Source organism: Micromonospora sp. DT41 (genome assembly GCF_049841715.1).
GTDB lineage: Bacteria > Actinomycetota > Actinomycetes > Mycobacteriales > Micromonosporaceae > Micromonospora > Micromonospora profundi.
The window spans coordinates 114,839-169,539 of record NZ_JBNCKU010000013.1 but is presented as its reverse complement, the minus strand read 5'-3'; the positions used below and the strand labels follow the sequence as shown (position 1 = coordinate 169,539).

The following is a 54,701-nucleotide window of genomic DNA, read 5'->3' as shown; positions in this document are numbered from 1 at the left end:
CGAACCCAACCGCATCGACAATGAACGATCACACGCGCGGGGCCGGAACGCCCGACATCAGCCGTGAACGATCGAGGCTAGACTCACGTCGATTCACGGGGGTGATCACAATGGACGATCAAATCAAAAGGGAAATTGTCAGCTTCGGTCAACGTCTGCGGCATTTTCGAGAGCGGAGCGGCCTGACTCAGCAGGAGTTGGCCGATCGGTCCGGGCTCAGCGGGGCCGCGATCCGAGACCTCGAACAGGGCCGCAGCCGCCAACCGAGGCCACGCTCCGTACGGGCCCTGAGCGTGGCGTTGGACCTGTCCGGTCGGGAGGCCGCGGCCCTGCGGGGCTCGGCGCAGGCCGTCCCGGCGACAGCCGCCCGCCCGGGGGAGGACGACCCGGCGATGTCGATGAGGATCAAACTCTTCGGCCCGCTGTCGCTGTACGAGGATTCCCGGGCCGTGCCGCTCGCCGCCGGCCGGCACCGGCTGGTGCTCGCCCGGCTGGCTCTGACGCCCAACGCGGCGGTGTCCCGCGACGAACTGATCGACCTGCTGTGGGGTCAGGACGTGCCCGGCACCGCTGTCAACCTGGTGCAGACCTACGTCAGTCGGCTACGTCGGGTCCTGCCCGGCGACACTCCGGGGCGGTCCCACCAGGCGCTGGCGCTGGTTCCCGGTGGCTACCGGCTCACGGTGGCCACCGAACAACTCGACCTGCTGGTCGGTCAGAGCCTGCTGTCCCGGGCCAGGGCACTCGACGACGGCCCGGCGGCGTTCGCGCTCCTCGACGACGCGGTGTGGCAGTGGCGGGGCGTGCCTCTCGCGGACGTGCCCGAGATGCACGGGGATCCGCTGCTGACCGCGATCGAGGAGGAGCGGATCGCCGCGACGATCCGGCACGCCCGGCTGGCCGGGTTGCTGGCCCGTTGCGACAGAGCGCTGCCGGTGGTGCGGGACGTGGCCGGCCAGCATCCGCTGCACGAGCCACTCCAGGCCCAACTGATCACGACCCTGGCCGGGGTGGGTCAGCAGGCGGCCGCCCTGCGGGCGTACGAGGACGTCCGTCGACGGCTGGCCGACGACCTCGGCATCGATCCCGGTCAGGACCTGGCCGAGGCGTACCGGGCGGTGCTCGGGCGGCCCGGCCCGTGCGAGACGGTTGACGTCCGATCACCCACGACGCGGGCGGTGCCGTTGCAGACTCCGGCGCCACCCGCCGACTTCACCGGCCGCGTGGACCATCTCCGCCGGCTCCGACACCTGCTCGGCCGCGACCCGCGACGGCCGGTGCCGGAGCCGGTCACCACGTGCGTGATCTCCGGCGCCGCCGGTGTCGGCAAGACAGCGCTGACGCTGCGCGCCGCGCAACTGCTGCGGCAGTCGTTCCCGGGCGGGCAGCTCTATGTCGACCTCCAAGGTTTCGGTCGCCTGCCGGTACCGCCGCTGGACGCGCTTGCCGGTTTCCTGCGGGCGCTGGGCCTGAACGGCCGACGGATACCGCGCGACGAAGCGGAGTGCGCGGCCCTGTTCCGCAGCGTCCTGGCCGACCGGCGCATGCTGATCGTGCTGGACAACGCGCACAGCGCCGCGCAGGTGCGGCCTCTCCTGCCGGGCACGGGCGGCAACGCGGTGCTGGTCACCAGCCGCCGCAGGCTTGCCGACCTCGCCGGTGCCACGACCGTCGACCTGTCCGTGCCCTCGGCCGGCGAAGCGCTCGACATGCTGGCCGCGTCGGTGGGCCCGGCGCGCGTGGCGGCGGAGCACGAGGCTGCCGTCGGCGTCGTACGGGCCTGCGGGCGACTCCCGATCGCGTTGCGGGTGGCGGGCAGCCGGTTGGCCAGCCTGCCGGCGTGGACGGTGCGAGCGGCCATGGAGCGGCTAGCCGATCAGCGGCACCGGCTCGACCTGCTCCGGATCGGCGACGTGGGAGTGGAGGCGAGTTTCGACCTCAGCTACGCGGAGCTGTCCGTCACCACCGCGCGAACGTTTCGTCTGTCGGCGTTGTTGCCCGGATCCGGCTTCGGTGTGGCGGCTGCGGCGCGGATGTTGGACGAGGACGAGGCGCGGGTGGAGGAGGCTCTGCACGAACTGGTGGACGGCAACCTCGTGCAGGTAGGTGCTGAGGGTCGCTTCCGGTATCACGACCTGCTGCGCCTCTACGCCGAGCGGCGGGCCGGGCGCGAGGACGCCGAGCGGGACCGGTCGGCCGGGTTGGGCCGGCTGCTCGACTGGTACACCGAAGGGGTCGTGGCGGCCCTGCGGGTGATGCGTCCCGATCTGGCATGGGCGCCAGCGGACCTGGTCGTTACCGCCGCGTTCACCGACGAGGCCGCGGCTATCGGCTGGATGGACACCGAGTTGGCCGGCATGACACAGGCCATCCGGGCGGTGGCCGAGGGTGGCTTGACGGAACGGGCCCGGCAGCTCGACGACGGGCTTGCCGGCTACCTCAGCGCCCGGCGGCGGACCGGGGCCAGGCGGGTCGGCAACGGGAGCTCTGTCTGGTGACCGAATATTAATTAGGTTACCCTAACCAGATGACGGAGCGCCCCAGAGCAGTCACGTCCGCCACTGTCGTGCGGACCGAGCGGCCGACCCCGCACCTGATCCGCCTGGTCCTCGGCGGCCAGGATCTGGCCGGGCTGCCGGTCGGGGAGCACACTGATCACTACATCAAGATCGTGTTTCCGGTGCCCGGGGTGGAATATCCCCGGCCGCTGGACCTCGCCGCGATCCGCCGGGACCTGCCCTCGCACCAGTGGCCGCGGCTGCGCGCGTACACCGTGCGGCGCTGGGATCCCGTCGCCGGGGAGCTCACCGTGGACGTTGTGCACCACGGCGACGAGGGGTTGGGCGGGCCGTGGGCCGCCGCGCTGCGGCCGGGCGACCCGGTGCACTTCGTCGGGCCGGGCGGGGCGTACGCGCCGAGCCCGGACGCGGACTGGCACCTCCTGGTCGGCGACGAGAGCGCGCTGCCGGCCATCGCCGCCGCCCTGGAGCGGTTGCCGTTCGGTGCGCCAGCCCACGTCTTCGTGGAGATCGCCGACCCGGCCGACGAGCAGAAGCTGCTCAGCCCGGGCGCGGTCGAGCTGACCTGGCTGCACCGGGGCGACCGCCCGGTGGGCGAGGCGCTGGTGGCGGCGGTACGGGCGCTTGAGTTCCCGCCGGGCCAGGTGCACGCCTTCGTGCACGGCGAGGCGACATTCGTCCGGGAGCTGCGCCGGCTGCTGCGCGCCGAACGGGGCGTACCGGCCGGTCAGCTGTCCATCTCCGGATACTGGCGGCGCGGCATGGACGACGAGGGCTGGCGCTCCACGAAGCCGGACTGGAACCGGCAGGTGGCCGCCGAGGATGCTGCCGCCGCCTGAGGCGGCTCACCCTCCGGTCGACTCGTCCGGCTCCCGGGCCGGAACCGGTGAGCCGGCGGCGGCCACCGCCACACCGGCGTCCCCCGCCCGGCGCGTCGTCGGTCCCGCAGGGCAGGATGTACGCGGAGGAGGTGGCGCATGGCTGGGCGGATCCGGGACGAGGACATCGCACTGGTCCGGGAACGCACCTCGATCTCGGACGTGATCTCCGAGACGGTCACCCTGAAGTCGGCGGGCGGCGGCAACCTCAAGGGCCTGTGCCCGTTCCACGACGAGAAGAGCCCGTCGTTCAACGTCTCGCCGGCCCGCAACGTCTGGTACTGCTTCGGCTGCGGGGCTGGCGGCGACGCGATCAAGTTCCTGATGGACGCCGAGCACCTCAGCTTCGTCGAGTCCGTGGAGCGGCTGGCCGGGCGTGCCGGCATCCAACTGCGCTACGTCCAGGACGACGGCAACACCCCGCGTCCGCGTCCGCAGCAGGGCCAGCGGCAGCGACTGGTCGCCGCGCACGCCGCAGCCGTCGAGTTCTACCGGGCCCAGCTCAGCACCGCAGGTGCCCGGCCGGCCCGGGAGTTCCTCGCCCAGCGGGGCTTCGACCGGGCCGCCGCCGAGCGCTACGGCTGCGGCTTCGCGCCCGAGGGATGGGACCTGCTCACCAAGCACCTGCGCCAGCAGGGCTTCACCCACCAGGAGCTGGTGACCGCCGGGCTGTCCCGCGAGTCCCGCTCCGGCACGCTCATCGACAGGTTCCGCCGCCGGCTGCTCTGGCCGATCCGCGACCTCACCGGCGACGTGATCGGCTTCGGCGCGCGCAAGCTCTTCGACGACGACGACGGCCCGAAATACCTGAACACCCCCGAGACGCCGATCTACAAGAAGTCGCACGTGCTCTACGGCATCGACCAGGCCAAGCGGGAGATCGCCAAGCAGGGTCGGGCGGTGATCGTCGAGGGCTACACCGACGTGATGGCCTGCCACCTGGCCGGCGTGACCACTGCGGTCGCGACCTGCGGCACCGCCTTCGGCGCGGACCACATCAGGGTTCTTCGGCGGCTGGTGCTCGACGGTAGCGTCCACTCTGGCGAGATTATTTACACGTTCGACGGCGACGCTGCTGGACAAAAGGCAGCAATGCGGGCCTTTGAGGATGACCAAGAGTTCCTAGCGCAAACCTTCATCGCGGTCAGCCCTAACAATATGGATCCGTGTGAACTGCGGCTGGCAAAGGGAGATTTGGCTGTCCGTGACCTAGTCGCGTCTAGGGAGCCGCTGTTGACCTATGCACTTCGCAGCATTGCTAGCCGCTACGACCTCGATACCGCTGAAGGTCGGACTGGAGCGATGCGTGCTATCACGCCGCAGATGCTGAAGATCAGACGATGGGAACTGCGTGAGCAGTACTTGCGGGAGTTATCACACATCACCGGGGTTGATCCGGAAGAGGTCCGCGTAATCCTGAAGACCGCAGACAAAGCTAACGGCGGCCTCGTGGCCGGACTCCCACGACCAGCTACGAAGGCTTCACCCGCAGTGGACAGCCCGCAGTCGATGGTCGAGCGGGAGGCGCTGAAGCTCGCCCTGCAACAGCCGGTGCTGGCCGGGCCGATGTTCGACGCTGTCGAGGCCACCGAATACCGGCACCCGGTGCACGTGGCGGTGCGTACGGCAATCGCAGCCGCCGGTGGGGTCGTGTCGGCGACCGGCGGCGCGGTCTGGATCGAGTCGGTGCGCGACGCCTGCGACGACCTGGCGTCGGCGGCGTTGGTCGGCGAGTTGGCCGTGGAGCCGCTGCGGATCGATGGCGAGCCGGACCCCCGCTACGTGTCGATCACCATGGCGCGGGTGCAGTTCGGGTCGGTGACCGCCCGGATCCGGGACCTCAAGTCCCGGATCCAACGCATCAACCCGGTGAACAACAAGGACGAGTACTTCGCCGCCTTCGGCGAGCTGCTGTCACTGGAGCAGCACGCCCGGGCGCTGCGCGAGCAGGCCGCGGGAGGGCTGTGATGGGACTGTTCAGTCGTAAGCCGAAACTGCCCCCGGCGGACCGGCCGCCGCTGGTCCGCGACGAGCGGGTGCTCGCCTGGGCGGCGGTGGGCAACGGCGAGGGCGACGGCGTGGTGGTGGCCAGCAACCTCGGGCTGTGGCTGCCCGGCCGGGGGCACCGTATCGGCTGGCACGACATCCTCAAGGCGGTGTGGTCAGGTCGGGAGTTGACAGTCACGCTCGCCGAGCGTGTCGCCGAGCGCGACGGCTACACGGTGGTCGTCGACGGTCCGGCCGAGACGTACCTGCTGCTCGACCCGGGTGAGCTGCCGCATCAGGTACGCGCGCGGGTGACCCGCTCGGTCGCGTACACCGAGCACCACCGACTGCCCGGCGGCGCGGTGCGGGTCGCGGCCCGCCGCGTGGCCGGGGCCGACGGTCTGACCTGGACGGTCCGACTCGACCCCGGCACCCCTGCGGACGACGAGGCTCTGCTCGCCGAGACCGACCGCCTGGTCGGTGCGGCCCGTGCCGCCACCGCGCCGGCCGATCTCTGACCGGTCGGGTCAGTTGGCGCCGAGATCCTCCAGCGCCTTCTGCGCGCCGCGGTGCAGCGGCACCGGCAGGGTCCTGCGGGCCTTTTCCAGCGAGATCCCCTTGGCCGCCGGGTTGGCCTGGGCCAGGGCGTCGCGCTTCTCGAACACCGTCCGGGTGATCGCGCAGGCGACATTGGCGTCCAGATCCTTGCGGACCAACAGCACATTCGGCACGACGATGGTCGGGGTGTCGGTTGCCGTCCCGTACGCGTCCCGCCCGATCGTGCCTTCCTGGTAGCCGGGGCTCGACGCGGTCATCTTCGGCAGCAACGGCGCGATGTCGACGAACTTCACCGAGTCGCCGGCGGTGGTGAACAGGTCGGTCAGGCCCCCGGTGGGCAGACCGCCGGACCAGAAGAAACCGTCGACGCTGCCGTCCTTGACCCCCTCGACCGTCTTGGTCAGGTCCAGCCGCTGTGCCCGGATGTCCTTGGCCGGGTCGAGGCCGGCGGCCTCCAGCAGCCGGTTGGCGATCACCTCCGTACCGGACTTCGGCGAGCCGGTGGAGATTTTCTTGCCGCGCATGTCAGCCACCGACGTGATCTTGGAGTCCTTGCGGACCACCACCTGGGTGTAGTTGTCGTAGATGCGTGCGAGCGCCTCGACCGGCTGCGGCGCGCTGAAGTTGCCCTTGCCCTCGACCGCGTTTACCGCCGTGTCGAACAGCGAGAACGCCACGTCGTACTGCCCATTGACCAGTTGCTCGACGTTCTGCACCGACGCGCCGGTCTCGGCGGCGGTGCCGCTGAGCTTGCCGCCGGTCGCCTCGGACAACTGCCCGGCCAGGGCATTGCCGACCACGTAGTAGACGCCTGTCGCGTTGCCGGTGGCGATGCCGACGCGGGTCTCCCGGGTCACCTCGCAGGTGACCTCGCTGGCCGCGTCGTCCTTGGCCGCGCCGCCTTGCTGACCGCCGCAACCCGTGGCGCCGACCGTGACGATGGCGAGCGCGCTCAGGCCCGCCGCGAGCCGTACGTCGATTCGTCTCACAGTTTCTCCTCCACAGGACTGGCTGGTGATTCGGACGTTGGGCGACCGGTGGATCCGCGTCGGACGAACACACCCGCCGCCGCGACGGCGGCCAGTGCGACGCCGACCGTGACCGGCGCGGGTTCGAGCCAGAGCAACGTGACGCCAGCGAGGGCACCGAGCACGCGCTCCGGTGCGCCGGCAGGGCCCACACCCGGCAACCAGCCACCGGCGGCAACGGCGAGCACCGCCACGCTGAGCGCGGTGACCACGGCGGCGAAGGCGATCCGCTGGACGCCACCGATGCCGAGCAGACCGAGCCCGGCCGGCGTGATGACGAACGCGATCGGGGTCAGGTAGGCCGGCAGCGCGTACCGCAGGGTCTGCCACATTGTCGGCACCAGCCGGCCGCCGGTGACCGCGGCGGCGGCCACCGCGGCGAGCGCGGTCGGCGGGGACACCTCGGACAGGACCGCGAAGTAGAAGACGAACATCGCCGCGGCGGGCGCGGTCACGCCCAGGTCGAGCAGGGCCGGACCGACGATCACCCAACCGATCACGAACGAGGCGGTGACCGGCACGGCCAGACCCAACAGGCTGAGCGCGACGGCGGCGAGCAGCGCGGTGAGCACCAGCACCAACGTCGGGTCCGAGGTGGCCGCCTTTGCGCCGCCGATCAGCAGCGCCGCCGCCTGCGGCCCGAGGCCGGTCTTCGTGGTGGTCGCCGTGATGATGCCGGCGGCGGCGCAGACCGCCGTCACCGCGAGCACGCCGCGTACTCCGGTGACGAGCGCGGTCACGAGCCGCGCCGGAGTGAGCCGGTGCGCACGGTCCAGGAAGGACAGCGCGGCGGCGAGGACGGTGGCGAAGACGACCGCCCTCGTCGCGGACACGCCGACAGCGAGGAACACGATGATGGCGATCAGCGAGGCGAAGTGGTAGCCGAACCGGGTCAGCAGACGCCAGGGCGAACCGACGTCGATCACCACCGGACGGACGCCGGAACGGCGAGCGTCGATCTCCACGGAGAGCAGGATGCCGAGGTAGTAGAGCACCGTCGGCACCGTGGCCCAGCCCAGCACCTGTAGGTACGAGACGCCCAGGTATTCGGCGATGATGAACGCCGCCGCACCCAGGGTGGGTGGGGAGAGGATCGCACCCACTCCGGCTGCGGCCAGCATGCCGCCGGCCCTCTCCGCGGGATAGCCGGCGCGGCGTAGCAGCGGCCAGGTGACCGCGCCGATGCTCACCGTCGTCGCCGCACCGGAACCGGAGACGGTGCCGAGCAGGAACCCGGAGGCCACCGCCGTCCGACCGGCTGCGGTACGCGAGCGGCGGAACGCGGCGGCCGACAACTCGACGAAGAACCGCCCGGCCCCGGACAGCTCCAGGACCGCGCCGTAGATGGTGAACAGCACGATGTACGAGGCGGCCACGTCCAGTGGGGTGCCGTAGAAGCCGCTGTCGGAGTTGTAGAACGCGTCGACCAGTTGACTGAAGTCGAGCCCGCCGTGGGCGATCGGCCAGGACTGCGGTAGCAGCCCTCCGTAGTAGCCGTAGCCGAGGAACAGCAGGCAGACCGCCGGCAGGATCCACCCGGTGGTACGTCGGCACGCCTCCAGCAGCAGCAGGAGCAGCACGGTGCCCAGCACCAGATCCATTGGTGCCAGCAGGCCCTGCCGGTCGAGGAACGCGTTGTAGCCACCGCCGCCCGACCCGATGGTGACCGGCAGGACGGGGTAGAGGCAGGCGGCCACCGCCAGGACGACCAGGACCCAGTCCGGCACGGTGGGTCCCGACGAAGCCGGCAGCGCGACGGTGCGGTCCCCGTCGCCTCGTTGCGAGCGCAGGCGGGCCGGCAGCCGCAGGTCGGCTGGGTAGGCCAGGAAAACCAGCGGGAGCACGCCGGCCAGGAAGATGATCAAGTAATACTTGCTGCCCTGCGACAGAGGGCGGAACACCTGCCAGAGGGCGAGCCCGCCGATCGCCAACGTCGCGGCGGTGAGGAGCCAACCCGCTGGCCCGGACAAAACTCGGCCCGGCTTCTCGTCCTCGAACTGGGCGGCCAGGTCCCGGGTCGCCCGCTCGGCAACGGAGCTGTCGTCGTCGGCGTCACGCGCTGTCGTGTCGGTGCTCGCGTCGCTCGTGTCGGTGCTGGGTGCCGTTGTGGTGCTTTGCGCGGTCGTGTCGGTGCTGGGGGTGGGCTCGGCTGTCGGCCGAGGTCGGGGCGGCAGGCCGCCCGTGCCCGACGCGGGCTCCTCGGCGGGAGAATTGGCTGTTCGGGCAGGTGGAAACGAACCGTCGGGCAAGCTGGTGGGCGGCGGCACGAGGGGACGATACACGTCGATCGTGCGGCCGTGGGGCATCGATCGACGTTTGGCTGTCACGGCTCGGGCGGTGGGGCCGATTCGCGCCGCTGGTGCCCGGCGCAGCCTGCCCGGTACGCGTATTTGCGTGGAGGGGTGTCGGACCCGGCGGTTAGTGTCGGGCGGTGACTTCGGGGCGATCACTGATTCAGGCTCGTGGGCTTGTGAAGCGGTTCGGTGACTTCACCGCCGTGGACGGCATCGACGTCGAGGTGCGCTCCGGTGAGGCGTTCGGCTTCCTCGGGCCCAACGGCGCCGGCAAGTCCTCCACCATGCGGATGATCGGCTGCATCTCCCCACCGAGCGGCGGGAAGCTGCGCATCCTCGACATGGATCCGGTGGCTGACGGTCCGGCCATCCGGGCTCGGCTCGGCGTGTGCCCGCAGATGGACAACCTCGACCCGGAGCTGACCGTTCGGGAAAACCTCACCGTCTACGCGCGCTACTTCGGCATCCCGCGCCGGGTGGCGAAGGAGCGGGCCGCCGAGCTGCTCGACTTCGTCCAGCTCACCGAGCGGGCCGACAGCAAGGTCGAGCCGCTCTCCGGCGGGATGAAGCGCCGGCTGACGATCGCCCGCGCGCTGGTGAACGATCCGGAGATCGTGCTGCTCGACGAGCCGACCACCGGCCTCGACCCCCAGGCCCGGCACCTGGTGTGGGAGCGGCTGTTCCGGCTCAAGCAGCAGGGCGTCACGCTGGTGCTCACCACGCACTACATGGACGAGGCCGAGCAGCTCTGCGACCGGCTGGTGGTCATGGACGGCGGGCGGATCGTCGCCGAAGGCTCACCCCGGGAGCTGATCGAGCAGCACTCCACCCGCGAGGTGGTCGAGCTGCGCTTCGCCGCCGAGTCGCAGGAGCCGTTCGCCGGCAAGCTCGCCGGGCTGGGGGAGCGGGTCGAGGTGCTGCCCGACCGGGTCCTGCTCTACGTGCCCGACGGCGACGCGGCGGTCGTCGAGGTTTCCGCGTCGGGGCTCACCCCGGCAAACGTGCTGGTGCGGCGCAGTGGCCTGGAAGATGTCTTCCTGCACCTGACCGGCCGCACCCTTGTCGACTGACCGGGATGGGTGGCGGCGGTCGATGCCGTCCGTGCCGCTTCAAGATCCACTCGCTTTCCGTGAAATCGGGGTGTCGTGGCGACCTGGACACCCCGAGTTCCTGGAACCCGAGTCGATCGACAGCCCGAAACCCGGGCGACACGTCGATGGCGTCGCCGTAGGGTGACCGCGGCCTGTCGTACCCCCGGGGTAGGAAAGGTCGGGACACGGGGGTGGTCATTGTGAGTGTGGCGGGGCGGGCGCGGGTTCCCTGGGTGCCGGCGTACGCCGTGTTCGAGCACTATCTGGTCGGTCTGCGACGCACCTGGCGGGCGGGGGTGTTCTCCTCGTTCCTGCTGCCGGTGTTGACGGTGCTCGGCTTCGGGCTCGGCGTCGGCGCGTACATCGACCAGGGCGTCGGCGGTGTGCGTTACCTCGACTGGCTGGTCCCGGGGCTGATCGCCTCGACCGCGCTCCAGGTGACTGTCGGTGACTCGACCTGGCCGGTGTTCAGCAACTTCCAATGGGTCAAGACCTACTTCGCGCAGAGCGCGTCGCCGCTGCGGGTGGGCGACATCCTGGCCGGGCACCTGGCCTTCGTGCTGTTCCGGGTGCTCACCACGATCGTTGCGTTCCTGCTGGTCACCGGGTTGTTCGGGGCATTGCGGTCGCCGTGGGCGGTGGCCACCCTGCCGGTGGTGGCGCTGCTCGCGCTGGCGGTGGCCGGGCCGACCTTCGCGTTCTCCGCGTCGGTGTCCACCGACAGTTGGCTGGCGATGCTGTTCCGGTTCGCTGTCATCCCGATGACGCTGTTCGCCGGGGTCTTCTTCCCTGTCGAGTCGCTGCCCGACGCGTTGCGCTTGCTGGCGTACGCGACGCCGCTGTGGCACGCCGTCGACCTGTGCCGGGCGGCCACTCTCGGTGTCGCCCCACAGTGGTCGGTCGCCGGGCACCTGCTGTACCTGGGGGCGTGGGCGGTCGCCGGTTGGCTGCTGGCGCTGCGTGCCTTCCGCCGCAAGCTCGTCGTCTAAGGGGAGGTTTCGTGGTCACGCTGATGCTGCCCCGGATGGTCGATGTGTCGGCCGCGTCCCGGCGGTCGGGCTCGGTGGTCGAGCGCAACGTCGCGGCGCTGAAGTCGGTCTACTGGCTGCTGCTGATCTCGGGCTTCGTGGAGCCGCTGCTCTACCTGCTGTCCATCGGGGTGGGCGTCGGTTCGCTGGTCGGTGACCTGCCGCTGCCCGACGGGCGTCTCGTGTCGTACGCCGCGTTCGTCGCTCCGGCGATGCTCGCCTCGTCGGCGATGACCGGGGCGCTCGCGGAGACCACATTCAACTTCTTCGGCAAGATGAAATACATGAAGCTGTACGACGGGATGATCGCCACCCCGGTACGGCCTTTCGAGATCGCCGTTGGTGAGCTGAGCTGGGCGATGCTGCGGGGCAGCGCCTACTCGGCGGCGTTCCTCGCCGTGATGGTCGCGCTGGATCTGACAAGCGTCGCCCACGCGGTGACGGCCTTTCCGGCGGCGGTGCTTGTCGGGTTCGCGTTCGGCGGCCTCGGCATGGCGCTGTCCACGTTCATGCGCAGCTGGCAGGATTTCGACCTGATGGGCTCGGCCCAGTTCACGCTCTTCCTCTTCTCGGGGACGTTCGTGCCGGCGCAGGCGTACCCGACGCTGTTGCACTGGCTGATCGAGATCACGCCGTTGTACCGGGCGGTGCACCTGATCCGGGGCGTCACGCTCGGCGGTGTCGGGTGGTCCTGGCTGCTCGACGTTCTCTACCTGCTGGTGATGCTGTCGGTCGGCCTGCTGGTGGCCTCGCGCCGGATGGGCAGGTTGCTCTACAGGTAGGGGTTACCGGCCGCCGCCCACGGGGCATGTCGGAGGTGACACCACCGACGATGAGGAGGGGCGATGGCCTCCGACGAGTCATCCGCCCGCAGCGGGACCGGGCGCACGGACGCCGACGGGACCGAGCGCGAGCGTGCCGGCCGGCCCGGGCGCGAGGATGCCAGCGAGAGTGGGCGTGCGGACGCCAGCCGGCCGGTCGGCCCCGACGACGGGCCGGACAGCCCCACCGATCTGCCCGGCAGCGACTGGAAGGCGGCGCTGCGCCGGACGGTCCGCGAGTTCCAGGACGACAGTCTGACCGACTGGGCGGCGGCGCTCACCTACTACAGCGTGCTGTCCATCTTCCCCGGGGTGCTGGTGCTGATCTCCATCCTCGGCCTGCTCGGCACGAGCGCCACCGAGGGCGTCAAGGACACCGTCAACCAGGCGGTGCCGGAGGGCAACATCCAGAAGATCATCGAGGACGCGATCACCCAGGCGCAGGGCAGCGGCGGGCTGGCCAGCATCGCGGCGATCATCGGTCTGCTTGCGGCGTTCTGGTCCGCGTCCGGCTACATCGCGGCGTTCATGCGTGCCTCGAACACGATCTACGACGTGCCGGAGGGCCGGCCGATCTGGAAGACGCTGCCGATCCGCGTCGGCGTCACTGCCGTTATCGGCGTGCTGTTGCTTGCCTGCGCGGTGATCGTGGTCTTCACCGGCCGCTTCGCCGAGCTCGTCGGAAACGCCATCGGCCTCGGCTCGACGGCGGTAGCGGTGTGGAACGTCGCCAAGTGGCCGGTGCTGCTGGTCCTCGTCAGCCTGATGTTCGCCATCCTCTACTGGGCCTCGCCTAACGCGCGGCACGGCGGGTTCCGCTGGGTCAGCCCGGGTGGCGTGCTGGCCGTGGTGATCTGGCTGGTCATCTCCGGTCTGTTCGCCTTCTACGTGAGCAACTTCGGTTCCTACAACAAGACGTACGGGGCACTGGCCGGCGTGATCATCTTTTTGATCTGGCTCTGGCTCAGCAACATCGCGATCCTGCTGGGTGCCGAGTTCGACGCCGAGTTGGAGCGCGGTCGGGCCATCTCGGCGGGCCACCCGGCCGACGACGAGCCGTACGTCGAGCTGCGTGACGACCGGAAGCTCCGCAAGAAGCGGAACGCCGCCGGCAGTCACTGACCTGTCCTCTGTCGCCCCGCCGCCCGCATAACGGGTGGTGGGGCGGCTTTTTGCCCGCCGATCGGTACGCGCCGCGAGCGGGCGAGGGCACTCGGTCATCCTTTCCTTGATCGACTAGTAGCTTTTGTTCCTTCGGACAAAAGTTGAGAACAGAACGGCCGAAGCTCTGGACAGGCGGCGCGGAACGCTCCTACTGTGTCGGACACAACACCTCGACATTGCGTCGATGTGAACGAGTTCGATGAAGAGGTGAGTCCCGGTGCGGACCGTCGAGCCCCTGCATGTCCGACTGTTGCGGTTGCTCCGCGACGAGGGGGCCGTGTCCCGCGCCGAGTTGGGTGACCGGCTCCAGATGCCCCGCCCCCGGCTGCTTGCCGAGCTGGATCGCCTGGTGTCCCTGGGTTACGTCGCCGAGGCGGGCCTCGCCGCGTCCCGGGGTGGGCGTCGCTCCACACTCGTCGAGCTGAACCCGAAGCTGCGCTTCGCGGCCGTCGACCTGGGTGCCAGCTCGATGGACATCGAGGTGGTGAACGGCCGACTCGAACCGGTCGCCCACTACGCCGAGCCTGCCGACATCCGCAATGGACCCAAGGTGACCCTGCAACGGGTGAACGAGTTGCTGCACAAGGCCCGGGTCGACGGCGCGTACGAGCGGCTGGACGCGGTGGGCGTCGGTGTGCCGGGGCCGGTCAGCTTCCGCGACGGCGTCCCCGTCTCACCGCCGATCATGCCCGGCTGGGACCGCTTCCCGGTGCGCGAGCTGCTCAGCCGGGAGCACGGCTGCCCGGCGGTGGTCGACAACGACGTCAACATCATGGCGATCGGTGAGCGTCACGGCGGCGTGGCCCACTCGGTCGACGACTTCCTCTTCATCAAGATCGGCACCGGCATCGGCTGCGGCATCTACCTCACCGGCGACGTCTACCGGGGCACCGACGGCTGCGCCGGCGACATCGGCCACATCCAGGTCGACTCGCACGGGCCGATGTGCTCCTGCGGCAACGTCGGCTGCCTGGAGGCGCTGTTCAGCGGCGCCGCTCTGGCCAAGGACGCCACCGCCGCCGCCCGCAGTGGCGTGTCGCCGGCACTTGCCGAGCGGTTGAGCCTGCGCGGCGCGGTGACGGCCCTGGACGTCGCCGAGGGCGCCATCGAGGGTGACATGACCTGTATCCAGCTGATCCGCGACGGCGGCCGGCGGGTCGGTGGGGTGCTCGCCGGCCTGGTCAGCTTCACGAATCCGTCGATGATCGTCATCGGCGGCGGGTTGGCCCAGCTCGGGCACATCCTGCTCGCCGAGATCCGCAGCGTGGTCTACCGCCGTTCGCTGCCACTTGCCACCGGCAACCTGCCCGTCGTGCTGTCCGAGCTGGGCAACCGGGCCGGTGTCGCCGGCGCGGCGGTGCTCGCCAGCGATGTCGCATTCGGGGAAGCGTCATGAGCCCGCGACCCGAGACGCCATCCGTCATCCCGCCGCCCGCGACGCCGCGGTCGTCAACCGAGCAACAGTCGTGAGCGAGGAGGAGACTGTGGCCCAGCCCGAGGAGAACGCCCCCACCGGGTCCGCGGACGCCGACGCCGGAACGCCGCTGGTCGAGGCCCCCGCCGACACCGTCGCGGGCGAGGTGGTCCTGCGCCTCACCGACGTCGTCAAGACCTTCCCGGGTGTACGCGCCCTGGACGGCGTGCAGTTGGAGGTGCGGGCCGGCGAGGTGCACTGCCTGCTCGGTCAGAACGGCGCCGGAAAGTCCACGCTCATCAAGGTGCTCTCCGGGGTGCACCGACCGGATTCGGGTCTTGTCGAGTGGCGCGGTGAGCCGGTGACGTTCGCCAACCCGCAGGCCGCGATGCGCGCCGGCATCGCCACCATCTACCAGGAGCTCGACCTTGTCGAGGATCTGTCGGTGGCGGAGAACGCATTCCTCGGTCACGAGCACCGCCGCTTCGGTTTCGTGCGGCGTGGCCGGATGGCCCGGCACACCCGGCAGATTCTCAGTCGGCTCGGCCACGGCGAGATCCCGCCGGGGCGGATGGTCCGGTCGTTGCCGGCCGCAGGTAAGCAGATCGTCAGCATGGCGCGGGCGCTCTCGCACGAGGCCCGACTGATCATCATGGACGAGCCGAGCGCCGTGCTGGCCCACGACGAGGTCGGCAACCTGTTCCGGATCATCCGCGAGCTGACGGCACAGGGCATCGCTGTCATCTACATCTCCCACCGCCTGGAGGAGATCCGCGAGATCGGCGACCGGGTCACCGTACTCAAGGACGGCCGGACCACGGCGGCGAACCTGCAGGCGCGCGACACCCCGACCCGCGACCTGGTGAGCCGGATGACGGGCCGCACCATCGAGTACGTCTTCCCCGACCGGCCCGCCGACGACGCCACTGGCGCCGAACTGCTCCAGGTGGAGGGGCTGACCCGTCCGGGCGAGTTCGCCGACGTCTCGCTCACCGTGCGTGCCGGGGAGATCGTCGGCATCGCCGGCCTGGTGGGCTCCGGCCGCTCGGAGTTGCTGGAGACCATCTACGGCGCCCGCCTCCCGGAGGCCGGCACGGTGCGGATGGAGGGGCGTGCGCTGCGGCCCGGTGTCGGCGCGGCGGTCCGCGCCGGAATGGGGATGGCTCCGGAGGAGCGCAAGAGCCAGGCGCTGCTGCTCGGTGAGCCGATCTTCCGCAACGTCACGCTTGCCACGTTCGGCAGGTACGCGCGGCTCGGCTTCACCGACGCGGGCAGGGAACGCGCCGAGGCGAACCGGATCGCCGAGAGCCTGGAGCTGCGGCCCCGGGACGTCAACCGGCCGGTGCGCACCCTGTCCGGCGGCAACCAGCAGAAGGTTGTGGTCGGGCGTTGGCTGCTCGGCGGCACCAAGCTGCTGCTGCTCGACGAGCCCACCCGGGGCGTGGACGTGGGTGCCCGGGCGGAGCTCTACCAGGTCATCCGCGGGTTGGCGGCGCAGGGCGTCGGTGTCCTGCTGGTCTCCAGTGAGGTACCCGAGGTGCTCGGCCTGGCAGACCGGGTGCTGGTGATGCGGGAGGGGCGGGTCGTCCGCGAGGCCCCGGCCGGCGAACTCGACGAGAACACTGTGCTCGACCTCGTGATGGCGGGGTCCCTGATGGAAGGCGCACCGGCATGAGCGACGCGACTCCCAGTCCCACAGCGACACCGGAGCGCCCGCAGCTTCCGGCCCAGTCGCCGCCGGTGGATCCGGCGGAGACGGCAGTGGCCGGCGACAAGGCGGCATCGACGGGCCGACTCTCCTGGTGGCAGGGCGACGGCGGCGACGGTGCCAAGCGCAACCTGGGTCTGATCGGTGTACTCGCCGCGCTCATCGTGGTCGGCGTGGTCACCAAACCGGACCTGTACGGCGATCCGAACTGGGTCTGGAACAACGTGCTTGCCATCCTCCAGCTCGCCTCGGTGGTGGGTGTGGTGACGGTCGGCATGACCTTCGTGATCATCGGTGGTGGGATCGACCTGTCGGTGGGCGCGATCGTTGCGCTGGCCGGGGTCTGGTGCACCACTGTGGCGACCCAGAGCTACGGCGCGGGCGGCATGATCTTCACGGCCATCGTGGTGGGCATCTGCGTCGGCCTTGTCAACGGCGTGCTCATCTCGTACGGGCGGCTGGTGCCGTTCATCGCGACGCTCGCAATGCTCGTGGCCGCCCGTGGCCTCGCCGCGTCGATCTCCAACAAGCAGACCCAGGTGTCGAGCAGCACCTTCATCAACGACATCGCCGCCCGTAAGGTCCTCGGCATCCCGATCCTGGTCTACATCCTCGGCGCTGTGGTGCTGGCCGGGTGGATCCTGCTCAACCGGACGACGTTCGGCCGACGGACCATCGCGGTCGGCGGCAACCCGGAGGCGGCGCGGCTGGCTGGCATCAACGTCCGCCGGCACACGATGCTGCTGTACGCGCTGTCCGGCCTCTGCTGCGGTATCGCCGCCATCATGCTCACCTCCCAGGCGACCTCGGCCCAGGCGGCGATGGCGAACCTCTACGAGCTGGACGCGATCGCCGCCGCGATCATCGGCGGCACGCTGCTCAGCGGTGGCCGGGGCACGATCGTCGGCTCGCTGCTCGGCGTCATCATCTTCGCCACGATCACGAATCTCTTCGCCATCAACGGCCTCTCCATCGAGGCGCAGAACATGGTCAAGGGCGGCATCATCGTCGCGGCCGTCCTGGTCCAGCAGTTCCAGTTCAAGTCCTTCACACGGTTCCTCGCGCGGAACAGGGTCACCACCGCAACCTGACGCACCGCACCGTTTGCACCTGGCGACGTCGAGCTTCTTTCGACAGTGGCCGGGCCTCGCACACCCTTCACCACTCCATCCGCTCCCAGGAGGTCGTCATGACCCAGCACAGCCGCGACCTGTCGCGCCGCCGGCTGCTCTTCGGCGGGGCCGCTGTCGGCGCCGCCACCCTGCTCACCGCCTGCACCAGCAACGAGACCCCGGCGGCCAGCACCCAGACCAAGGCCGCCGGCGATGGCGCCGGCAACAACGCACCGGGTAAGAAGGTCGTCATCGGCTTCTCGGCGCCGGCCGCCGACCACGGCTGGATGGGCGCGATCCACGCCAACGCCAAGGCGCAGGCGGCCGCGTACTCCGATGTGGAGTTCAAGGAGGTCGACGGCGGTACGACGTCCGAGGCCCAGCGGTCCACGCTCGGCACGCTCATCGCCCAGAAGCCGGACATCATCGTCGTGCTGCCGCACGACGGCAAGGAGGTCAACGCTGTTGCCCTCCAGGCGATGCAGGCGGGCATCCCGATCGTCAACCTCGACCGGATCTTCCCCGACGCGCTTGCCTCCCGGCTGGTGATCAAGGGCGACAACTACGGCATGGGCGTGTCGGCCGGGCACTTCATCGGCAAGCAGCTCAAGGACAAGGGCGTCGCCAACCCGATCATCGGTGAGATCGCCGGTCTGGAGATCCCGCTGACCGTCGAGCGCAGCGAGGGCTTCAAGGCGGCCCTGGCGACGTACGGGTTCAAGGTCGCCAACCGCCGCTCGGCCGAGTTCACATCGGACAGTGGTCAGCGTGAGGCGGCCCAGCTGCTCCAGGCCCTGCCGAAGATCGACGCGATCTGGAACCACGACGACGACCAGGGAATCGGCGTGCTGGCCGCCATCAAGCAGGCCAACCGGTCGGAGTTCTTCATGGTCGGCGGTGCGGGGTCGAAGCTCGCCATCGACGCCATCAAGGCCGACAACACCGTGCTCAAGGCGACGGTCACCTACAACCCGTCGATGGCCTCGTCCGCGATCTCCCTGGCGCGGCTCGTCGCGCAGGGTCGCGGCATGGGCGACCTGACGGAGCTGCAGGTGCCCAAGGAAGTGACGCTCGCCTCCGAGACGATCACCAAGGAGAACGCGAGCAGCTACGAGAAGCTCGGGTTCTGACATCTGGGGGGAGACCCACCTTGTCCACGACAGACAGAGAACTGCGGATCGGCATGGTCGGTTACGCGTTCATGGGCGCTGCGCACTCGCAGGCGTGGCGCACAGTGAACCGCGTGTACGACCTGCCGGCGCGGGCCAGCATGGCGCTGATCTGCGGCCGGGACTCCGGGCAGGTGGCGCAGGCCGCCGACCGGCTCGGCTGGGACGCGTACACGACAGACTGGCGTGACCTGATCAACCGGGACGACATCGACGTGGTCGATATCTGCACGCCGGGTGACAGTCACGCCGAGATCGCCCTCGCCGCGTTGGCCGCCGGCAAGCACGTCCTGTGCGAGAAGCCGCTGGCCAACACGGTTGCCGAGGCACGGGCGATGACCGCTGCGGCGGACACCGCACGGGCCGCCGGGGCGCGGTCGATGTGCGGGTTCAACTACCGCCGGGTGCCGGCGGTCACGATGATGCGCCAGATGGTCGCCGACGGACGACTCGGGGTGATTCGGCACGTCCGAGCGACGTACCTGCAGGACTGGATCGTGGACCCGCAGTTCCCGCTGGTCTGGCGGTTGCAGAAGGAACGGGCGGGCTCCGGCGCGCTCGGTGACATCGGTGCGCACATCATCGATCTGACGCAGTTCGTCGTCGGTCAGCGGATCACAGGCGTCAGCGCGGTCACCGAGACGTTCGTCAAGGAGCGGCCGTTGCCCGCCGGGTCGAGCGGGCTGGCGGCCACTGTGGACGGCTCGGCCGACGGCAACGGCTCGGCCACCGGGCCGGTCACCGTCGACGACGCCGCGATCTTCGTGGCCCGGCTCGACGGTGGCGCCCTGGCCACGTACGAGGCGAGCAGGTTCGCCACGGGCCGGAAGAACGCTCTGCGTGTCGAGATCAACGGCTCGCTCGGCAGTGTCGTGTTCGACCTGGAGCGTCTCAACGAGCTGGAGTTCTACGACGCCACCCGGCCGACCCTGGAGCAGGGGTTCAGCCGGATTCTGGTGACCGAGGGCGAGCACCCGTACATGTCGGCGTGGTGGCCGCCCGGCCACATCATCGGCTACGAGCACTCCTTCACCCACCAGATGCGCGATTTCATCGAGGCGATCGCCACGGGCACCGACCCGGCACCGTCCTTCGCCGACGCGTTGCAGGTCCAGCTGGTGCTGGACGCGGTGACCCGTTCGGCAGAGGTCGGATCCACCTGGACCGAGGTGGAGCCGGCGCTGACCGCGGTGGCCGTCTGACAGTGACCATTCCGCGACGGCGGTGCTCGCGCCGCCGTCGCCCGACCGGCTTTCCGGAGCCGACCGGCGAGGGACCGACAGCGGTTTGCGCCCCGCGGTCGGGACGAGGTCGGCACCGGAAGGTGTGCGGCCGGGCCTGATGGCCCGGTGCGCACGAGCAGGACGGTTGTCCGGTGTGGCCGGACCGGGATTCCCCGGCCACACCGGAGGACCGCCACCACCCCGGAGATCGGGAGGACCCGATGGCACCGTTCGCCGCTGCCCCCACCCGTACCGCTGTCGTCCGCCGATGTCCGGCGGGCCGTGCCCCAGCCGAGGATCCGGTGGACGCGGCGACCTGAGACGTCCGGTCGGGGCGTGCCAACGCCCCGCCCGGCCGGATGCGGGGGAGGCAGGGTCGAGACGCCGACCGACCCTGCCTGCCAGCCCCGTCTGCCCGTACCCGTATCGGGAGCCGGTCCGTCGTCGTCGCCGCCGACGCCGACGCCGGAATCCGGCGTCGTTTCCGGTGCGGGTCGGGTGGACGGGGCCCATCCACAAAGGTTGTATCTTTACGAAAAGCATTCTGATATTCCTATATTTGATTGCATCGCCACCGACGGTTCCTCCTGGACGGGGAAGGAGCACCATGCGAACAGGTGTCTGGCTGGTGGGAGCGCGCGGTTCGGTCGCGACCACCAGCATCGTCGGAGGACTCGCGCTGCGAGCCGGCCTGGCCGGGCCCACCGGCTGCGTCACCGAGCTGCCGGAGCTGCGCGGTCCCGCGCTGCCGGCCTTCGCCGACCTGGTCTTCGGCGGGCACGACCTGGCAACCACGCCACTGTGCAAGCGTGCCGAGGCGCTTGCTGAAAGCGGCGTGATACCCGGCCGGTTGGTCGCCGCGCTCCGCGACGAGCTGGCAGCCGTCGAGCAGGAGCTGCGCCCCGCCCCGACCGGCGTCACCCAGGCCGACCGGGTCGCCGCCGTGGTCGGTGACCTCACCGATTTCCGTACGCGGCACCGGCTGGACCGGGTGGTGATGGTGAACGTCTCCGCCACCGAGGCGACGCCCCAACCGCATCCCGGGCACGCCGACCCGGCCGCGCTGCGCGACGCCGTCGCCGGCCCGGACGAGGTGCTGCCGCCCAGCTCCCTCTACGGCTACGCCGCGCTGCTTGCCGGCTGCCCGTACGTCGACTTCACCCCGTCCACCGGGCTGCGGCTTCCGGCGCTGACGGCGCTGGCCGAAGAGGCGCGGCTGCCGTACGCCGGGCATGACGGCAAGACGGGCGAGACGCTCGTCAAGTCGGTCCTCGCGCCGATGTTCGCGATGCGCAACCTGGCGGTGCGCTCCTGGTCGGGCACCAACCTGCTGGGCGGTGGCGACGGCGCGACCCTCGCCGACCCGGCCGCCAACGCGGCGAAGGTGCAGAGCAAGCAGCGGGTGCTCGGCGAGACGCTCGGCTACGTGCCGCAGGGCGGCACCCGCATCGAGTACGTCGAGGAGCTGGGCGACTTCAAGACCGCCTGGGATCTGATCACGTTCGCCGGGTTCCTCGGCACCGGGATGCGGATGGAGTTCACCTGGCACGGCTGTGACTCCGCGCTTGCCGCGCCGCTGGTGCTCGACCTGGCCCGGCTCACCGCCGCGGCGCACGCCGCCGGGCGCGTCGGGCCGCTTGTCGAGCTGGGCTTCTTCTTCAAGGACCCGCTCGGCGCGTCGACCCACTCGCTGGCCGAGCAGTGGGCCCGGCTCACCGACTTCGCCAAGCGGCTGCACACCGGCCCGGATGGTTCCGATGACCACGCTGGCTGACCTCGCCGAACTGGTCCGGGCACCGGCCGCGCTCTCGGTTCCCGGTGACGTCGTCGCCGGCGCGGCGGCGGCCGGCACGCTGAGCCCGCGTACCCCCGCACTTGCCGGAGCCTCGGTGCTTCTCTACTGGGCCGGCATGGCCGCCAACGACTGGGCCGACCGGCGGTTGGACGCCGTCGAACGGCCCGAACGCCCGATCCCCAGCGGTCGTGTCACCCCGGCCGCCGCTGTCGGTCTCGCCGCAGGTCTCACCGCCGCCGGTGTGGGCCTGGCCGCCGCCGCGGGCGGTCGCCGCGCGGCCGCGCTCGCGGTGCCGCTGGCCGCCACCATCTGGGGGTACGACCTGCTGGCAAAGAACACAGCCGCCGGTCCCGCGGTGATGGCCGCCTGCCGAGGACTCGACGTGCTGCTCGGCGCGTCCGGTGGTCGGCTGGCGCGGGCACTGCCCTCGGCGATCACCGTCGCCGCGCACACCTGGACGGTCACCGAGTTGTCCCGCCGGGAGGTAAGCGGCGCCGACGCCGCCCTGCCGCTGCGTACGCTGGCCGGCACCGCAGTGGTCGCCGCCAGCGCCGCGGTCGCCTCCCCGGGCGTCCGGCGCGTGGCGAGGCGAACCGCCGACCCTGCCGGTGTGCCCGCGAGCCGGACCCGGTGGGCCGGGATCGCGCCCGCGCTGCCTGCCGTGCTGGCCGGGTGGTACGCCGCCCGGTACGGCGCGGCACAGGTGCGGGTGGTCCAGGACCCCTCGGCCGGAAAGGTCCGCGCTGCGGTCGGCGCCGGGATCACCGGCCTGCCCGCCCTCCAGGGAGCGCTCACCGCGCGCGGCGGAGCCGGGCTGCTCGGGCTGGCCGTCGCGGCGGCGGCACCACTGGGTCGCCGGCTGGCCCGGAAGGTCTCCCCGACATGACGGTTCCGCATCCCCGGCAGTCGCCACGCAGTGCGCCCGAAGCGACCCGACCGGTCGCGCCGAGCGGCGACGCCACCACCCTGCGCCTCGGGTACGGCACCAACGGTTTCGCCAACCACCGGCTCGACGACGCGCTCGCCGTCATCGCCGACCTCGGCTACGACGGAGTGGCCCTCACCCTGGACCACGACCACCTCGACCCGTTCGCGCCGGGGCTCACCCGCCGGATCGCCGTGCTCGGTCGGAGGCTGAGCGCGTTGGGTCTCGGGCTGGTGATCGAGACCGGCGCCCGCTACCTGCTCGACCCGTGGCACAAGCACGCTCCGACGTTGCTGCACGACGACCCGACCCGGCGGATCGAGTTCCTGCGCCGGGCCGTACGGATCGGTGCCGACCTCGGCGCGGAGGCGGTCTCCTTCTGGTCCGGCGTACGCCCCGACGACGTCGCACCGCAGATCGCCTGGGATCGGCTCGTGGCCGGCTGCGCCACAGTCCTCGACGCCGCGGACGCCGCTGGCGTCACCCTCGGCTTCGAACCGGAACCGGGGATGCTTGTCGAGGACATCGCCGGCTGGCGCCGGCTGCGCGCCGCGCTCGGCGACCCGGCCCGCTTCGGCATCACCCTCGACATCGGACACTGCCGCTGCCTGGAGCCGTGGCCGGTGCCGCAGTGCGTTGCCGAGGTTGCCGAGCACCTGGTCAACGTGCAGATCGACGACATGCGCCGAGGTGTGCACGAGCACCTGGAGTTCGGCACCGGCGAGATCGACTTCCCGCCGGTGCTGGCCGCCCTGGCCGAGGCCGGCTACGGCGGGCTGGTAGCCGTCGAGCTGCCCCGGGACTCGCACGCCGCGCCCGCCGTCGCCGCCCGGTCCATCGAGTTCCTGCGCGCGGCGGCTGGCGGCGACACCGAGGCCGAGGTACCCGCCGGCCCCCTTTGCTCTGCTTCAACAGACGCACCAGCGACCGTCCGCTCTCCGGACACGGGCCGTCGCGTGGGTTGAAGCAGAGCAAAGGGCGTGCCTGGGGTGCCCTGCGGAGCAGCACAAGGGGAGGAGACGGGATGACACCGGATTCACTGCGGGCCGCGCTTCGAGGCGTACCCGATCCCGAATGGCTGGACTCGGCGCTGCACCGGGTCGCGGCCGAGCCCACCGCGATCAACAGGCTCTTTCCGGCGGTCGGCAGGCGCTGCGGCCGGGCCGCCCTGCCCGACGCGCCCGGCTGGACCGCCGACGACGCGGCCCGGGTGCTGCTGCTCACCGCCCTGCCCGGCGAGCACGCCGCCTACGCCGAAACCCTCTACCAGCATGGCGACGCGGCCGAACGGCGTGCCGTGCTGCAGGCCCTGCCGCTGCTGCCGATCGGCGCCGAGGCGGTGCCGCTGCTGCACGACGCGATCCGTACCAACGACACCCGGCTCGTCGCCGCGGCCCTGGGCCCGTACGCCCGGCACCTCGACCCGGCCGCCTGGCGGCAGGCGGTGCTCAAGTGCGTGTTCAGCGGCGTGCCGCTGGCCGCCGTCGCCGACCTGGACAGCCGCGCTGACGGGGAGTTGGCCGCGATGCTGGCCGCGCTCGCCGCCGAACGGCACGCCGCCGGCCGGGAGTTGCCCGCCGACGCCACCGACCTGCTCGACCGGCTCACCGCCGCACTGCCCCGGGAGGCGTGAATGCGCATCTTCGACCCCCACATCCACATGACCTCACGCACCACAGACGACTACGAACGGATGGCCGCCGCCGGTGTCCGCGCCGTCGTGGAGCCGGCGTTCTGGCTGGGCCAACCGCGCACAAGCGCGGCCTCGTTCGTCGACTACTTCGACTCGCTGATCGGGTGGGAGCCGTTCCGGGCCGGGCAGTTCGGGGTGCGCCACCACGCCACGATCGCGCTCAACCCCAAGGAGGCGAACGACCCGCGCTGCCGTCCGGTGCTCGATCTGCTGCCCCGCTACCTGGACAAGGACGCGGTGGTGGCGGTCGGCGAGATCGGGTACGACTCGATGACGCCCGAGGAGGACGAGGCGTTCGCCGCGCAGTTGGCCCTCGCCGTGGCGCACGACCTTCCGGCACTGGTGCACACCCCGCACCGGGACAAGGCCCGGGGTGTCGAGCGCACCCTCGCAGTGGTCGCCGAATCCGGCATCGACCCCGGTCGCGTCGTCGTCGACCACCTCAACGAGGTGACGGTCAAACTCGTCAGGGACACCGGCTGCTGGCTCGGCTTCTCGATCTACCCGGACACCAAGATGACCCCGCTGCGGATGGTCGAGCTGCTGCGCGAGTACGGCACCGACCGGATGCTCGTCAACTCCGCCGCCGACTGGGGGCGCTCCGATCCGCTGCTGACCCGGGCCACCGGCGAGGCGATGCTGAAGGCCGGGTTCGGCGACGACGACGTCGACCGCGTGCTGTGGCGCAACCCTGTGGCGTTCTATGGGCAGTCCGGCCGGCTCGACCTTACCGACCTGGAGGACCCCGCCGCCGTGGACCCGCAGACCGGCAACTCGATCCTGCGCGGCGGTAGCTGATGCGGCTGCGACATGCCGGCGGCGACACCATCCACCTCGGCTACTGCACGAACGTGCACCCCGCCGAGGATCTCGCCGGCATCCTCGGTCAACTGGACACCTACGCCGTGCCGGTCCGCGCGGCGCTCGATAGCGACCTGCTCGGGCTCGGCCTGTGGCTCGCCGCCCCGGTCGCCGCCGAACTGGCCGCCGACCCGGCGCTGCGCCGTCGGCTGCGCGGCGAGCTGGACGCGCGCGGGCTGGAGGTGGTCACCCTCAACGGCTTCCCGTACGCGGCCTTCCAGGCGCCGGTGGTCAAACACGACGTGTACCACCCGGACTGGACCACCGAGCAGCGACTGACGTACACGTTGAATCTGGCCCGGGTGCTCGCCGACCTGCTGCCCGACGACGCTGCCCGGGGCTCGATCTCCACACTGCCGCTTGCCTGGCGGCACCCCTGGGACGCCGAACGGGCCGACGCCGCGCGGCACCGACTGGACCAGCTCGCCGCCGGCCTGGCCGCCGTGCAACACGACACCGGCCGGGAGGTGCGGGTCGGCTTCGAGCCGGAACCCGGCTGCGTGGTGGAAAGCACCGGTCAGGCCGCCGCGCTGCTGTCCGGTATGGACACCGACCGGCTGGGCATCTGCCTGGACCTCGCCCACCTGGCCTGCGCGTGGGAGGAGCCGACGGCGGCGCTGGCCCGGCTGCGCTCGGCCGACCTGCCAGTGGTCAAGGTGCAGGTCTCCGCCGCCGTCGAGGCGGCCGACCCGACCGGCGGCGCCGACGCGCTGCGGCGCTGGGTGGAGCCGCGCTTCCTGCACCAGACCCGGGGTGCCGGCTGCGCGGGGGTGGCCGACCCGGCCGACCCGGCGTACGCCGCCGACGACCTGGACGCGGCGCTGGACGCGGAACTGCCCGGTCCCTGGCGGGTGCACTACCACGTACCCCTGCACGCCCCACCCGAGGAGCCGCTCGGCTCCACCCTGCCGGTGCTGCGTGCCGCCCTCGCCGCGCTGTTCGAGGGTCCGACCGCCGGCTGTGACCACCTGGACGTCGAGACGTACACCTGGGGGGTGCTGCCGGCCGCACGACGGCCCGGCACCGATGCGGAGCTGGCTGCGGGTATCGCCGCCGAGCTGGCATTCGCCCGGGACGAGCTGATTGGCCTTGGCCTGCACACCGAGCGGGCCGTGACCACGGGAGAGACGCGATGAGCCGACGACTGGTGGTGCTCGACGTGGTGGGGCTGACCCCACGACTGCTGGCCCACATGCCACGACTGCGCGGGGTCGCCGATGGCGGCTTCCGGGCCGAGCTGGGCACCGTGCTGCCAGCGGTGACCTGCTCGGTGCAGTCCACATTCCTCACCGGCGAGCAGCCCAGCGGGCACGGCATCGTCGGCAACGGGTGGTATTTCCGAGAGCTGGGCGAGGTGTTTCTGTGGCGCCAGCACAACGCGCTTGTCGGCGGGGACAAGCTCTGGCAGGCGGCCCGCCGTGCCGAGCCCGGCTACACGGTGGCAAACGTCTGCTGGTGGTACGCGATGGGCGCGGACGTCAACTGGACCGTCACCCCGCGCCCGGTCTACTACGCCGACGGGCGCAAGGAACCGGACTGCTACACCGACCCGCCGGAGCTGCACGACGCGCTGACCGGGCGGCTGGGTACCTTCCCGCTGTTCACCTACTGGGGGCCGACGGCAGGGCTGCCCTCGTCGCGGTGGATCTGCCAGGCGGCCGAGCAGATCCTCGCCGACGTGTCACCTGACCTCACACTTGTCTACGTCCCGCACCTGGATTACGACCTGCAACGGTACGGCCCGTCGTCAGCCCAGGCCGCCGCGGCTGCGGCCGAGCTGGACGCGGTGCTCGGTCCGCTGCTGGACGCCGCCCGTGCCCGGGACGCGACAGTGGTGGTGCTGTCGGAGTACGGCATCACCGACGTGTCCCGGCCGGTGGACGTCAACCGGCTACTGCGCGCCGAAGGGCTGCTGCGGGTCCACACGCAGGCCGGCATGGAGTACCTCGACCCGTGGACGTCGAAGGCGTTCGCTGTCGCCGACCACCAGGTCGCGCATGTCTACGTCAAGGACCCGGCCGATGTGCCGGCTGTGGCAAAGCTCTGCGCCGGGTTGCCCGGTGTGGCCGAGGTGCTCGACGCCGACGGCAAAGCCTCGTACGGGCTGGACCACCCGCGCGCCGGTGAGCTGGTGCTCGTGGCCGAGCCCGACTCCTGGTTCACGTACTACTACTGGCTCGACGACGCCCGCGCACCGGACTTCGCCCGCCTCGTCGAGATCCACCGCAAACCCGGGTACGACCCGGCGGAGCTGTTCTTCGACCCGGCCGCGCCGCTCGCCGCCAAAGGCCGCGCCGGGGTGGCGTTGGCGCGCAAGAAGCTCGGCATGCGTTACCTGATGAACGCCATCGGTCTGGACGCCGGCGCACGCGCGGTACGCGGCTCGCACGGGCGGCTGCCCACCGATCCGGCGGACGCCCCCGTGCTGCTCTGCTCGGATCCGGCCGCTGCCCGGGAGCGGATCGAGGCCACCGAGGTCAAGGCGCTGCTGCTGGAACTCGCAGGGCTGAGCGCCGGCGACGGCTCAGTGGAGCGGCCGGGGGAGGGGTCGTGACGGTAACGGTCACCCCGACCGACACGAGTGGACTGCGGGCGCGCTTCGACGCGGAGCTGGCCGCCTTCCTCGACCGGCAGGGCCCGGACTGGCCGGACGGGGCGCCGCGCGGGGTGTTCACCGCACTGCAACGGTTCGTGCTCGCCGGCGGGAAGCGGCTGCGTCCGCTCTTCTGCTACTGGGGTTGGCGTGGGGCCGGGGCTGCCGACGGCACACCGATCGTGGTGGCGGCTGCCGCGTTGGAGCTGTTCCACGCGTTCGCGCTGATCCACGACGACATCCTGGACGGCAGTGACCGTCGCCGGGGCGAGCCGTCGGTGCACCGCCTCTTCGCGGACCTGCACGCCCGCTCGTCCTGGCGCGGCGACCCCGAGGCGTACGGGCGCAATACGGCGCTGCTTTGCGGGGACCTGTGCGCGGCGTGGTCGGATCAGATGTTCCACGAGTGCGGCTTGAGCACGGAGCAGGTGCACAGGGGCTACGGCGTGTTCGCGTTGATGCGTACCGAGGTGATCGCGGGGGAGTACCTGGACCTGGTGTCCGGTGTGGGTGACGGCTCGGTGGCAAGCGCGCTCACAGTGATCCGGATGAAGGCCGCCCGGTACACGGTGACCCGGCCGTTGCAGATCGGCGCGGCCCTGGCGGGCGCCGGGCCGGAGCTGCTCGCCGCGCTTGGCGAGTTCGGTGACCCACTTGGTGACGCGTTCCAACTGCGGGACGACGTGCTGGGTGTCTTCGGTGACCCGGCGGTCACCGGCAAGTCGGTGCTCGACGACCTGCGCGAGGGCAAGCCGACGGTGATGATGGCGCTGGTCCGCAGCGCGGCCGACCGGTCGCAGACGGCCCGGCTGCGGGAGCTGTTCGGCAATCCCTCCCTGGACGCGGACGGCGCGGCGGAGCTGCGCGAGATCATCGAGGTGACGGGTGCGCGGGAGCGGATCGAGCAGATGATCCGGGTCCGGACGGACGCGGCGTTGACCGCGTTGCGCGACGCCGTGCTGACCGAGGAGTCACGGGCCGCGCTTGTGGCGCTGGCGGGACAGACGATCGATCGCCGCGCCTGACCACCAACTTTCGATCGAATAGACGAAAGTTGATGGTAGGTCACCGGAAGCTATGGACACATCGACGTCCACAACTTAGTGTCGTGCCCAACACGACAGTGTTTCGTCGATGTGAACCGGCGGCGCGGTAACCCATCGACCCATCACCACCGCTACGGCATCCGGCGCGACGGCGCGCGCCCGGCCTGGCAGCCATTTCGTCAGGAAGGGACAGCCCATGCCCACAAAGGACGCTCCCACACATCGATCCCGACAATGGTTCTCCGCAGGCTCGGCGCTGCTCCTGGTGGCCGCTGCCGGCACTGTGGCGCTCGGCGCCGGCCCCGCAGCCCTCGGCGGCCCCACGCCGGCCCAGGCACACACCATCAACGCCACCGACTTCCAGCAGGTCGAGCTGGCCCGCGGTGTCGCCGAGATGGGTGAGCCGATGTCACTTGCCGTGCTGCCGGACCGCTCGGTCCTGCACACCGCCCGCAACGGCACATTGCGCCGCACCGACGCGGGCGGAACCACAACAGTTGTCGGCACAGTGCCGGTCTACACCCACGACGAGGAGGGGTTGCAGGGCGTCGGGGTCGACCCGAACTTCGCCAGCAACCGGCACATCTTCCTCTACTACGCCCCGCCGCTGTCCACCCCCACCGGCGACGCGCCCGCCACCGGCACCAGCTGGTCGGCCTGGCAGGGTGTGAACCGCCTCTCCCGGTTCACCCTCAACGCCGACTTCACACTGAACCAGGCCAGCAAGGTCGACGTGCTCGACGTACCGGCGGACCGCGGCCTGTGCTGCCACGTCGGCGGGGACATCGACTTCGACGCCAGCGGCAACCTCTACCTGTCCACCGGCGACGACACCAACCCCTTCGAATCCGCCGGCTACTCGCCGCTTGACGAGCGGACCAACCGCAACCCGGGGTACGACGCGCAGCGCAGCGCCGGCAATACCAACGACCTGCGCGGCAAGATCCTGCGGATCAAGGTGAACGCCAACGGGACGTACTCCATCCCGTCGGGCAACCTGTTCGCGCCGGGCACGGCAAAGACCCGGCCGGAGATCTACGCAATGGGCTTCCGCAACCCGTTCCGGATCAGCGTCGACAAGGCCACCGGCGTCGTCTACGTCGGTGACTACGGTCCGGACGCCGGCTCCACGAGCTCCACGCGCGGCCCGTCCGGGCAGGTGGAGTTCAACCGGGTCGCCGCACCGGGCAACTACGGCTGGCCGTACTGCACCGGCACCAACACCACCACCGAGACGTACAACGAGTGGGACTTCGCCACAAACGCCAGCGGGGCGAAGTACAACTGCACAGGCGGGCCGACGAACAACTCCTTCCGCAACACCGGCCTCGCCACCCTGCCGCCGGCCCAGCCCGCCTGGATCCGGTACGCCGGCGACGCCGGCACCCCCACCGAGTTCGGCGGCGGCTCCGAGTCGCCGATGGGCGGCCCGGTCTACCGCTACAACGCCTCGTCGACCTCCACGACCAAGTTCCCGCAGTCGTTCGACGGGCAGTTCTTCGCCACCGAGTTCGGTCGCGGCTGGATCAAGCCGATCCACGTCAACGCCGACGGCTCGCGGGGCACCATCGACACCTTCCCCTGGGTGGGCAAGCAGGTGATGGACTCCGCGTTCGGGCCGGACGGCGCGTACTACGTGCTCGACTACGGCACCGGCTACTTCAACGGGGACGCCAACTCGGCGCTCTACCGCTTCGACTACGTCGGTGGCGGCAACCGGGCGCCCAGCGCCTCGGCGAGCGCCAACAAGACCTCCGGCGCGGCGCCGCTGACTGTCGTGTTCTCCTCGGCCGGCTCGTCCGACCCCGAGGGTGGGGCGCTCACCTACTCGTGGAACTTCGGCGACGGCACCACCTCCACTGCGGCGAACCCCACGAAGACCTACAACACAAACGGCACCTACACCGCCACGCTCACAGTGCGCGACCCGCAGGGCGCCACAGGCAGCAGCAGCGTGCAGATCAACGTCGGCAACACCGCGCCCACTGTGACGATCAACAGCCCCGGCAACGGGCAACTGTTCAGCTTCGGTGACACGGTCTCGTACAGCATCACCGTCACCGACCCGGAGGACGGCACCATCGACTGCACGAAGGTCAAGATGACCTACGTGCTCGGGCACGACCAGCACGGGCACCAGATCACCTCGAAGACCGGCTGCTCCGGCACGATCACCATCCCGGTCGACGGTGAGCACGACGACGCGGCGAACATCTTCGCGATCTTCGACGCGGAGTACACCGACGCCGGCGGTCTGACCACGCACACCCAGCACACGCTGCCACCGCGTCACCGGCAGGCCGAGTTCTTCGGCACCTCGTCAGGGGTAAACGTGTTCAGCAAGACCCCGGCCGAGGGCGGCAAGACCGTCGGCGACATCAACAACGGCGACTGGATCGCGTTCCAGCCGTACCGGTTGGGCAACGTGACAGCGTTCAACGCCCGGGTCTCCTCGGCGGGCGCGGGCGGCACCCTCCAGGTCCGCGCCGGTTCGGCAACGGGCACCGTCCTGGGCTCGGCCACCGTTCCGGTGACCGGCGGCTGGGAAACCTTCACCACGGTCAGCGGGACGATCACCAACCCGCCGACCGCCACCACCACGCTCTACCTGACGTTCGCAGGGACGGGCACCGGGGCGCTCTACGACATCGACGCCTTCACCCTCGTCACCGGCACACCCGCCACTGGCGGTACCGGCCCGATCAAGGGTCTTGCCGGCAAGTGCCTGGACGTGCGTAACGCCGCCACCGCCGACGGTACGCAGGTCCAGATCTACACCTGCAACGGCAGTGCGGCGCAGACGTGGACGGTGACGCCGAACTCGACGATCAAGGCGTTCGGCAAGTGCCTCGACGTCTCCGGTGCCGCCACCGCCGACGGCACGAAGATTCAGCTCTGGACCTGCAACGGCACGGGCGCGCAGAACTGGTCCGCCCAGGCCGACGGCACGGTACGCAACCCGGCGTCCGGCAAGTGCCTGGACGTCTCCGGCAACAACTCCGCGGACAGCACCCCCGTGCACCTGTGGACCTGCAACGCCGCCGCCAACCAGAAGTGGACCCTGCCCTGAGTTGAAAGGAAGGGCCCCTTGTTAACGCCTAGTGTTGTACAAGGGGCCCCTCCTAACAGTCTTTAGGAGAGCGATATGCGCAGACTCCTGCGACCCGTCCTCGGCGCGGCCACCGCCGTCCTCGCCGTCATCGCCTGCACCACCCCGGCCACCCCCGCCAGCGCCGCCGACGCCCCCTACGACGTGCTGGTGTTCTCCAAGACCGCCGGCTTCCGGCACGACGCGATCCCGGTCGGCATCCAGACCATCCGTGACCTGGGTGCGGCGAACAACTTCACGGTCACCGCCACCGAGGACGCCGCCGCGTTCACCACCGGCAACCTCGCCCAGTACGAGGCTGTCGTCTTTCTCAACACCACGGGCGACGTCCTCAACGCCAGCCAGCAGACGGCCTTCGAGTCGTACATCGGCTCCGGTCGCGGGTACGTGGGCGTGCACGCCGCCGCCGACACCGAGTACGACTGGCCGTTCTACGGCAACCTGGTGGGCGCGTGGTTCGCCTCGCACCCGGCCATCCAGCAGGCGAACGTCAAGGTGGAGGACCGTGGGCACGCGGCGACGGGACACCTGCCGCAGACCTGGACCCGCACCGACGAGTGGTACAACTACCGGACCAACGCCCGGTCCACCGCCCACGTGCTGGCGACCCTCGACGAGTCGTCGTACTCCGGTGGCGGGATGGGTGCCGACCACCCGCACTCCTGGTGCAAGAGCTACAGCGGTGGCCGGTCGTTCTACACCGGCGGTGGCCACACCCAGGCGTCGTACGCCGAGCCCGCGTTCCGCAACCACCTGCTCGGCGGCATCCGGTACGCGGCCGGTCGCAGCAAGGCCGACTGCCGGCCGGAGACCGGCTACACCCCGCTGTTCAACGGCTCGACGGCCGGCTGGTCCCAGGCGGGGCCGGGCAGCTTCACCAACTCCGACGCCACCCTCACGTCGGTGGGCGGCATGGGCCTGTACTGGTACAACGCCAAGCAGTTCACGAACTACTCGCTGAAGCTGGACTGGAAGCTGGCCGGCGACGACAACTCGGGTGTGTTCATCGGCTTCCCGCCGTCGAGTGACCCGTGGTCGGCGGTGGACAACGGCTACGAGATCCAGATCGACGCCACCGACGCGGCGGACCGCACCACCGGCGCGGTCTACACCTTCAAGTCCGCCGACATCGCGGCCCGCGACGCGGCGCTCAACGCGCCGGGGGAGTGGAACACCTACGAGCTGCTGGTCGAGGGCGAACGGCTACAGATCTTCCTCAACGGGGTGAAGATCAACGACTTCACCAACACCGATCCGGTACGGTCGCTTGCCGGCCACATCGGCATCCAGAATCACGGCACCGGCGACGACGCCTCGTTCCGCAACATCCGGATCAAGGAGTTGGGCACCACGCCGCAGCCTGGGAACGTCACTGTGCAGGCCGAGGCGTTCAGCTCGGCAAACGGCGTCTCCGCGTTCACCAAGGCGGGCGCCAACGGCGGTCAGACGATCGGTTACATCGATCCGGGCGACTGGGCCGCGTACAACGGAGTGGACCTGACCGGGGTCACCTCGTTCACGTCCCGGGTCGTCTCCGGCGGCGCGGGCGGCACCATCCAGGTGCGTACCGGTTCGGCCACCGGCCCGGTGCTCGGCTCGGTGGCGGTGCCGAACACCGGCAGTTGGACGACGTTCGCCAACGTCACCACGACCCTGTCCGGCGTCCCGTCCGGCGCCCAGAATCTCTACCTCACGTTCAGCGGTAGCGGCACGGGGCTCTTCGACGTGGACGACTTCACCCTCGTCAAGGGCGGTGGCAGCGGCACTCCCGGTGTCGGCCCGATCAAGGGTCTGGCCGGAAAGTGCCTGGATGTGCGTAACGCGGCCACCGCCGACGGTACGCAGATCCAGCTCTACAGCTGCAACGGCAGTGCGGCGCAGACGTGGACGGTGACGCCGAACTCGACGATCAAGGCGTTGGGCAAGTGCCTCGACGTCTCCGGCGGCGCATCGGCCGACGGCACCAAGATCCAGCTGTGGACCTGCAACGGCACGGCCGCGCAGAACTGGGCCGCCCAGTCCAACGGCAGTCTCCGCAACCCGTCGTCGGGCAAGTGCCTCGACGTCAGCGGCAACAACTCCGCCGACAGCACCATCGTGCACCTCTGGACCTGCAACGCCGCCGCCAACCAGAAGTGGACCCTGCCCTAGCCTCCACCCTCACCCCGCTGATCTTGCACTTGCTGCCGGGACCATTGCCGCTATACCGGGCATCTCGGCGACCCAAAGTGCAAGATCGGCGGGGTGCGGGGGCGGGGTGCGGCGGGGGCGGGTGGGGTTCACAGCCTGCTGCCGTACCTTGGCTGCATGGGGCGGTTCGCGCAGTGGCGCCGGGTGGTGCGGGCGCACGGGTACCGGCTGCTGCACCGGGCCGAGGAACCTGATCCGCTGGACGGGCCGGCACCCAGCCTGAACCGGCTCGACGCCCTCGTGGAGGGTTACGCCGCTGGTCAGCCGGTGCGCTGGACCCTGGCCGGCCAACCCCGTCCGTTGCCCGGCCCGGTCGACGTCGCGGCGTACCGGATCATCGAGGAGTCGCTCAGCAACGCGCGCCGGCACGCCCCGGGCGCGCCGGTCGTGGTCCGCCTCCGCTACGACCCCGAGGGCATCACCATCGAGGTACGCGACGACGGCGCCGACGCCACGGCGGTGGTGGGGGAGACCCGGGGTGCGGGGCGGGGCCTCCTCGGGGTCCGCCGTCGTGCCGAGCGGCTCGGCGGTACGTTCTCCGCCGGCCCGCGCGCCGAAGGCGGCTTCACCGTGCGGGCCGTCCTGCCGGCGCCGGAGGAAATGGTCAGATGACGATCCCGTCGCGGGGCTTTCGCGACGGGTGCGGCGGAAATAGGCTGGGGGCGGCGACCGTGACGGTGGCCGGTGACCCGGTGGGAGGCGCAACCCGCCGGGCCCAGGTGCGCTCGGCACCCACCGGTGTTCCGCCTCGGTCTCACGTACCGGTCTGACCGGTCACCCTCGCCTCGGTCCGCACAACGGAATCCCCATCACATCAGGGGAGAAGGACAATGGCGCGACCCATCACGCTCTTCACCGGCCAGTGGGCCGACCTTCCGTTCGAGGAGGTCTGCCGGCTCGCCTCCGAGTGGGGCTACGACGGTCTGGAGATCGCCTGCTGGGGCGACCACTTCGAGGTCGACAAGGCGCTCGCCGACGACTCGTACGTCGATCGCAAGCGGGAGACGCTCGCGAAGCACAACCTTCAGGTCTTCACGATCTCCAACCACCTGGTCGGTCAGGCGGTCTGCGACCACCCGATCGACGAGCGGCACCAGGACATCCTGCCCGGCCGGATCTGGGGCGACGGCGAGCCGGAGGGGGTTCGCCAGCGGGCCGCGGAGGAGATCAAGGACACGGCGCGGGCTGCGGCGAAGCTCGGCGTGAAGACTGTCGTCGGCTTCACCGGGTCGTCGATCTGGCACACGCTGGCGATGTTCCCGCCGGTGCCGCCGTCGATGATCGAGCGCGGTTACCAGGACTTCGCCGACCGGTGGAACCCGATCCTCGACGTGTTCGACGAGGTCGGGGTGCGGTTCGCGCACGAGGTGCACCCCAGCGAGATCGCGTACGACTACTGGACGACGAAGCGGACGTTGGAGGCGATCGGCCACCGGCCCGCTTTCGGGCTGAACTGGGACCCGTCGCACTTCGTCTGGCAGGAGCTGGACCCGGTGAACTTCATCTTCGACTTCGCCGACCGGATCTACCACGTCGACTGCAAGGACGCGAAGGTGCGTACCGGCGACGGCCGGCGCGGTCGGCTCGCCTCGCACCTGCCGTGGGCGGACCTGCGTCGCGGCTGGGACTTCGTCTCCACCGGGCACGGCGACGTGCCCTGGGAGGACTGCTTCCGGGCGTTGAACGCGATCGGCTACACCGGTCCGATCTCGGTGGAGTGGGAGGACGCCGGGATGGACCGTCTCGTCGGTGCTCCGGAGGCGCTCCAGTTCGTCCGCCGGCTCGCCTTCGACGCGCCGAGCGCGGCCTTCGACGCCGCGTTCAGCAGCAAGGACTGACCGGCGGCGGGGACTGAGCGCGTCGGCGTCGGTCAGCCGTACCCCGGACAGACCACGGGCCGGTCGCCTTGCGGCGACCGGCCCGTCGACGTGCGGTTGGTCAGAGCGTGCTGCCGTTGGTGCCCGAGCCGGACGGCTTGGAGCGGGGGGTCGTGGCCGACGGCGACCCGGAGGTCGTGCCGACCGTGCTGCTGGTGCCCGACGAACCGGAGCCCGCCTTGGCGCCCACCGTTGCGGGCGTGCCGGCGAACGCGTCGTCGGCAGCGGTCAGTTCCTGGCTGCCGTTGCCGGTGCCCAGCTTCTCGCCCAGCTTGGTCTGGCCGAGCTTGTCCTTACCCTCGCTGTAGAGCTTGTTGGCCTGGGCCTGCGCCACCCCGGCCGCCTCCTGGACGGTCGGGTGGTCGAGCACCTTGCGGCCCCGAACCACGAGCTCTTCGTACTTCTCCCGGCCGGCACGGGCGCCCAGGACGAATCCCGCAGCCAGCCCGCCAAGAAACATGATCTTTCCGCGCATGGCGGCTCCTTCCGTACCTGACGCGCCGTCGCCCCTCGGGGTTGCCCCGTCGGAGCGACCAATTCGCGCCTGCGTCCTCTGTCCGCAGCTAACTACCCATCCTGCTCCCCGCTCAAGCCTGCTTGTGTGGGGATGGCGATTTGCCCTTATTGCGAATGTGCTGTGTCGCTTACCTGCCCGACCCGATCATGATGACTGAGGGGCGCAACCCACTGGACCATCACCGGGGGATGTCCTGTACTCTTGTCCCGTCGCACGGCACCGGGAGATCCGGGTCCGGGCGGTGCACGATCCCCTGTAGCTCAATTGGCAGAGCAGCCGGCTGTTAACCGGCAGGTTATTGGTTCGAGTCCAATCGGGGGAGCTTCGCTCCACATCAACGCCCGTCGGCCCGACAGCCGGCGGGCGTTTCCGCGTCCCAGCCCTACCCCCTGGCCCTCGATCGGTGCTGGTGGACGGTTTGCCCCTCTCTGGGCGTCCTCGGCCGGCAGGATGGTCGATGTCGACCTAGACTCCGGCTGCGTCGATTGATGCGTCGATTTGGGATGGTGCGGATGTCCGGACGAGGAGGCTTCGGCCGGGCCACGCTTGTCGCGGTGGCCGTCGTGCTGGCCTGGCTCGTGGTCGGTGGCGTGGCCGGGCCGTACGCCGGGCGGTTGAGTGAGGTCTCCACAAACGACAACGCCGCCTTCCTGCCCACCGACGCCGAGGCGACCCGCGCCCAGGACCTCGCTGCCGGGTTCGTCGACCGCGAGACCGTCCCGGCGCTAGTCGTCTACGAGCGGACCTCGGGGATCACCGACGCGGACCGCCAGCGGGTGAGCGCCGACGCGGGCCGGTTCGCCCAGGTGCCCGGCGTGGTCGGCCCGCTGCCGCCGCCGATCCCCAGCGAGGACGGCCAGGCACTCCAGGTAGTCGTGCCTGTGGACGACGCCGAGGGCGAGGAGATCGGCTCGGTCGTCGAGCGGTTGCGCGACATCGCCGGCGGCGAACGGGACGGGCTCAGCGTGGACGTCGCGGGGCCGGCCGGCCTGCTCGCCGACCTGATCGAGGTCTTCGCCGCCATCGACGGGCCACTGCTGCTTGTCACCCTCGTGGTCGTGCTGATCATCCTGCTGGTCGTCTACCGCAGCCCGGTGCTCTGGATCTTTCCGCTGCTGGCCGCCGGCATGTCGTACGCCCTCGCGTCGGTCTTCGTCTACCTGCTGGCCGACGCCGACATCATCAAGCTCAACGGGCAGGCTCAGGGCATCCTCACAGTGCTGGTCTTCGGTGCCGGCACCGACTACGCGCTGCTGCTGATCGCCCGCTACCGCGAGGAACTGCACAGGCACGACCGCCCGTGGGACGCCATGCGTACGGCGTGGAAGGGCGCGGCGCCCGCCATCATCGCCTCCGGCAGCACAGTCATCGTCAGCCTGCTCTGCCTGTTGCTGTCCAGCCTCAACTCCAACCGGGCACTCGGCCCGGTCGCCGCCATCGGCATCGCCGCCACCCTGCTGGTGATGCTGACATTCCTGCCCGCGCTGCTGGTGCTCGGCGGCCGTTGGGCGTTCTGGCCCCGCCGACCGGAGGAGGACCAGGCCGACCCGCGGGCCGAGCACGGCATCTGGAGCCGTATCGCCGGGTTCGTGGCCCGGCACGCCCGCCCGATCTGGCTGAGCACAGCTGTCGTGCTTGCCGTTCTCACGCTCGGTCTCACGCAGCTCGGCGCCACCGCCCTCGGTCAGTCCGACCTGTTCACCCAGCGCACCGATTCGGTGGACGGCCAGGACGTCATCGCCCGGCACTACCCGGCCGGCACCGGCAGCCCGGCCACCATCTTCACCACTGAGCAGACCGCCCGACAGGTGGCACAGGTGGCGCAGGGGGTGCCCGGCGTCGCGGCGGTCCGTCCGCTCACCGCCGGCCCGCAGACCGGCCCACCCGACCCGAACGCCCCGCCGAAGGTCGTCGACGGGCGTGTGGAGTTGGAGGCGACGCTCGCCGACGAGCCGGACAGCGACGGCGCCGAGCAGACCATCCGCAACCTGCGCGTCGCCGTCCACCAGGTGCCCGGCGCGGCCGCTGTGGTCGGCGGCTTCACCGCGATCAACGTGGACACGTCCGACGCCGCCAGACGCGACCAGAACGTCATCATCCCCGTGGTGCTTGCGGTCATCGCTGTCATCCTGGCCCTGCTGCTGCGTGCCCTTCTCGCCCCGCTGCTGCTGATCGCCACAGTCCTGCTCAGCTTCGGCGCCACCCTCGGCCTCTGCGCGCTGCTGTTTCGCCACGTCTTCGACTTCCCCGGCGTGGACACGTCGTTTCCGCTGTTCGCGTTCGTCTTCCTGGTCGCCCTCGGCATCGACTACAACATCTTCCTGATGAGCCGGGTCCGCGAGGAGTCGGTGAAGCGCGGCACCCGGGCCGGTGTGCTCGCCGGTCTCGCCGTCACCGGCGGTGTGATCACCTCCGCCGGCATCGTGCTCGCCGCGACGTTCTCCGCCCTTGCCGTCCTGCCACTTGTGGTGCTCGTCGAGCTGGGAACCGCTGTCGCGGTCGGCGTACTCATCGACACGATCGTCGTCCGGTCGCTGCTGGTGCCGGCGCTCGCGTACGACATCGGGCCGAAAGTCTGGTGGCCGGGCCGGTTGTCCCGGGCGAACGGTGAGCGGGAGGCGCGCGATGCCGGCTGATACGGACGTGGTCATCGTCGGCGGCGGCCTGGCCGGCCTCGCCGCCGCCCGCCGGCTGCACCGCGCCGGCGTGCCGTGGCGGCTGGTGGAGGCCAGCGACCGGCTCGGCGGCCGGGTAGCCACCGACGTCGTCGACGGTTACCTGATCGATAGCGGCTTCCAGGTGCTCAACACCGCGTACCCGAGGCTCGGCACACTTATCGACACCGGGCGGCTGAACCTCGGCTACTTCACCTCCGGCGTGCTGGTGCGCAAGGGCGATCACCTGCTGCGGCTGGTCAACCCGCTGCGCGAGCCGACCGGCGGGCCACGCACCGCGCTCGCCGGCGTCGGCTCGCTGCTCGACCGGGTGCGCTTCGCCGCGCTCGCCACCGGCTGCGCCACGCTGCCCGTGTCCCGGCTGCTCGCCGCGCCCGAGACCACCACCGAGACGGCGCTGCGCCGCGCCGGCCTCTCCGACGCGATCATCGAGGAGTTGCTGCGCCCGTTCCTGTCCGGAGTGTTCATCGACCGCGAGCTGGCGACCTCCAGCCATGTGCTCGCGATGGTGCTGCGCTCCTTCGCCCGCGGCCGGATCGGCCTGCCCGCCGACGGGATGGCCGCGCTGCCCCGGGCCATCGCCGACCCGCTGCCGGCCGACCTGCTCGACCTGGACACCCCGGTCACGCAGGTCGCGCCCCGCCTGGTCCGTACCCGGGACGGCGAAATCCACTGCCGGGCCGTCGTGGTCGCCGTCGACCCGCCCGCCGCGTCCGCGCTGCTTCCGGCCCTGGCGAGGGTACGCATGCACAGCTACACCACCTACTACCACAGTGCGCCCGAACCGCCGCTCGACGAACCGATCCTGCTCGTCGACGGCGACCGGCGGGAGATCGTCGCCAACACGGTGGTGCTCAGCAACGCGGCCCCGACGTACGCGCCGGACGGTCGGCACCTCGTCGCCACGTCGGTGGTCGGACCGACCGCCCCGCCCGAGCCGACCATTCGGGCCGAACTGACCCGGCTGTACGGTCGATCCACCGCCGACTGGACCCACCTCACCACAGTGGCCGTCCCGGACGCGCTGCCCGCCGCGCCGCCACCGCAGGGGCGACTGCGCAAACCCGTGGGGCTGGGGCAGGGGCTGTTCGTGGCCGGTGACCACCGGGACAGCCCGTCCGTCCAGGGTGCACTCGCCAGCGGTTGGCGCGCCGCCGGGGCGGTTCTGGAGGAGCTGCGCGCGACGTAGCCCGGCGTCGGAGGGCCAGAAAAAGCGGGACATCGGAGGCTTAGTTGATCACCTATGATCCCCGCCATGCCCGCACCTCTTCCGGCTCCCACCTTCGATGCCGGTGCCGCGTACCCCGAGGTCAACGACCTGCGTAAGGCGCTCGACGCCGCCGACTGGCCCGCCGTGCGGGCGCTGTTCGTCGACCGCGACCAGGACAGCCGTACGCTGCTCGTCGGGGAAGGCGGCAGCCACGCCAAGACCGACATGTTCCTGCGCCGGGTGTACGACGAGGACCCCACCGACGCCCTCGCCGGCGTACTGCTCGGCACCCACCTCATCCGTGCGGAATGGCAGATCCGCAGCGGCGCCCGAGCCCAGGACGTCAGCCGGTCGCAGTTCGACCAGTTCCATGACCACCTGCGCCGCGCCGAACAGGTGCTCATCGACGTCACCGCCCGACACCCCGACGACGCGGCCGCGTGGACCCAACGCATCACCCTCGCCCGGGGCCTCGAACTCGGCCAGAACGAGGCGCGCCGCCGCTACGACCGGCTCGCCCACCACCACCCCCACCACATGCCCGCACAGGCGAGTCTGCTCCAGCAGCTCTGCCCGAAGTGGAGCGGCGACTGGGACCGGATGTTCGCGTTCGCCCGCGAGTGCGCCCAGGCCGCACCCGACGGGGCGCCCAACGCCGCGCTGATCGCCGACGCGCACCTGGAACGCTGGCTCGACTTCGACAGCGCGCGGGAGCAGACGGCATACCTGCGAAGCACGCCAGTGGTGGACGAGATCATGCAGGCCGCCCAGAAATCCGTGCTGCACCCGGACTTCGCCGATCGGTCGGACTGGGTCTGGGCCCGCTCGATGTTCGCGCTGATGTTCAGCCTGACCGAGCAATGGTCCGCCGCCGCGAGCCAGTTCACCGCCCTCGGCAACCTGGGCAGTGAGTTCCCCTGGATCTACGTCGACGGGGCCGAAGGATTCACGAAGTACCGCGCCAAGGCGTACGCGAAGGGTGGCCAGTCGTGATCCAGCACCTGGACGTGGACGGGGTGCCCACGCTGCTCGCCCCCACCGGCGGGCCGATGCACGCCGGGTTGACCTTCCGGGTCGGCACCGCAGACGAGACGCTCGCCCGGGCCGGCATCACCCACCTCATCGAGCACCTCGCGCTCGCGCCGCTCGGCCTGGCCGACTACCACATCAACGGCATGACCGCCCCCGCGTACACAATGTTCCACACCCAGGGCTCCGAAGCCGACATCGCGGCGTTCCTCACCGCGGTCTGCGCACACCTTCAGGACCTGCCGCTGGCGAGGCTGGAGGTCGAGAAGGAGATCCTGCGCACCGAGTGGAGCAGCCGGGGCGCCGCCGCGATAGACGACATCCCGCTGTGGCGACACGGTGCCCGGGACTTCGGGTTGACCAGCTACCCGGAGTGGGGCCTCGGCGCGCTCACCGCCGACGACCTGCGCGAGTGGGCGGCCCGGTGGTTCACCCGGGAGAACGCGGTGCTCTGGATCGCCGGCGGACGGGTGCCCGCCGGACTTCGACTCGCGCTGCCCGCCGGGGTCCGTCAGCCCGTACCGGTGGCCTCGTCGGCACTGCCGCAGACCCCGGCGTACTTCGTCAGCGGCTCCCGGGCCGTGGTGCTCGACTCCGTGGTGCGCCGCAGCACCGCCGCCAACATCTTCTCCGGGGTGCTGGAGCGCGAGCTGTACCGATCGCTGCGCCAGGACGCCGGCCTGTCCTACACCACCACCACTGGGTACGAGCCGCGCGGCGACGGGTACGCGTCGCTGCGGGCCCTCGCCGACGCGCTGGCGGAGAAGCAGGACGCCGTGCTCGGCGGCTTCATCGACGTCCTCGCCAAGATGCGGGTCGGGCGGATCGAGCAGGCGGACCTCGACGCCACAGTCGCCAAGCGGGAGGACTTTCTCGGCATCGCGGAGGTGGACGCCGCACGGCTGCCGTCGTACGCCCTCAACGTGCTGACCGGGCAGCCGAACTCCACAATCGACGAGCACCGGGCCGAACTGAAGGCCGTCAACCTCACCGACCTGCACGAGGTGGCGGGGGAGATGATGGCGTCGGCGCTGCTGATGGTGCCCGGCGGCCACCGCGCCGACTGGGCCGGCTTCGTCGCCGCGCCCACCCACTCCGCCGACACCGTCGACGGCACCACGTACCGGGCGAAGCAGGGCGCCGGCGGCCTCCGCGTCGGCACGGACGGGGTGACCTACCTGAACCCGAGCGGGCCGCTCACCGTTCGCTACGACAGCTGCTCGGCAATGCTCGCCTGGCCGGACGGCGCCCGACAGCTGATCGGCGCGGACGCCATCGTGCTGCACATCGAGCCGACAATGCTCGAACTGCCCCCGGGCACGATCCAGGCCATCGACGCCGCGGTGCCGTCCGACCGGCACGTCACCATGCCGGCCCGCACGCCGGAGCAGATCCCCCAACCGAAGCCGATCGCTCACCAGGAAGAGCCCGCCGGACGTTCCTGGTGGGAGATTCCGGTGATGGTGCTCAGCAGCCTGGGCACCCTGCTGATGGGCGGCTTCTGCCTGCTGCTGACCATCGGCATGTTCGCCGCAGACAGCAGTCCGGACGACAATTGGTTCTGGGGCGTCATCGCAGTTGGTTGGCTGCTCACTGTTATCCTCGCGTTGCCCATCGTGCTGCTCAACCGACGGCGGCGGTGATGAGGTGGGGCCGGATCACTGCTGGCCTGTGATCCACCGGGCGGGATAAGATCCGGCGCGGTGTCAGGGGCGGTAGCTCAGCCGGTTAGAGCAGGGGACTCATAATCCCTCGGTCGCGGGTTCGAGTCCCGCCCGCCCCACCGACCGATGTCATTCGGCTCTTGGCCTGCGCTTCTTGGCTCGTATGCCGTCCTGGGCGGGCGAGTCGGCAGACCGGCAACGCGACCAGCACCTCATGGCCCCCAACCTGGCATCGGCCAGCCACCGCCCATGGCGACCATGCAGTGGTCGACCATGTGCGGCGTTGACATTGAGGTCAGCTGGGGCTCAGTGCTCGGTCGAGGAAGGCCCTGGTGAGTTCGGTGACTTCGTCAAGATTGCTCTCCAGCAGGAAGTGCCCCCCGTCCAGGAGGTGCACCTCGGCGTCGGGCAGGTCTTCGCCGAAGGCTGTCGCTCCACCCGGTGAAAAGATCTGGTCGTTGCCACCCCATACCGCCAGTACGGGAATCCGGTTGATCCGCAGGTGCTCCTGAAGTCGGGGGTACAGAGCGCGGTTCGTCCGGTAGTCGTGGAACAGGCGCAGCTGGACCTCGTCGTTGCCCGGGCGCTGCAGCAGAGCGTGGTCCAGCGTCCAGGTGTCGGGGCTGACCACGCTCGGGTCCGGCACGCCGTGGGTGTACTGCCAGACGACGGCGTCACGTTCCAGAGCTGTGCGCACGGCCGCCTCGGTCTGCGGGTTGCGGTTCTCGCCGTACGTCCAGATCGGGTTCCAGAATTCGGGGACGAAGCCGGCCTCGTAGCCGTTGCCGTTCTGGCTGATGACGGCGCTGACCGGGCTGTGGGGCTGCAGGGCGAGCCGCCACCCGACCGGCGCGCCGTAGTCCTGCACGTAGATGGCGTACCGCTGCAGGCCGAGTTGGTCGAGCAGGCCGGCGGTGAGCCGGGCGAGCGAGTCGAAGCTGTAATCGAACTCGTCGACCGTAGGACTGTCCGACTGACCGAAGCCGAGGTAGTCGGGGGCGATCACGTGGTATCTGTCGGCCAGCCTCGGGATCAGCTCGCGGAACATGAACGAGCTGCTGGGGTAGCCATGCAGCAGCACCAGGGCGGGAGCGTCGGACGGACCCGCCTCCCTGTAGAAGAGCCGATGCCCCTCCACGACGGCGTATCGGTGGAACACTCGCATGTCTAACCTCCATTGCATGATTTGGTGGTTATGAAGCTAATGCTAAGCTCCTAACCATGCAAGCTGGCAATGGAGGTTAGTTCAGTGACCATGATCTCCACCGACGAGGAACTCCTGCTGTTCATCCTCAACAGCACCCCGGTGATCGACGGCGAGGCGAAGGACCTCCTCGCCGACGCGGCCGAGGCGCGATCGAGGCTGCGCGGCCTCGGCGGGACCGGCACCCGGGAGGAGTTGGACGCCGTACGCTCCGCCCGACCTCTGTTGCAGGAGGTGGCCCGCAGCGATCGCCCCGCCGACTCCCTCGCACCACTACTGGTCGGTGTGCATCAGGCACCCCGGCTGACAGCGACGCGGCTCGACTGGTCGCTGATCGCCCCGCCGGATCACCGCAGCGTCGCTCGGGCAGTGCTCAGCTGGGCCGCCTTGCGCGAAAGCGCGCCCGGCCGCCTCCGACCCTGCGCGAACGACGAGTGCCGCCTCTTTCTGGTCGACCGAAGTCGTTCGAACACCGCACGCTGGTGCTCGATGGCAACCTGCGGTAACCGACTGAAGGCCCGCCGGCACTACCGCAGGATTAGGACGGAACCCTGACCGGCCCGGGGGCGGCCGACGACAGCGATCTCCGCCACCTGGTCCAGGTCGTCCTCGAACAGGTCCGCGTACACGTCAAGGCGGCCCCGCCAGGCGGGCCGCGCCGGCCCAGCCGGCCACGCTTGGGAGTCACAGGATCGGAAGACCTCAGGGCTCTGCCCCGAACCCCGGCCCTCCTCAGAGATGCCGGGCGGATCACCTCGCCGGGCACCACAAGGTCTGGACGGTCTACGACTGCCCGACGAGGAGATCCACCAATAGGCGAGGCACGTTGAACCGTTACCGGTCAGGCGCATGCAAGCGCAGGTCTCACCGCTGCCTAAGCGCTCCTGCTCTCTCATACGCGCTCCCGAGAATGGGCTATCGGAGGTCGTGGTCCGGTTTAGATCTTGCAACCTCAACCAGACGTGAGCTCAAGCATGTCCAGCTGTGAGCGCGGTAACAGCAACGGAGCCGGACGGACCGTGAGCTAGTCAAAGGTCATGTCCATGATCAGAGGCAAGGTCCTAGGAGGGAAGCTCGGCCCTGCTCGGGCGCGGGAGGCGGTCGACACCCTGCCCTCGTTGGTCATCGATGACGTGGGCGTCGCAATGCTGCTTGTGGGAGGGCCCATGCTGGTGCCGCGCCGGGCGGACGTCACCGTGCAACCCAGCTCATCGCATTCGCCAATCTGGTGATGGCCGGCCTGTGACTATGCGGCGTCAACCTCGCGGGAACTGCGCGATGCGCCGACGGTCACCAGCCCCACACCGGCGAGCGTGATTGCGGCGCTAACGGCCCATGACACCTGAGGGAAGCTGTCCGCCGACGTGTTCACCCTCATCCCTGGCTCCAGGAACGCGTCGGTGGGAGGTCCGGTCGCGATCACCCAGTCTGACCATGCCGCAGCCAGTTCCGAGCAGGCGCGAGCCGCTGCGACTGACAGCAGGAACAACCCCAATGGGAGCAGCCGACGCCGGTCGGCCCGCCACCCTGACAGCGCGAATGCTCCCATGGCCACAACTGCTGCCAGCAACGCCGGCCACACCGTCGCGGCCAGGTCGAGCAGCGGTTGACGGTCGCTGCCGCGCGCGAGGCTCAGCCCGAGCCAGGCGAGCAGCACCAGCGCGAGGACGCTCGTCACCAGACCTCCGCGCCTGCCGCGTGACGGCAACGCCAACGCGCCAGCCGCGAGACAGACAACGCCGAGCAGCAGACCGAGGGCTGCGAGCCTCTCGCGGTCGATCATCTCCCGTGCCGGCTCCGACATGGCGGTTGTCGCCACCCCTTGGCCGTACGTCAGCCAGCCTGCTTCGTCGGCCTGCTGCTGCCACCAGAGCAGCCTTGTCGTCGCTACTGCGGCGAGTAGCCCGATGCCGGCGGCGATCGGCCACCTCACTCGACGTGCACCTCGTTGCAGCAGCACGTACCCGAGCAGGGCGAGCAACGTGACAAGTGTGAACTGCAACGACGCGGCAGGCATGGCGAGCAGCGTCGCCGCGATCGAGAGCAGACCAGCCACTGCGGATCCGACGAGCAGACCGGACGAGGGACGCATGGCCAAGATCGTGGCAGGAAGCGGACGCGAATGTGGCCCCGAAAGGGCTGCTCCCGACGGTATCTCCCTCGCATGCACGCTGCCTGAGAATTCCTTTATGCGGAACAGTGGTTCGGAATAGTCGGGCCCGGGCAGTCGGAATCAACCGTTCGGCTTGGCGAGCCAACTCTCAGACCTATTGACTTACCTGCGCGTACGCGACCTGCGGAACTGCTGCCAGTGCGGCTTGACGGGCAATCCGGCGGGAGCGGTCAAATCGGCGCTTGAAGCACGTCGCCCAAGCCACTGTTCCATGTAGCGCAACCATGTTCCGCTCTGCGTTTTTCTCCGCTAGTCTTCCCTCACCACGACGGCGGGGGCCGGACGGCGAAGAGGGCCAACAGTGCCCTACCGAGAGCGGAGGGGCAGGGGTCACGTGCCGAACAACGTCTTGATCGAAGCCGTGCGGAAGGGGGTGCGCGTCTTCGACCTCGGTCGGCTTCTCTTCGTGGGAATGCCCCAGTCGCCCAACCACCCGCACTACTGGCACGCGCTGCCGCGCCGGCACGGGGACATGGTGCGGGCCGACGGCGGCTCCGCCTCGAACGACATCATCACGATGGGCACCCACGTCGGCACACACATCGATGCCTTCGCCCACGTGTCGCAGGACGGTCGCCTCGTCGACGGTTCGGACGCCTATGACGCCTCGGCGGGTGGTCGCTTCGCCAAGCTCGGAGCGCACACCATTCCCCCAATGGTGTGCCGTGGCGTCCTGCTCGACGTGCCGACGGCCCTCGGCACCCCGGAGGGGTGTGCTCCCGGCTACGAGATCACGCCCGATGACCTGGAGGCCACCCTCGAACGGCAGGGCGGGTCCATCGAGGCCGGCGACGTCGTCCTGATCCGCAGTGGCTGGGGGCGACACTTCGACAACCCGGACCGTTCCGTGTTCATCGGCGGCGACTCCGGCGTACCGGGCATCGGCGAGGCCGGCGCGCGTTGGCTCGCGGAGCGGGGAGTCCTCGCCGCGGGCGCGGACACCATCGCCTTCGAGTGCCTCCGGCCCGGCGCGGGGCACAGTGTCCTGCCCGCGCACCGGGTGCTGCTCGTCGAGTCGGGCATCTACATCATGGAGACGCTCGACCTTGAGGACCTCGCCGCGCAGCGCGTGCACGAGTTCGTCTTCGTCGCCTCGCCGCTCAAGTTCTACGGCGCGACCGGCTCGCCCATCCGCCCGTTGGCGGTGACGACCGGTGAATGAGGTGACCCTCGCGCAGACGATCGCGCGCTTCGCCGCCCAGACCCGTTACGAGGACCTGCCCCACGAGGTGGTGGCCAGTGTGCGGCAGCGAGTTCTGGACACCCTCGGCATCTGTATCGCGGCGCAGAGCCTCGACAGCAGCCGGGCGGTCATCGACTACGTCGCCGAGCAGGGCGGTGCTCCTCAGGCTCGCGCGATCGGCGTGCCGCACCGGGTTCCCGCCGCGCTGGCCGCCTTCGGCAACGGGGTGCTGGCGCACTCCCTCGACTACGACGACACGCACCTGCCGTCCGTACTCCACCCGAGCGCGAGCATCGTGCCGAGCGTGCTTGCCGCCGCCGAACGTGCCGGCGCCGATGGGCGTACGGCGGTCACTGCCATCGCCGTGGGCCTGGAGGTCTGCGTCCGCATCGGCATGGCCGGCTACGACCGGGAGGCCGGCAACTCCGTGTTCTTCGAGCACGGGCAGCACGCGACCTCCATCTGCGGTGCCCTCGGTGGGGCGGTGGCAGTGGGTGTCATCCTCGGTCAGAACGAGGAACAGCTCACGAGTTCCCTCGGGGTCGCGGCGTCCATGGCCGCAGGCATCATCGAGGCCAACCGCACCGGTGGCAACGTCAAGCGACTGCACTGCGGCTGGGCCGCGCACTCCGCCGTGACCGCCGCCGACCTGGTCAGCCGGGGCATCACGGGGCCGCCGACAGTCCTCGAAGGACGGTTCGGGTTCTTCCAGGCGTTCCTGCGCGGCGAGTTCGACGCCGCCGCCATCGTCGAGGGCCTGGGAACCGAGTGGGAGGTGCCCAGGATCTTCTTCAAGCCGTACCCCGCGAACCACTTCACCCACGCCGCCATCGACGCGGCCACCGGGCTGCGGCGCCGCGGAGTGGACCACCGCGAGGTACGTCGCCTCACCCTCGGTGCTCCCGCGCCGGTGATCCGGACGATCGGTGAGCCGATCGAGGGCAAGCGTCGCCCGACCACTGGCTATCAGGCCCAGTTCTCGGGCCCGTACGCGGTGGCCGTCGGCCTGCTCGGCGGAGGTGGTGGCCTCGGGGTCGCCCTCGACGACTACACCGACGCCCTCGCGGTCGACCCCACGCGTCGGGAGATCATGGACAAGGTGAGCGTCGTCGCCGACGACGAGTGCACCAAGATCTTCCCCAGCCAGTTCCCGGCGGTCCTCACCGCCGAACTCGTCGACGGCTCGGAGGTCACCGAGCGGGTCCTCGTCAACCGGGGCGGTCCGGAGAACCCGCTCTCCGACGACGAGGTCGCCCTCAAGTTCCGTGACAACGCCGGTCGGCACCTTCCCGAGACGGTGGTGGCGCGGATCGCCGCGCACTCGCTGGCTCTCGACGAATTGAGCGATGTCGGAATCGTCCTCTCGTCGCTCGACGACGCGGCGGATTCCGCGAACACCAGCGCCGCGCAGGAGGGCCAGCTATGAACTACGACCTCATCGTCCGCAACGTTCGTCTCGTCACCCACGAGTCGCCGCAGACCGTGCTCACCGACATCGCCGTGACGGACGGGCGGGTGGCCGCCGTCGGTCACCTCGGCGATGTCACAGCGACGACGACCGTCGACGGTGGTGGCAAGCTCGCACTGCCGGGTGTCGTCGACGCCCACCAGCACTGGGGCATCTACAACCCGCTGGAGATCGACGCGGAGACCGAGTCGAAGGCGGCTGCCCAGGGCGGCGTGACGACGGGCCTCAACTACATCCGCACCGGGCAGTACTACCTCAACAAGTCCGGCGCGTACCGGGACTTCTTCCCCGAGGTCCTCGAGCGCACGCAGGGCCGGGCGTACATCGACTACGCCTTCCACCTGGCGCCGATGTCCAAGGAGCACATCAGCGAGATCCCCGAGCTGATCGAAGAGCACGGCGTCTCGTCGTTCAAGATCTTCATGTTCTACGGCGGCTACGGCCTGCACGGCCGGTCGGCTGACCAGAGCTCGTTCCTGATGACGCCGGAGGGGGAGCGCTACGACCTCGCGCACTTCGAGTTCGTCATGCGCGGCATCCAGGCCGCCCGGAACGCCGCGCCGCAGATCGCCGACTCGATCTCGCTCAGCCTGCACTGTGAGACCGCCGAGATCATGTCGGCCTACACCGCGATGGTCGAGCAGGAGGGACAGCTCACCGGGCTCGAGGCGTACTCCGCTTCCCGGCCGGCGCACTCCGAGGGCCTGGCGATCTCCATCGCCTCCTACCTCGCGCACGAGACGCAGCTGGCGAACATCAACCTGCTGCACCTGAGTGGACGCAAGGCCGTCGAGGCTGCGCTGCTCATGGCGCGTACGTTCCCGCACATCAACTTCCGCCGCGAGGTCACCATCGGTCACCTCGTCGCCGACTACCACAGCGCGTCCGGCATCGGCGGCAAGGTGAACCCGCCGCTGCGCTCGCGTGACGACGTCGAGGGCCTGTGGGAGCACGTCCTCGCCGGCGAGATCGACTGGGTGGTGAGCGACCACGCCTGCTGCCGTGACGAGATGAAGTTCGGGTCCGAGCGTGACAACGTCTTCGTTGCCAAGTCCGGCTTCGGTGGCGCGGAGTACCTCCTGCCGGCGCTGATCAGCGAGGGCCGCAAGCGTGGCCTCGGCTGGGACCGGATCGCGGCCCTCACCGCCTGGAACCCCGCCGAGCGGTACGGGCTGTCCGGCCGCAAGGGCGTCATCAAGGTGGGGTACGACGCGGACTTCTGCCTCGTCGACGACTCCCGGTCGTGGACGGTACGCGCCGAGGACTCCCTGTCGACGCAGGAGTACACGCCGTTCGAGGGCTTCGAGCTGTCCGCATCGGTAACCGACACGTTCGTACGCGGCCACCACGTCCTTGCCGACGGTGCCATCCAGGGCACGCCCCGCGGTGAGTACCAGCGGCGCCCGCTGACCAGCGAGTAAGACCCGGCAGAACGGCGTGACGGATGGGAGACCGCACGATGCGTATGGACGGGTTCGTCCTGGGGGCCGGCCCCGCCGGTCGCTGCGATGACTACCGGGTCGGCGGTGCCGTCGTGCACCGTACCGACGACGGCTGGCTCATGTGGTACTACTGCCGGGACCGCGCCTACGACCGGCCGGCGCCGGGAACGCTGGGGTCCGGGCGGGTGGCCCTGGCCACCTCGCGCGACGGCATCCGGTGGAAGCGGTACGACGGCCCGGACGAACTCGGCTCGGTGTTCGCCCCGAGCGGTGACCCGACGAGCTTCGACGCCTCCCATGTCGGGCTCACCGACGTCACCTTCGACGGCAGGCTCTGGCACCTCTGGTACTTCGGGGGTGACCTGACCGAACGGGCGAGCAGGACGGCGCTCGGTGCGGTGACGGGTCTCGGGATGCGCCCGGGGCACGCCACGAGCCCGGACGGGGTGACGTGGACACGCGTCCCCGGCCCGGCCACCGGCGGCGCCCTGCTCGACTACGCGCCGGACCGGCTGTACTGCGCGTGGCCGAACGTCTTCGGTGACCACGACGGGACGCTCTACGTCCAGACGACCTCACCGACCCTCGACCTCGGCACGTTCCGTACCGACACGTTCACGTCCACCGACGGGGTCGTGCTTACCGACGTGGGGCCGCTCGTCTGGGCCGACGGCGTACGGCAGTGGGACGAGGGGGGCATCGTGACGCGGCAGGTGCTCCCCAACCCGTTCGACGGAGGGCGTCGCTGGTTGATGCTCTACACCGGCCTCGACGAGCACCACGGCCGTTCGGTGGCGACAGCCGATTCCGACGACGGCCGGCACTGGCACCACCAGTCCGACGGTCCGGTACTGACCGCCGGGGAGCCCGGCGCGTGGGACAGCCTCGGAGCGGCGGCGACCCGGCTGGTCCCGGTCGACGGCCGGCTGCACCTCTACTACTACGGCTTCAGCTCGCTCGCCGACGACGACTCGCCACGCGGGATCGGCCTCGCGATCGCCGACCGCCGGCCAGGGGCATCGTTCCGACGCGTCAGGGTGCCCGACGAACAGCACTGAGGTGGCCTCTCGGGCACCCGAAGGAGGAAATGAGATGGCGGACGTCAACCTGCTCGTGGCTGGCGCGGGCGGCGGCATCGTCGCGGCGTTGCGGGCCCAGGAGCTCGGTCTCTCGGTCGCGGTGATCGACGCGAACGAGCACTTTCTGCGGGCGAACAACACGTCGATGTCGACCGCCATGATTCCGGGTGCCGGATCGCGGTTCCAGCGCGAGGCGGGAGTCGAGGACTCGCCGGAGACCTTCGCCGAGGACGTCCGACGCAAGACCAAGGGGCGTGCCAACCCGGTCGTCACCGAGGCGTTGAGTCAGATCTCGGCCCCCCTCGTCGAGTGGCTCGCCGACTCGCTCGAACTCCCGCTCGAACTCGTCACGGACTTCGAGTACCCCGGGCACAGGCGGCACCGGTGCCACACAGTGCCGGGGCGGCACGGCACGATCCTGCTCGGCATGCTCCACCGTGTCGCCCGGGAGCGGGGGATCGACGTCATCGTCCCCGCGCGCCTGGTGACGGCCCGGCACGAGGGTGACGTCGTCATCGCCGTGACCGAGCAGCCGGACGGGACGCGGGAGGAGATCTCCTGCGACGCCCTCGTCCTCGCGACAAACGGTTTCGGAGCCGACCCGGCGCTCATCGCCGAGCACACCCCGGAGATCGCCGGCGCCGTCTACCACGGCAGTGAAGCCTCGCGCGGCGACGCCCTGCGCATCGGGCAGACGTTCGACGCGGCAGTCGACTGCATCGACGCGTACCAGGGCCATGGCGCGCTCTCGCTCAGCGGCACGCTCGTCGGTTGGGCGACTGTGATGCACGGCGGGTTCATCGTCAACACGAACGGGAACCGCTTCGCCGACGAGACCCAGGGCTACTCCGAGTTCGCGGCCCTCGAACTCACCCAGCCGGACAACCGCGCGTTCATCATCTTCGACCAGCGGATCCACGACGCCTGTCTCGCCTTCGAGGACTTCCGCCAGACCAAGGAGTCCGGGGTGCTGCGGCAGGGCAACTCGGTGGCCGAGCTGGCCGAGCGGATGGGTCTGCCCGCCGACCGGCTCGAGGCGTCCTTCACGGAGGCGGCTGCCGGCCGCCTCGGCGGGACCGACAGGTACGGGCGTTCCCGGTGGGGCGACGTGGACCTTGTCGCTCCGTTCTACGGGGTCGAGGTGCGTCCCGCGCTCTTCCACACTCAGGGAGGGCTTTCCGTTGACGCGACGGCGCGCGTCCTCAATGGCGCCGGTGCTCCCATTGCCGGGCTCTACGCGGCCGGTGGTGCCGCCGTGGGCATCAGCGGCAGGGGAGCGGACGGCTACCTGGCCGGCAACGGGCTGCTCGCGGCACTTGGACTCGCCTTCATCGCGGCCGAGGACGCGGGCCGGCGGCTGCTGTCGCGGACGGATGGCCAATCGGCCGTTTGACCAGGGTGAAAGCGGCTGTTCGAGTTGCGTCAGCCTCTTGTCCAGCCGACGATCACGTCGCTACGCTGCACCCAGCGGAAAGACGTTACATATAAAGGAATCTGCGGCGCTCGCCCTTGGAGGTACGAACGTGAAGACGGGTCTCAAGCAGCGTGGCCGGGCCAACTTCAACCTGCTGGCGGATCTGGCCGCGTGGAGCGGCCGGGAGCTGCAGGCATCGGCCGAGCAGACGCTGGGCAAGCAGTTGGAGAACAGGACCCTCCCCGAAGGCGCCCGCGAGCGGCTGCGCCTCGGCTATGAACTGCTCGGCAACTCCAGGTCCTTTGCCTGGGACCGCTTCTACACCCGGGTCATCGCCGAGCGTCAGTACGTAGCGGCGCTGGAGGCGTACGAGGACGGAGAGGCGGAGATCCGGGCCGAGTACGAGGCGAACGCCGACAAGGGCGGGGTGCTCGAACTCAACCCGGACGTCGAGATCCCCGAGTACTGGACGACGGAGTTCCACCTCACGCCCGGTGGCTGGGACGGCCACGAGCACATGGGCTTCATGATCCACGACTACGTCTACGACCTGATCTTCGCGACCGGTGGGATCGGCGCCATCAAGCCCGGCGACCACTTCTCCGACCTGCGCTACGTGGCCGCCGTCGAGGGCAACCGCGACCACTACGACAACATCCTCGAACTCGGCATCGGGACCGGCCGCTACGCCCTGGCCCTTCAGCGCGCCTACCCGAACGCGAAGATCCACGGCGTCGACCTCGGCGCGACCGAGCTGCTGCACGCCAAGCTCATCGCCGCCCGCAGCGGCTTCGAGTGGAACCTGCGCCAGGCCCAGGCCGAGGCCACCGGCTACGACGCGGACACCTTCGACCTCACCTCGGCCTTCATCCTCTTCCACGAGATCCCGGCGCCGGCCGCCAAGGCCGTTGTCCAGGAAGCCTTCCGGGTGACGAAGCCGGGCGGGGAGTTCCTGGTCGCCGACGTGGCGCCCTACAGCGAGCACGAGAACCTCTTCCGCTCCGTCGTGCTCGACTGGGAGACGGAGAACCGCAACGAGCCGTTCTGGCGTGGCGCGCTCCTCACCGACCGCAAGGCACTGCTCGAATCCGCCGGGTTCGTCGACGTCCAGGAATGCAGCGTGGGCACGGCCAACTACCCGTGGATCACCAAGGGCGTCAAGCCCGCAGCCTGAGGCACCACACCCTCGAGCTCGAGAAAGCCAGCGCGGTGTCGACATCCCCTACCGACGCTCGCTGTGAACGCCTGCGTCCGGACGTCGGTCCGACACCGCGCCACCCCTTGAGAGGAAGCCATGGAAGTTCCCAAGTACCTGGAGAACGCGACGACCGACGATCTTGTCCGGATGATCGCGGGCCTCGCGGAGGAGTTGTGGGTGACCAAGGACCGACTTCTCGTCCTTGAGGAGATCCTCGCGGGCAAGGACCTGCTGTCGGACTCGACAGTCGACGAGCACCTGCCCTCCGAGCAGTTGCAGACAGTGCTCCAGCGTGAACGGACCCGCCTCATCAAGCGCGTTTTCGGCGCGCCGGAAATGGACCACTGACATGACTGCTCTCAT

Annotated in this window: 42 protein-coding genes, 2 tRNA genes and 2 pseudogenes (1 of these 46 cut by a window edge); 41 read left to right on the top strand and 5 right to left on the bottom strand. The window is 70.2% G+C overall.

The window, feature by feature from the left end; translation table 11 throughout:
- The first annotated feature begins 20 nt into the window (after positions 1-20).
- The 4 genes and pseudogenes from ACLQ23_RS23880 to ACLQ23_RS23865 all read left to right on the top strand — a co-directional run bounded on the left by ACLQ23_RS23880 (position 21) and on the right by ACLQ23_RS23865 (position 5,901).
- Positions 21-2,498: a BTAD domain-containing putative transcriptional regulator gene (locus ACLQ23_RS23880; protein ID WP_425881104.1), complete on the top strand. Its 2,478-nt coding sequence runs from the start codon at positions 21-23 to the stop codon at positions 2,496-2,498.
- Positions 2,499-2,527: 29 nt separating this feature from the next.
- Positions 2,528-3,358 carry a siderophore-interacting protein gene (locus tag ACLQ23_RS23875; RefSeq protein ID WP_425881103.1) on the top strand — a complete coding sequence of 277 codons (831 nt, stop codon included), beginning with the start codon at positions 2,528-2,530 and terminating at the stop codon, positions 3,356-3,358.
- 116 nt (positions 3,359-3,474) lie between these two features.
- Positions 3,475-5,365, top strand: a pseudogene (gene dnaG / locus ACLQ23_RS23870) (DNA primase).
- Complete coding sequence (locus ACLQ23_RS23865) at positions 5,365-5,901, top strand: hypothetical protein (protein ID WP_355631722.1); 537 nt, start codon at positions 5,365-5,367, stop codon at positions 5,899-5,901. The pseudogene dnaG and the gene ACLQ23_RS23865 overlap by 1 nt, the downstream one beginning before the upstream one ends.
- Positions 5,902-5,910: 9 nt before the next feature.
- On the opposite strand, the gene ACLQ23_RS23860 is transcribed toward ACLQ23_RS23865, so the two are convergent.
- Positions 5,911-6,930 (bottom strand): TAXI family TRAP transporter solute-binding subunit, encoded by a 1,020-nt coding sequence (locus ACLQ23_RS23860; protein ID WP_355596081.1) that lies wholly within the window; start codon positions 6,928-6,930, stop codon positions 5,911-5,913.
- Positions 6,927-9,236: a TRAP transporter permease gene (locus ACLQ23_RS23855; protein WP_425881102.1), complete on the bottom strand. Its 2,310-nt coding sequence runs from the start codon at positions 9,234-9,236 to the stop codon at positions 6,927-6,929. Before ACLQ23_RS23855 ends, ACLQ23_RS23860 begins: the two co-directional genes overlap by 4 nt.
- A gap of 164 nt (positions 9,237-9,400) precedes the next feature.
- Here ACLQ23_RS23855 and ACLQ23_RS23850 point away from each other — a divergent pair, with 164 nt between their 5' ends.
- The 21 genes from ACLQ23_RS23850 (at position 9,401) to ACLQ23_RS23750 (ending at position 36,043) form a co-directional block, all read left to right on the top strand.
- Positions 9,401-10,333: an ABC transporter ATP-binding protein gene (locus ACLQ23_RS23850; RefSeq protein WP_355596085.1), complete on the top strand. Its 933-nt coding sequence runs from the start codon at positions 9,401-9,403 to the stop codon at positions 10,331-10,333.
- A gap of 212 nt (positions 10,334-10,545) precedes the next feature.
- Positions 10,546-11,343, top strand: a complete 798-nt coding sequence (locus tag ACLQ23_RS23845; RefSeq protein ID WP_425881101.1) for an ABC transporter permease — start codon at positions 10,546-10,548, stop codon at positions 11,341-11,343.
- Positions 11,344-11,354: 11 nt separating this feature from the next.
- The gene (locus ACLQ23_RS23840) at positions 11,355-12,164 is read left to right on the top strand and encodes an ABC transporter permease (RefSeq protein ID WP_425881100.1); all 810 of its coding nucleotides are present in this window, start codon (positions 11,355-11,357) and stop codon (positions 12,162-12,164) included.
- A gap of 63 nt (positions 12,165-12,227) precedes the next feature.
- Positions 12,228-13,325, top strand: coding sequence for a YihY/virulence factor BrkB family protein (locus ACLQ23_RS23835; RefSeq protein ID WP_425881099.1), 1,098 nt, complete (start codon positions 12,228-12,230; stop codon positions 13,323-13,325).
- A gap of 259 nt (positions 13,326-13,584) precedes the next feature.
- Positions 13,585-14,763, top strand: a complete 1,179-nt coding sequence (locus ACLQ23_RS23830) for an ROK family protein (protein WP_355596092.1) — start codon at positions 13,585-13,587, stop codon at positions 14,761-14,763.
- A gap of 184 nt (positions 14,764-14,947) precedes the next feature.
- A complete protein-coding gene (locus ACLQ23_RS23825; RefSeq protein WP_355596190.1) occupies positions 14,948-16,456 on the top strand; it encodes a sugar ABC transporter ATP-binding protein in 1,509 nt (502 codons plus the stop codon).
- Entirely contained in the window at positions 16,453-17,580 is a 1,128-nt protein-coding gene (locus ACLQ23_RS23820) for an ABC transporter permease (RefSeq protein WP_053653353.1), read from the top strand. The genes ACLQ23_RS23825 and ACLQ23_RS23820 overlap by 4 nt, the downstream gene beginning before the upstream one ends.
- Before the next feature lie 98 nt (positions 17,581-17,678).
- Positions 17,679-18,731: a substrate-binding domain-containing protein gene (locus ACLQ23_RS23815; RefSeq protein ID WP_355596094.1), complete on the top strand. Its 1,053-nt coding sequence runs from the start codon at positions 17,679-17,681 to the stop codon at positions 18,729-18,731.
- Positions 18,732-18,784: 53 nt separating this feature from the next.
- The gene (locus ACLQ23_RS23810; RefSeq protein ID WP_425735761.1) at positions 18,785-19,972 is read left to right on the top strand and encodes a Gfo/Idh/MocA family protein; all 1,188 of its coding nucleotides are present in this window, start codon (positions 18,785-18,787) and stop codon (positions 19,970-19,972) included.
- Positions 19,973-20,600: 628 nt separating this feature from the next.
- Positions 20,601-21,767 (top strand): inositol-3-phosphate synthase, encoded by a 1,167-nt coding sequence (locus ACLQ23_RS23805; protein WP_355596098.1) that lies wholly within the window; start codon positions 20,601-20,603, stop codon positions 21,765-21,767.
- Complete coding sequence (locus ACLQ23_RS23800; protein ID WP_355596100.1) at positions 21,751-22,674, top strand: SCO3242 family prenyltransferase; 924 nt, start codon at positions 21,751-21,753, stop codon at positions 22,672-22,674. The genes ACLQ23_RS23805 and ACLQ23_RS23800 overlap by 17 nt, the downstream gene beginning before the upstream one ends.
- Positions 22,671-23,678, top strand: coding sequence for a sugar phosphate isomerase/epimerase family protein (locus ACLQ23_RS23795; RefSeq protein WP_355596102.1), 1,008 nt, complete (start codon positions 22,671-22,673; stop codon positions 23,676-23,678). Before ACLQ23_RS23800 ends, ACLQ23_RS23795 begins: the two co-directional genes overlap by 4 nt.
- Before the next feature lie 59 nt (positions 23,679-23,737).
- The gene (locus ACLQ23_RS23790; protein ID WP_425881098.1) at positions 23,738-24,346 is read left to right on the top strand and encodes an EboA domain-containing protein; all 609 of its coding nucleotides are present in this window, start codon (positions 23,738-23,740) and stop codon (positions 24,344-24,346) included.
- Positions 24,347-25,204, top strand: a complete 858-nt coding sequence (locus ACLQ23_RS23785; RefSeq protein WP_355596106.1) for a TatD family hydrolase — start codon at positions 24,347-24,349, stop codon at positions 25,202-25,204.
- A complete protein-coding gene (gene eboE, locus ACLQ23_RS23780; protein ID WP_425881097.1) occupies positions 25,204-26,403 on the top strand; it encodes a metabolite traffic protein EboE in 1,200 nt (399 codons plus the stop codon). Before ACLQ23_RS23785 ends, eboE begins: the two co-directional genes overlap by 1 nt.
- Positions 26,400-27,821: an alkaline phosphatase family protein gene (locus ACLQ23_RS23775; protein WP_355596110.1), complete on the top strand. Its 1,422-nt coding sequence runs from the start codon at positions 26,400-26,402 to the stop codon at positions 27,819-27,821. The genes eboE and ACLQ23_RS23775 overlap by 4 nt, the downstream gene beginning before the upstream one ends.
- Positions 27,818-28,885, top strand: a complete 1,068-nt coding sequence (locus ACLQ23_RS23770; RefSeq protein ID WP_355596112.1) for a polyprenyl synthetase family protein — start codon at positions 27,818-27,820, stop codon at positions 28,883-28,885. Before ACLQ23_RS23775 ends, ACLQ23_RS23770 begins: the two co-directional genes overlap by 4 nt.
- A 217-nt stretch (positions 28,886-29,102) precedes the next feature.
- Positions 29,103-31,976: a PQQ-dependent sugar dehydrogenase gene (locus ACLQ23_RS23765; RefSeq protein WP_425881096.1), complete on the top strand. Its 2,874-nt coding sequence runs from the start codon at positions 29,103-29,105 to the stop codon at positions 31,974-31,976.
- A gap of 75 nt (positions 31,977-32,051) precedes the next feature.
- A complete protein-coding gene (locus ACLQ23_RS23760; RefSeq protein WP_355596116.1) occupies positions 32,052-34,166 on the top strand; it encodes a ThuA domain-containing protein in 2,115 nt (704 codons plus the stop codon).
- Positions 34,167-34,322: 156 nt separating this feature from the next.
- Positions 34,323-34,817, top strand: coding sequence for a sensor histidine kinase (locus ACLQ23_RS23755; protein WP_355596118.1), 495 nt, complete (start codon positions 34,323-34,325; stop codon positions 34,815-34,817).
- A 218-nt stretch (positions 34,818-35,035) separates the two neighbouring features.
- Positions 35,036-36,043 carry a sugar phosphate isomerase/epimerase family protein gene (locus ACLQ23_RS23750; RefSeq protein WP_053653341.1) on the top strand — a complete coding sequence of 336 codons (1,008 nt, stop codon included), beginning with the start codon at positions 35,036-35,038 and terminating at the stop codon, positions 36,041-36,043.
- A gap of 100 nt (positions 36,044-36,143) precedes the next feature.
- Here ACLQ23_RS23750 and ACLQ23_RS23745 read toward each other — a convergent pair whose 3' ends face one another.
- Entirely contained in the window at positions 36,144-36,557 is a 414-nt protein-coding gene (locus ACLQ23_RS23745) for a hypothetical protein (protein WP_355596120.1), read from the bottom strand.
- 291 nt (positions 36,558-36,848) lie between these two features.
- Here ACLQ23_RS23745 and ACLQ23_RS23740 point away from each other — a divergent pair.
- The 6 genes from ACLQ23_RS23740 to ACLQ23_RS23715 all read left to right on the top strand — a co-directional run bounded on the left by ACLQ23_RS23740 (position 36,849) and on the right by ACLQ23_RS23715 (position 43,296).
- A tRNA-Asn gene (locus tag ACLQ23_RS23740) sits at positions 36,849-36,921 on the top strand.
- A gap of 190 nt (positions 36,922-37,111) precedes the next feature.
- Positions 37,112-39,235: an MMPL family transporter gene (locus ACLQ23_RS23735; RefSeq protein ID WP_355596122.1), complete on the top strand. Its 2,124-nt coding sequence runs from the start codon at positions 37,112-37,114 to the stop codon at positions 39,233-39,235.
- On the top strand, positions 39,225-40,463 hold the full coding sequence (locus tag ACLQ23_RS23730) for an NAD(P)/FAD-dependent oxidoreductase (protein WP_355596124.1): 1,239 nt from the start codon (positions 39,225-39,227) through the stop codon (positions 40,461-40,463). Before ACLQ23_RS23735 ends, ACLQ23_RS23730 begins: the two co-directional genes overlap by 11 nt.
- 66 nt (positions 40,464-40,529) lie before the next feature.
- On the top strand, positions 40,530-41,477 hold the full coding sequence (locus ACLQ23_RS23725) for a hypothetical protein (RefSeq protein WP_355596126.1): 948 nt from the start codon (positions 40,530-40,532) through the stop codon (positions 41,475-41,477).
- Complete coding sequence (locus ACLQ23_RS23720; RefSeq protein ID WP_355596128.1) at positions 41,474-43,156, top strand: M16 family metallopeptidase; 1,683 nt, start codon at positions 41,474-41,476, stop codon at positions 43,154-43,156. Before ACLQ23_RS23725 ends, ACLQ23_RS23720 begins: the two co-directional genes overlap by 4 nt.
- Positions 43,157-43,222: 66 nt before the next feature.
- Positions 43,223-43,296: transfer RNA gene (locus tag ACLQ23_RS23715), tRNA-Ile, on the top strand.
- A gap of 176 nt (positions 43,297-43,472) precedes the next feature.
- On the opposite strand, the gene ACLQ23_RS23710 is transcribed toward ACLQ23_RS23715, so the two are convergent.
- Entirely contained in the window at positions 43,473-44,342 is an 870-nt protein-coding gene (locus ACLQ23_RS23710) for an alpha/beta fold hydrolase (protein WP_355596130.1), read from the bottom strand.
- Positions 44,343-44,432: 90 nt separating this feature from the next.
- Here ACLQ23_RS23710 and ACLQ23_RS23705 point away from each other — a divergent pair, with 90 nt between their 5' ends.
- Positions 44,433-44,936, top strand: a complete 504-nt coding sequence (locus ACLQ23_RS23705) for a CGNR zinc finger domain-containing protein (protein WP_355596192.1) — start codon at positions 44,433-44,435, stop codon at positions 44,934-44,936.
- 476 nt (positions 44,937-45,412) lie between these two features.
- A pseudogene (locus ACLQ23_RS23700) lies at positions 45,413-45,535 on the top strand (VapC toxin family PIN domain ribonuclease); the annotation flags it as partial.
- A gap of 92 nt (positions 45,536-45,627) precedes the next feature.
- On the opposite strand, the gene ACLQ23_RS23695 reads toward ACLQ23_RS23700, so the two are convergent.
- Positions 45,628-46,473 (bottom strand): aminopeptidase, encoded by an 846-nt coding sequence (locus ACLQ23_RS23695; RefSeq protein WP_355596132.1) that lies wholly within the window; start codon positions 46,471-46,473, stop codon positions 45,628-45,630.
- Between the two features lie 415 nt (positions 46,474-46,888).
- Between ACLQ23_RS23695 and ACLQ23_RS23690 the strand changes: the two genes are divergently transcribed.
- The 8 genes from ACLQ23_RS23690 to ACLQ23_RS23655 all read left to right on the top strand — a co-directional run.
- Positions 46,889-47,716 (top strand): cyclase family protein, encoded by an 828-nt coding sequence (locus ACLQ23_RS23690; RefSeq protein WP_355596134.1) that lies wholly within the window; start codon positions 46,889-46,891, stop codon positions 47,714-47,716.
- Entirely contained in the window at positions 47,709-49,163 is a 1,455-nt protein-coding gene (locus ACLQ23_RS23685; protein ID WP_355629441.1) for an MmgE/PrpD family protein, read from the top strand. The genes ACLQ23_RS23690 and ACLQ23_RS23685 overlap by 8 nt, the downstream gene beginning before the upstream one ends.
- Complete coding sequence (locus ACLQ23_RS23680; RefSeq protein WP_355629444.1) at positions 49,160-50,626, top strand: dihydroorotase; 1,467 nt, start codon at positions 49,160-49,162, stop codon at positions 50,624-50,626. The genes ACLQ23_RS23685 and ACLQ23_RS23680 overlap by 4 nt, the downstream gene beginning before the upstream one ends.
- A gap of 38 nt (positions 50,627-50,664) precedes the next feature.
- Positions 50,665-51,705 (top strand): hypothetical protein, encoded by a 1,041-nt coding sequence (locus ACLQ23_RS23675; protein WP_355629447.1) that lies wholly within the window; start codon positions 50,665-50,667, stop codon positions 51,703-51,705.
- A gap of 34 nt (positions 51,706-51,739) precedes the next feature.
- Positions 51,740-53,119, top strand: coding sequence for an FAD-dependent oxidoreductase (locus ACLQ23_RS23670; protein WP_355629449.1), 1,380 nt, complete (start codon positions 51,740-51,742; stop codon positions 53,117-53,119).
- Between the two features lie 130 nt (positions 53,120-53,249).
- A complete protein-coding gene (locus ACLQ23_RS23665) occupies positions 53,250-54,314 on the top strand; it encodes a class I SAM-dependent methyltransferase (protein WP_425881095.1) in 1,065 nt (354 codons plus the stop codon).
- A gap of 120 nt (positions 54,315-54,434) precedes the next feature.
- Positions 54,435-54,686, top strand: a complete 252-nt coding sequence (locus ACLQ23_RS23660; RefSeq protein ID WP_355596146.1) for a hypothetical protein — start codon at positions 54,435-54,437, stop codon at positions 54,684-54,686.
- 1 nt (position 54,687) lies between these two features.
- Positions 54,688-54,701 carry the beginning of an SDR family NAD(P)-dependent oxidoreductase gene (locus tag ACLQ23_RS23655; RefSeq protein ID WP_355629455.1) on the top strand. Its footprint extends 766 nt past the window's final position, so only the first 14 of its 780 coding nucleotides appear in the window; it begins with the start codon at positions 54,688-54,690; the stop codon falls past the right edge of the window.

Bases quoted from the DNA above. Each gene is read 5' to 3' on its own strand.
- ACLQ23_RS23835 (WP_425881099.1), top strand. From the start codon at position 12,228: ATGGCCTCCGACGAGTCATCCGCCCGCAGCGGGACCGGGCGCACGGAC.
- ACLQ23_RS23745 (WP_355596120.1), bottom strand. From the start codon at position 36,557: ATGCGCGGAAAGATCATGTTTCTTGGCGGGCTGGCTGCGGGATTCGTC.
- ACLQ23_RS23760 (WP_355596116.1), top strand. From the start codon at position 32,052: ATGCGCAGACTCCTGCGACCCGTCCTCGGCGCGGCCACCGCCGTCCTC.
- ACLQ23_RS23800 (WP_355596100.1), top strand. From the start codon at position 21,751: ATGACCACGCTGGCTGACCTCGCCGAACTGGTCCGGGCACCGGCCGCG.
- ACLQ23_RS23775 (WP_355596110.1), top strand. From the start codon at position 26,400: ATGAGCCGACGACTGGTGGTGCTCGACGTGGTGGGGCTGACCCCACGA.
- ACLQ23_RS23820 (WP_053653353.1), top strand. From the start codon at position 16,453: ATGAGCGACGCGACTCCCAGTCCCACAGCGACACCGGAGCGCCCGCAG.
- ACLQ23_RS23750 (WP_053653341.1), top strand. From the start codon at position 35,036: ATGGCGCGACCCATCACGCTCTTCACCGGCCAGTGGGCCGACCTTCCG.
- ACLQ23_RS23865 (WP_355631722.1), top strand. From the start codon at position 5,365: ATGGGACTGTTCAGTCGTAAGCCGAAACTGCCCCCGGCGGACCGGCCG.
- ACLQ23_RS23730 (WP_355596124.1), top strand. From the start codon at position 39,225: ATGCCGGCTGATACGGACGTGGTCATCGTCGGCGGCGGCCTGGCCGGC.
- ACLQ23_RS23675 (WP_355629447.1), top strand. From the start codon at position 50,665: ATGCGTATGGACGGGTTCGTCCTGGGGGCCGGCCCCGCCGGTCGCTGC.
- ACLQ23_RS23670 (WP_355629449.1), top strand. From the start codon at position 51,740: ATGGCGGACGTCAACCTGCTCGTGGCTGGCGCGGGCGGCGGCATCGTC.
- ACLQ23_RS23710 (WP_355596130.1), bottom strand. From the start codon at position 44,342: ATGCGAGTGTTCCACCGATACGCCGTCGTGGAGGGGCATCGGCTCTTC.
- ACLQ23_RS23660 (WP_355596146.1), top strand. From the start codon at position 54,435: ATGGAAGTTCCCAAGTACCTGGAGAACGCGACGACCGACGATCTTGTC.
- ACLQ23_RS23815 (WP_355596094.1), top strand. From the start codon at position 17,679: ATGACCCAGCACAGCCGCGACCTGTCGCGCCGCCGGCTGCTCTTCGGC.
- ACLQ23_RS23880 (WP_425881104.1), top strand. From the start codon at position 21: ATGAACGATCACACGCGCGGGGCCGGAACGCCCGACATCAGCCGTGAA.
- ACLQ23_RS23725 (WP_355596126.1), top strand. From the start codon at position 40,530: ATGCCCGCACCTCTTCCGGCTCCCACCTTCGATGCCGGTGCCGCGTAC.
- ACLQ23_RS23705 (WP_355596192.1), top strand. From the start codon at position 44,433: ATGATCTCCACCGACGAGGAACTCCTGCTGTTCATCCTCAACAGCACC.
- ACLQ23_RS23695 (WP_355596132.1), bottom strand. From the start codon at position 46,473: ATGCGTCCCTCGTCCGGTCTGCTCGTCGGATCCGCAGTGGCTGGTCTG.
- ACLQ23_RS23810 (WP_425735761.1), top strand. From the start codon at position 18,785: ATGGTCGGTTACGCGTTCATGGGCGCTGCGCACTCGCAGGCGTGGCGC.
- ACLQ23_RS23790 (WP_425881098.1), top strand. From the start codon at position 23,738: ATGACACCGGATTCACTGCGGGCCGCGCTTCGAGGCGTACCCGATCCC.
- ACLQ23_RS23805 (WP_355596098.1), top strand. From the start codon at position 20,601: ATGCGAACAGGTGTCTGGCTGGTGGGAGCGCGCGGTTCGGTCGCGACC.
- eboE (WP_425881097.1), top strand. From the start codon at position 25,204: ATGCGGCTGCGACATGCCGGCGGCGACACCATCCACCTCGGCTACTGC.
- ACLQ23_RS23755 (WP_355596118.1), top strand. From the start codon at position 34,323: ATGGGGCGGTTCGCGCAGTGGCGCCGGGTGGTGCGGGCGCACGGGTAC.
- ACLQ23_RS23735 (WP_355596122.1), top strand. From the start codon at position 37,112: ATGTCCGGACGAGGAGGCTTCGGCCGGGCCACGCTTGTCGCGGTGGCC.
- ACLQ23_RS23765 (WP_425881096.1), top strand. From the start codon at position 29,103: ATGCCCACAAAGGACGCTCCCACACATCGATCCCGACAATGGTTCTCC.
- ACLQ23_RS23875 (WP_425881103.1), top strand. From the start codon at position 2,528: ATGACGGAGCGCCCCAGAGCAGTCACGTCCGCCACTGTCGTGCGGACC.
- ACLQ23_RS23785 (WP_355596106.1), top strand. From the start codon at position 24,347: ATGCGCATCTTCGACCCCCACATCCACATGACCTCACGCACCACAGAC.
- ACLQ23_RS23680 (WP_355629444.1), top strand. From the start codon at position 49,160: ATGAACTACGACCTCATCGTCCGCAACGTTCGTCTCGTCACCCACGAG.
- ACLQ23_RS23795 (WP_355596102.1), top strand. From the start codon at position 22,671: ATGACGGTTCCGCATCCCCGGCAGTCGCCACGCAGTGCGCCCGAAGCG.